Genomic DNA, 55,428 nt, shown 5'->3' with positions numbered 1-55,428 from the left:
ACGCGCCGGGCGATCCGGTGCCCGCCCGCTACCGCAGGGCCGGGCCGATCTGGGCGGACGAGCAGCTGCCCGACCTGGCGCGGGTGGTGCGCACCGGCGCGCTGCTGGCCGCCGTACGGGATGCCACCGCGGCGGGCCCGGACGCCGAGGCGGCGGCCGCGCCGTTCGCCGCCGACCGCTACCTCTTCAGTCACAACGGCGCGGTGACCGGCTGGCCGGACTCCCTCGCGCCGCTGGCCGCCGAGCTGCCGCCGCGGGAGCTGCTGCGGCTGGAGGCCCGCTGCGACGCGGCCTTCGTGTGGGCGCTGGTCCGGCACCGGCTGGCGCGCGGCGACGAGCTCGGTGAGGCGCTGGCCGACACCGTCACGGCCGTCGCCGCGGCCGCGCCCGGCTCCCGGCTCAATCTGCTGCTGACCGACGGCACCACCATCGCCGCCACCACCTGGGGCGACACGCTGTTCCACCAGGCCATTCCCGGCGGCGGCCGGGTCGTCGCCGCCGAACCGTACGACGATTCCCCCCACTGGACCGAGGTGGTGGACCGCACCCTGCTGCGCGCCACCCGCACCGAGGTCCAACTGACCCCGCTCAAGGAGTCCGCCACGTGAGCCCGCTCAGCATCACCCGCACCCTGCCCGCCGACGCCACCGCGGCCGCACTGCGCGCCGACGTCGCCGAGGGCCTGTCCCGTACCCCCAAGCAGCTGCCGCCCAAGTGGTTCTACGACGCGCGCGGCAGCGAGCTGTTCGAAGAGATCACCAGGCTGCCGGACTACTACCCGACCCGCGCCGAGCGGGAGATCCTGCTCACCCGCGGCGACCACATCGCCGCGGCCACCAACGCCCGCACCCTGATCGAGCTGGGTTCCGGCTCCTCCGACAAGACCCGCCATCTGATCGGGGCGCTGTCCGGGCTGCACACCTACCTCCCCATCGACGTCAGCGAGTCCGCGCTGGCCGCGGCGGGCGAGGCACTGCTGTCCGAGCACCCCGGCCTCACCGTGCACGCCCTGGTCGCCGACTTCCAGCAGGGCGTCGAGCTCCCCGCCACGCCCGCGCCGCGGCTGCTCGCCTTCCTCGGCGGCACCATCGGCAATCTGCTCCCCGAGGAGCGCGCCGCGTTCCTGCGCTCCGTCCACGCCATGCTCTCCCCGGGCGATGCCCTGCTGCTCGGTACGGACCTGGTCAAGGACGAGGCCACGCTGGTCGCCGCGTACGACGATCCGCAGGGCGTGACGGCCGCCTTCAACAAGAACGTCCTGCAGGTCATCAACCGCGAGCTGAACGGCGACTTCGACCCGGCGGACTTCGACCACGTCGCGCTGTGGAACGCCGAGCACGAGTGGATCGAGATGCGGCTGAGGGCCCGCGACGAGCTGACCGTCAAGATCCCCGGGGTGGATCTCGCGGTGCACTTCGCGGCGGGCGAGGAGGTCCGCACCGAGGTCTCGGCGAAGTTCCGCAAGGACCGCGTGCGCGCCGAACTCGCCGCCGCCGGAATGGAGTTGACCAACTGGTGGACGGACAGCGCGGACCGCTTCGCGCTGTCCCTGTCCTTCCGCGCCTGACCGCCCGCAGGTTCCCGGCCGGTGTGCCCCAGGGCACGCCGGCCGGGTGCCGTGTTCGCCGCCGGTGTGGTTCGATGCCCCGATCGCACGCGCGCACGGGGCGGGCGGGCGGCATGCGGAGTCGAGGGGCAGGGGACGCGGCATGGGACAGGGGCTGGATCGTCGGGGTTTCCTCAGGGGCGCGGCCGGACTGTCGGCCGCCGGGGTACTGGCCGGGGCGGGCAGCGGGCAGTTCACGGCCCGCGCGGCGGACCGCCGGCCCCCGGCGCCCGCCGCGCTCTCCGTACAGGACTGGATGTCGGCGCTCCCCGACGACACCCCCGTCGCCCGTCTGACCATCCCCGGCACCCATGACTCCGGTGCCCGGCTCGGCGGCCCCTGGGTCGCCTGCCAGAACACCTCCGTCGACGACCAGCTCAGCAGCGGCATCCGCTTCCTGGACGTCCGCTGCCGGGCCGTCGACGACGTCTTCGCCATCCATCACGGCGCCTTCTACCAGGAGCTGATGTTCGGCGATGTGCTCAACTCCTGCCGGGCGTTCCTTCAGGCGCACCCGTCCGAGACGGTGCTGATGCGGGTCAAGCAGGAGTACTCGGAGGTCAGCGCCGAGGAGTTCCGCCGGATCTTCGGCATCTACCTGGACGCCAAGGGCTACCGCTCGCTCTTCCGCCTGGACGGCGACCTGCCGACGCTGGGCCGGGCGCGCGGCAGGGTCGTCCTGCTGGCGGACTCCGAGGGCCTGGGCGGCATCCGCTACGCCGATCCCGTGCTGTTCGACATCCAGGACGACTACATGGCGGAGCCGTTCGTGAAGTACCCGAAGATCGAGGCGCAGTTCCGCAAGGCGCACGCCCAGCCCGGCAAGCTCTTCGTCAACTATGTGAGCACCGCGGCCCTGCTCCCGCCCCGGTCCAACGCTGACCGCCTCAACCCGCAGGTCAAGAGCCTTCTGGAGGGCACGGAGGGCAGTGCCTGGCGGGGCCTTGGCATCGTACCGATGGACTTCCCGAACGCATTCGGCCTGGCGGAGACGCTGATCCGGCACAACATGGCGGGGCGGCTCACCCGCATGGGCTAGCGGGCCGTGTCCGGGCGGTCCGGGGCGCTCTCCAGTGGTTCTCCCGCGCTGTGCGCAATGATCCGCCCGGGTGACCCAACCAAGACGGCCGCCGCTGCATCAGACTGAGGGAAATGTCTGGTTCCGGTTGGTGCCCACGCGTCCGAAACGGGGTGCCGCCGGCTGATGCGGCGAGGCGGCTGCTGGTGGAGACGAGCGAGCGCGGCACCGCGCCGGCGGACGGCGCGGCCGGGGCTGCCGGGGCGGCGAAGGCCCCGGGGACGGCGCCGTTCGACGGCTGCCCGGGCCCCGGCCGGCCGTCCTGTACGGGCCGCGGCCGGGCCGGCGTTCCCCTGCGGGCGACCGTGGCGCTCGGCGTGCTGACCATCGTGGTGGGCAGCACCGCGCTGGCGCTCGGCACACCCCCGCGCGATCCGTTCCTGGCCGCCGGGGACAGCACCACCGGCTCCTATCTCGCGACCCGCGCCGACGGCGACCAGGCCGCCGCCGCGGTGCTCGCCGGGCCGTACCGGGAGCGGCCGGGGCCGCCCGTGCCGGCCCGGCGCGGCGGCGGACCCGCGGCCCCGCTGCCGCCGTCCCGGCCGCTGGAGGCCGCCCCGGCGGCGCCCGCACCGGCGATCGGCGCGCTGTTCTCCCCCGGCAACGACGGTGACCCGACACACCACTGCACGGCGAGCGTGGTGCACGCCCCCGCGGGCGATCTGGTCGCCACCGCCGCGCACTGTGTGCACGACGGCGGCTTTCGCACCCGGCTCGTCTTCGCACCCGGCCTGCACGACGGGATCGCCCCGTACGGCCTGTGGGTGCCCACCCGGATCCATGTCGATCCGCGCTGGATCAGCGACCGGGACCCCGACCACGACGTGGCCTTCCTGCGGGTGCGCAGGGCCGGGCGGGCCGGCGGCCGGATAGAGGACCTGACCGGCGCCGAGCGGATCCGGTTCGACGCACCGGCCGGGCGCCCGGCGCTGCTGACCGGCTACCCCGCCGACCGGGAGGCCCCGGTCGGCTGCCGGCACACGGCGGACGCCCAGGGCCCGGCCCAACTGCGCTTCAGCTGCCCGGGGTTCCCGAACGGGACGAGCGGCGGGCCGATGCTCACCGACCTCGACCCGGCCACCGGCACCGGCTCGCTGATCGGGGTGGTCGGGGGCCTCGACGAGGGCGGCGACGACCTCACCTCGTACAGCAGCCGGCTCGGCGCGGACGCCGCCGCGCTCTACCGGCGCGCGATCGCGGAGCCCGCGCCGAGGCCGGGCGTCAGGCCCCGCGTGACACCACGGTCTTGAGGACGGACGGCAGTGGGTACCAGTCGGCGGTCGCGAAACTCGCGTGGGCGGCGGCCAGTTGACGCACCCGGGCCAGCGCCTGCGCCTCGGTCGGGCGGGTGCCGTCGATCGCCGGGGGGACGTTGTGCGCGTCGGTCATGATCAGGAGGTAGTGGCGCCGGTCGTACCAGGCGGTGTCGATGGAGCCGTTGAGGTAGGTCGCGGCGTCACCGTCGAAGACCACGAACCAGGGCCGCAGCGCCGCGTCCTGGTAGCGCTCCCGTGGATCTCCGGGCGCCGCCCCGTGCACCGCCGGGAAGGCCGTCGCCCGGGCCAGCTTGCCCTGTCCCGCGAGGTTCCTGAGGTGCCGGGCGTACTCGACGTCGGTCCACAGCTTGTCGAACGGGTTGCTCTCCTCGACGGTGCCGGGTATCAGCTCGAACAGGAACTTCCCGGCCAGGTCGGCGCGCGCGGGCCAGCCGCCGGCCCGCACCGCCTCGTCGGGGGTGGTGTGTCCGGCGGTCAGCTCGCCCGGCCCGTAGACCGCATCGCCCAGCTTCTCGCGTATCAGCGCGTCGAATTCGGCCGGCCCGCGCCCTCCCTTGGCGTTGAACCCGTCCTTCATCTCGACCTTGACCAGGATGGGGCGGTGGCCCGGGTTCGCGTCGTGCCAGGCCTTCATGTCGGCGAGGCAGCCGCCGAAGTCCTGGTTGGTGCGCTTGGTGCGCAGCTCCGAGGGGTGGGCGGCGCCCTCGCAGTTGTTGTTGTTCCCGAGCGGGTTGCCGTGCGAGACCCGCCAGGACCTGCCCAGTCCGTTGGACCAGAGGTCGAGTTCGAGCAGCGCCGCGCCGGAGTCCAGCGCGTCCGCGAAGTAGGGGTACTTCTCCTTGTCGTAGGCGTTGTGGACGCCCACGGACGTGCTGGTGTCGTACGTCATGGCGGCCGGCTCGGCGCCCGCAGGACCGCTCACCGCCATCATCGCCGCGGCCGCTGCGGCAACCGTCCCCACGCATCGCTTACCGTTCATGATCCCCGCTTTCCCCTGAGTCCCCGGCCGGTCGGTCGCCCGGCCGGTCGCGCGTCAGCGTACGGGAGTTGTCAACGATTTGGATCACGGGGTGGGCGGAAGCAATGCAGACTGCGCATGACACCGGCCAACATCAGGAGGGCATATGACCGGCTCGGACACCAACGCACCCACCGGCACGCACACCGCAGCCGACACCAGAAGGACCCCGCGCACCGGCCTGCCCCTTGCCGCGACCGTCTTCACCGGCACGGTCGCGCTCTACATAGCCCTGGTCGCCTTCGGCAACATCACCGACTTCGGCACCAACCAGCAGTACGTCCGCCATGTGCTGGCCATGGACACCACGTTCAAGGACCCCGACCTGATGTGGCGGGCCATCACCTCGCACGCCCTCCAGGACGCCGCGTACGTGGCGATCATCGTCTGGGAGACGCTCGCCGCGCTGGTGCTGATCGCCGCCACCGCCCTGTGGACCGCCGCTCTGCGACGCGGCGACGACCTCACCCGCGCCCGGCGGGCGAGCACCCTCGGTCTGCTGATGCTCGTGCTGCTCTTCGGCGCGGGCTTCCTGGCGGTCGGCGGCGAGTGGTTCGCCATGTGGCAGTCCGAGAACTGGAACGGCGTGGAGGCGGCGACCCGCAACGTCGTCATCGCCGGCCTCGCCCTGCTGGTCGTCCACCTTCCGGCCGCGGGCGGACGGCGCACGGGCGAGGAGTAACGGGCGGACGGCCGGGCGGAAACGGCGGACGGGCGAGGGCCGGTGGCCTCACCACTCGATCCGGTAGCCCGTCAGCCAGGTGTCGGCGCCCGCGCTGCCGCGCTCCGCGCCGTCCTGGCGGGACGGGCGGCCGGTCGTGCCCGATGCGGTGAGCTTGGCCATGCCCGCGCTGGCGGCGACGACCCGTTCCACCCGCTCCCGGCGCAGCTCCTCGTACGCGGCGAAGGCGGCCTGCGGATCGGGCCGGTCACGCAGGCACCTGGCCAGGACGACGCCGTCCTCGATGGCCATGGACGCGCCCTGGGCGGCGTTGGGCGCGGCGGCGTGTGCGGCGTCACCGAGGACGACCATGGTGTCGGTGTGCCACGTCGGGGTGGTGGCGATGTCGTAGGCGTTGGAGGCGATGAGACGGTCGCCGGTGGCACGGACGACGGCGGCGGCCGGGGTGTCGTCGTCGGAGAAGAGCCCGGCGACCCGGTCGCGCCAGGCGCCGGGCGAGGTGACGGGCGCCTGGGTGCGGTCCAGTTCGGGGCCGGGCACGTTGGCGAACCACCAGGCCTCGCCGTCGGGGGCGAGGGTGCAGCCGAAGAAGGCCCGCCGGCCGAAGATCATGGTGTAGGTGTCCGGTGAGAGCGGTACGTCGGCGCCGCGGGTGTAGCCGCAGACGGTGTTCTGGCCGGTGTAGCGGGGCCGCGGGGCGGCCGGGTCGATGAGGGTGCGGGTGACGGAGTGCAGTCCGTCCGCGCCGATCAGCAGGTCCCCCTCGGCACGGCTGCCGTCGGCGAACGACGCGACCACCCGCCGGCCGTGCGCCGTGTGCACGCTCTCGGCGCCTACCAGCCGCTTGCCGTGCCGTACGGCGATGCCGCGGCGCGCCGCCTCGGCGTGCAGCACCTGGTAGAGGGTGGCCCGCCGCAGGGTGCGCGGGCCGAGCCCGGCGCCCTCTTCGGTGCCGGCGATGGGACGCTCCCCCAGTCGCGCGCCGTCGTGGCCGAAGAACTCCACCCGCTGTGCGGGGAAGGATGCGGCCACGACCGGGCCGTGGGCGTCGATCACCCGCAGCGCTTCGAGGCCGTTGGCGAAGACGACGAGGAAGGCGCCGGCATCGTCCGCGCCGGCCGGGTAGGCCTCGAATATCTCCGCTTCGATGCCCGCCTTGTGCAGGGCCATCGCGGTCACCGCCCCCGCGATGCCGCCTCCGATGATCAGGGCTTTGGTCATGCCGGATTCCCCCCACTCGGCCGCCGGCCGGGTCATGGCCGGCGGGTGGTGCGGCCCCAGTGGCCGCACCACCCCACCTTGGCCCCGGCGGGCCGGAAGATCCAGCCCGTCTCAGCCCGCCGCGTACACGTCCTCGATGTAGCGGCCGGACGCGGTCAGTTCACGCAGCCACGCCTCGGACTCCTGCGGGGAGGCGCCGGTGTGCGCCCCGTGCAGTTCGCGGAAGGCGGCCCGTACGCCGGGCGCCATCCGGCTGCCGTCGCCGCAGACGTACACCCGTGCCCCGGCCTGCAGCAGCTCCCACACCTCGGCGCCCTCGGCGGCGATGCGGTGCTGGACGAAGCGGTGGCCGTGCTCCGGGCGGGCGCTGAAGACGGGCCGCATCGACAGCACGCCGGCGGCCTCGGCGGCGGCGAACTCCGCGGCGTGCAGGAAGTCCGCGGTGGGGTCGTCGCAGCCGAAGTAGAGCCGGGCGGGGGCCTGCTGGCCCGCGGCGACGCGGTCGGCGACGGCTCCGCGGAAGGGTGCCAGGCCGGTGCCGGCGGCGACGAGGATGACGGGGGTGTCATCGGCCGGATCGAGGCGGAAGGCCTCGCGGCAGGGCTGGACCCGGGCCAGGACGGTGTCGCCGGGCCGCAGCGTGTGCAGATGGGACGAGCCGGTGCCGCCGGGCAGCAGCGAGACCATCAGGTCGGCGTGCCGCGGGTCGGTGGCGGGCGAGGACGACACGGAGTAGTGCCGGGTGCGCAGCGGCGGCAGCAGCTCCAGGACCACCGGCCAGGGCAGTGCGCCGCGCAGCGCCGGGTGCGCCTCGATCAGCTCGATCAGGGTGCGCGGGTCGTCCTCGGCGAGGGCTTCGAGGGCGTGCCGCTCGGGCGGGCAGGGGTTGTGCGCGGCGAGCACCGCGGCCTGCTGCGGCGTCGGGCGCATCCCCAACTCCAGGTGGTGGGTGAGGAGTTGGCGTACGCTCAGGGGCCGGTCGACGGGCAGGGTGTTACGGCCGGGGCGGCGCGGGGCGTGCAGTGCGAGGACGGTGTCGAGGTCGGCGCCGAGGGCCCGGGCGGCCCGCTCGACCGCGGCCGGGGCGTTGGCCGGCAGCACTGCGAGGTGGTCGGCGGTGCGGTAGTCGACGCCGTCCGGCAGCGCGAGCCGCAGGAAGCGCTTGGGCCGCGGCCAGTCCGGTGCGGTCAGGTCGTGGGCCTCGGTGACGGTCATCGGGGTGAGGTCGTGCCGGGCGGCGAGCGCGTCCAGCGGGCCGCCGGTGATCTCGGTGACCGTGTAGCCGGTGTCCTCGGCGGCCTGGGCGCTCGCGCCGGCGCTGGCCGGGTCGCCGTACCGGGTCAGGAGCTCGGTCCGCAGCGCCGCGGTGAACTCCTGCACGGTGCCGTTCAGATCGCCGGAGGCGTCCGCCTCGGCGCGCGGCAGCAGCCGGTCGCCGCCGAGGGCGTCGAGGCGGTCGTCGATCAGGGTCGGTATGTGCTGGTAGGTGGCGGCCCAGTTGCGGTCGCCCACGCCGAGCACGGCGAACGGGACGCCGGCCGCGGCGCCGTCCGGTGCGGTGCGGAGCCAGCTGACGAAGGCGGCCGCGTCGTCGGTGGGCTGGCCGTTGTAGGAGGCGGCGACGATGACGACGGGCCGGTCGGCGGGGAGCGCGCCCGCATGGGCGTCCAGTGGCGCCACCTCGGCGGCGAAGCCCAGGCCGGTGGCCTCGTCGGCGAGCCGCTCGGCGAACTCGCGGCAGGTGCCGTAGTTGCTGCCGTGCAACAGCAGCAGTCCGGTGCCCTGCGGGACCCGGGTCGGCAGCCCGTCGTCGGTCGCCGCATCGCCCGCGGTACCGGCTGCGCCGCCGGTCAGGCCGGGGAGCCCGCCCAGCGCCGCGCGCAGCGTGGCCCGGTCGGCGGGCGTACGGGCGGCGAGGGTGAGGGTGAACCCCTCCGGCTTGAGGGTCAGCGTCTCCTTGACGCGCAGCCGGTAGTCGCGGTGGTCGATCAGCCGGTAGCGGTGCGCGAGCAGGGCGAGCAGCATGGTCGCCTCGTGCAGCGCGAACTGCCGCCCGATGCAGGCGCGTTCACCGGTCCCGAACGGCTTGTACGCGTGCGGCGAGCGGGCCGCCTCGGCCTGCGGGCTGAAGCGGGAGGGGTCGAACAGCTCGGGGTTGTCGCCCCAGGCCGGGTCGCGGTGCAGCATCGGGGTGAGCACGGTGACCTGGTCGCCGGCCTTGAGCGGGTAGCGCCCGCCGAGCACGGTGTCCTCGGCGGCCTGGCGGGTGAAGGCGGCGGCGGTCGGCCACAGCCGCAGCGCCTCGTTGAGGACCTGCCGGGTGAACGGCAGCCGGCCGATGTCCTCGAAGGAGGGATCGGGCTCGGCCTGGTCGCCCCACAGCTCGTCGGCCTCCCGCTGCACCATGCGCAGCGCGAACGGGTCCTTGAGCAGGTGGTAGAGGGCGAAGGAGAGGGCGCCCGAGGTGGTCTCGTGGCCGGCTATCAGGAAGGTGATGACCTGGTTGCGGATGTTGGCGAGGTCGAGGCGGGGGCCGCCCTGCTGCCCGCCGTCGCCCTGTTCGGGGGCACCCAGCATCAGCCCCAGCAGGTCGTCGTCGCCGCTTACGCCGCTCTCGGTACGGGCGGCGATGACCTCGTCGACGACGGTGGCGAGGTAGTCCGCGTCGGCCCGGAACGCCGCGTCCTCGGCCGAGTGGTCGGCCTCCGGGTCACGGGCGAACTTCTTCCCGCTCCACTCCAGGCAGCGCACCATCGCCTCGACGAACGGATGCGCGCCGTCGCCGCGGGAGAACGACTCGAAGTCGAAGCCGAAGCCGGCGAGGCCGATGGTGTCCAGCGTCATCCGGGTCATGTCCTCGGGGACCTCGACGGGCCCGCCGTCGGCCACCCGCCGGTCCCAGGCGGCCATGACCCGGCGGGCGACCTTGAGCATGGCCGGGTGGTACGTACGCATCGAGCCGAGCGCGAAGGCCGGCATCAGGACCTCGTGCGCCCTGGCCCAGTTCGGCTCGTCGTTGTAGGCGGTGAACAGACCGTCGCCGGCGAACTCTCTGACGTTCTCCAGTACGAGCGACACGCCCTTGGCGAAGCGGGTCTCGTCGGAGAGCTCGGTGACCAGGTCGAGCGAGGTCACAAAGAGCGTCTCGCGGTCGCCGTGCCTGCGCCGGAAGGCGGGGCCGTGGATCCGGGCGAGGTCCATGGCCTGCTGGATGGGCGTCTGGGTGATGCCCGTCGCCGTGAGGTCGGCCACCGGGATGCGGTCGTCGGCGGCGCGTTCGTCACTGTGGAGCACGATCGTGTCGGTCATGTCTCCAGCGTGAGGGCCCCGGCGTACTGCACGGGCTCCGGCAACTGCATGATTGTGCAGTGGATTTTCGCTGCTCGCTCTTGCGCGCGGACCATGGGATGGGGCAATGCACATCGGGACTGGCGACGGCTCGTCGGGGGCGGAGGCGGGCGGCCCCTGGCGCAACTACTTCCTGATCCTGCTGGACCGTATCCCCACCCCGATCGCGGTCTGCCGGAGCGACGGTGAGGTGCTGATCGCCAATCCGGCGATGGCCGGCCAGTGGGGAGTGACCCCCGGCCAGATGCGCGGCCGCAATCTGCTGGCGCTGTTCAAGCCCCGGGCGAAGGAGCAGCTGCTGCGGATCGAGGAGGCGGTGCGGCTGGGCACCCGGTCGCGCTACCCGGTCGAGGTGCACTGGCGGTCGGTTGCCGACGGCGCCGAGCGGGAGGGGGAGCTGACGGTGGATCCGGTCGGCGATCCGTCCGTACAGCCGCCCGTCCTGCTGGCGGTGCTGCGGCTCCGCGAAACGGCCCCGCCGCCGGCCCCGCGCGGCACGGCGAGCCCCGTAGAGGCCCGGATCCTGGCGCTGGCCGCCGGCGGCGCGACCACGGCGTCGATCGGCACGACGCTGGGACTGACGGTGGACGGGGTGAACTACCACCTCACCCGGCTGTCCCGCCGCTGGCGCGTACAGGGCCGTACCGCGCTGGTCGCCAGGGCGTATGTGCTGGGCGTGCTGTCGCCGGAGAGCTGGCCGCCGGCGCCCGCCTGACCCGCCCTTCGGGGCCGCGGCACGCGGCGGAGCGGCCCGGCGGCCGGCCGGCACACCTGTGCGGATAACCTCCCTGGTGTGGAGGAGAACGCAGCCGCGCAGTTCGAGCGCGGAACGGACGGCCCGAAGGTCATCGTCGTCGGCCTCGACGGTTCCGACTCGTCGTGGCGCGCCGCCGCGTACGCGGCCGGACTGGCCCGGCGCCAGGCCTCGAAGCTCGTCCTGGTCTACGTCCAGCCGGTGCTGCCGGCCGGGGCGGCCATGGGAGCGCCGGTGGTGGACACGACCAATGAGGTGGCCGAGGAGCTGATGGCGGAGATCCGCCGGGCGACCGAGCGGCTGGCGGGGACAGACCATGTGCGCTGGGAGTTCCACACCCTGCGCGGCGATCCGTACAACGGCATGGTGCAGATGGCCGACGAGCTCAAGGCCGACGCGGTGGTGGTCGGCGCCTCGGAGTCGGCCGGGCACCGCATCATGGGCTCGGTCGCGGTCCGGCTGGTCAAGGCCGGGCGCTGGCCGGTCACCGTCGTCCCGTAGGAGCCGGCGGGGTCCGCTCCGCTGGTGGGGCGGGCCGCCCTGAGGCACGGTGGGAGGTGGACGGGCGGAGCGCCGCCCCGGCCGAGGGAGACCACCGTGACCGACCGCACGTATCGCGTGACCGAGATCGTGGGGACGTCCCAGCAGAGCGTGGACGCCGCGATCAAGAATGGCATCAAGCGTGCCTCCGAGACCCTCCGCAACCTCGACTGGTTCGAGGTCACCCAGGTCCGCGGGCATCTCGTCGACGGCGAAGTCGACCACTACCAGGTCGGTCTGAAGGTCGGCTTCCGGCTGGAGGACGCGGACTGACCCTCCGATGGACGCCCCTTGCGGGTGCGTCTCCCGGCGAGTCCCCGGCCCTACTAGGGAGTCGCCTTCCGTAGGCGACCGCGAGGGTCCATGATGATCCGCCGTCGGACCACGACGGAGCGATCCTACGGAGGGTTGACGCATGGGGCTGCGCGCGGGACAGGGCGTATGGCGCCGCAAACCGATCGAACACATCGAAGAGGCGGAAGGACCCGCGAGCCAGCAGCTCACCCGGGCGCTCGGCCTGTGGCAGCTGACCGCCATCGGCGTCGGCGGCATCATCGGCGCGGGTATTTTCACGCTGGCCGGCACCGTCGCGAACGGAAAGGCCGGGCCCGCGGTCCTGATCTCCTTTCTCATCGCGGGTATCGCGAGCGCCGCGGCCGCCTTTTCCTACGCCGAATTCGCCGGGCTGATCCCGAAGGCGGGTTCGGCCTACACCTACGGCTATGCGGTCCTCGGGGAGCTGGCCGGCTGGTTCATCGGCTGGGACCTCCTGCTGGAGTACACCGCGATCGTCGCGGTGGTCGCCATCGGCATCTCCGGCTATTTCAGCTTTCTCCTCGGCGAGCTGGGTCTGGACCTGCCCGCCTGGATGCTGGGCGCGCCCGGCACCGGGCCGGGACACCGCGTGGACCTCTTCGCCGCGGTGCTCTGCCTGCTGATCGCCTATCTGCTGACACTGGGCATCAAGAACGCCGCGCGCTTCGAGACGATCGTGGTGGGCCTGAAGGTCCTGGTGGTCGTGGTGGTCATCGCCGTCGGCTTCTTCCACATCAACACCGCGAATTACGAGCCGTTCTTCCCGTTCGGGGTGAGCGGCGCATTCACCGGAGCGGCCACCGTCTTCTTCGCGGTGTTCGGCTATGACGCGATGAGCACCGCGGCCGAGGAATCCAAGGACGCCCAGCGCCATATGCCGAAGGCCATCATGTATTCGCTGGCGATCTCGATGGTGCTGTACGTACTGGCCTGCCTGGTGCTGACGGGTATGCAGGACTACAAGTCCATCGACCCGGAGAGCGGCTTCTCGTCGGCGTTCAAAGCGGTGGGCCTGACCGGCCTCGCGGACGTCATCGCGGTCGGCGCGATCATCGGCATCCTGACCGTCATGTTCACCTTCATGCTCGGGGTGACCCGGGTCTGGTTCTCGATGAGCCGTGACGGCCTGCTGCCGAAGTGGTTCGCCAAGACCAGCCCCAAGCACCATGTGCCGACCAGGGTGACCTGGATCGTCGGCTTCGCCTCCGCCCTCATCGCGGGCTTCCTGCCGATCGGCGAGGCAGCCGAGCTGACGAACATCGGCATCCTGCTGGCGTTCGTGGTGGTCTGCATCGCGGTCATCGTGCTCCGCTACAAGCGTCCCGACCTGCCGCGTACCTTCCGTACGCCGGGCATGCCGGTGGTGCCCGCGATCGGCGTGTGCTTCTCGATCTGGCTGATCACCTTCCTGGCGTGGCAGACCTGGGTGCGCTTCCTGGTCTGGCTCGTGATCGGTCTCATCATCTACTTCGCCTACTCCTACCGGCGCTCGAACCTGGCCCGGCAGAACGGCGAGAACTCCGACGCCGCGGGCGAGGGACCGGCCTGAGCCGGACGCGACACCGGTGACCGGGACCGGGCCAACCGGGGGCCGGCGGGGCGACGCGCCCCGCCGGCCCTTTGCCGTCGGACTGTCCAGCCATCAGGCCTGCCGGCCTGCCGCCTCAGAAGACAAACGGGCCCGGAGACTGCGCCGATGTGGCGTTGCAGGTGGCGGTGATCCCCAGCACCACGACCTTGAGGGACTTGCCCTCCAGGCTGTCGCCCGCGGCGACCGTGCCGCTGAGCGGTCCGGTGGAGACCTCACTGCCCGCAGGAATCGCCGGGTTGGCGCTGCCGCTGAACTCCGTCGTCCCCGAGCCGTTCTTGGTGAGCGTCAGTGTGGACTTGACCGAGTTCGCCCCGATGTCTATCGGCGAGGTGATCGCCGAAGTGGACACGCTGATGGTGGCGGCCGTGCCGTCCTGAGTGGCGGTCAGGGTCGCCGTACCGGAGCCGTACGAGCCGCAGTCGAACGAGAGGGTGGCGGTGCCGGGCGTCACCGCGGTCGCGGCCGGTGCCATCGCGAGCGTGCCCGCGGCGGCGAAGGCGACGCCGAGCGCCGTACCGATGCCGAGCTTGCCTGGTCTGACATGCCTCATGGGGTACCGCCTTCGTGAGGGGGGTGGCAGGTTCCGTGACGCCGGCAGTCGAGGGGTGCGTGCGGGAATGACGGGCAGTCACGCGGGGCCCGGGTGGGGACCGTGCCGACCGACCACTCCAGGTCCGAGGGGGACAGATCTGATGGGGGGTCAGCGAACCTGAATCGCTGACCATTGAGGCACGCCCCCCTGAAGAGAGCAAGACAGACACCTCATGATTTTTGACGTGTCAACGCCAAAAGAGTGGACCCGCACAACGCGACACGGCGGCACCACACGAACCTGCGACACGGCGGCACCACACGAAAGGCGCCTCCTGTTTTTTCCCCGCCGCCCACCCCCCTTCGGGGGGTGGGCGGGTGTAGTGAGCAGGATCGCAGCTCGCTCGCTTCGGACCTCAGACGCCTTCCGTCAACGTCTCCTTCAGGCACTCCCTCGCGGCGTTCACGAAACCCTCCCGGGCCTTCTTGAACGACACCCAATCCTGATCATCCGCACCGGCCCTGCCGAGCAGACGGATCTGCTCGACGACCGCCTGCGCCTCTTTGTGCGGCCCGGTCGGCTCGACCAGCATGCGGTTGTACGCGTCACGGGTGACCGCATACGCCGCGTCTTGCGCCGCGCGAGCCGCATCGTCCGACGAGTACTGCCCATCGGCCTTGCGCCAGCACACGGACGACTCGGAGTCTGCAGCGCTCAGGAACCGGGCATACGTGTCCTGCCGCGCGAGGTAGAGAGCAGAAACGGTCGCGCTCATCGCCTTCTCCGATGTGCGGGAACAACGAGCGCTCACGCTACTCCGCTCGCACCTTCAACCTCACCGGGTCGACCCGAGGTTCCCCTGTCCGTGCTGGCGATCAGCAATCCGTCCCGACGATCCTCAGATTGCTGTACCGAACGGTCCGGTGCGGCGACATGATCGGCTCACGCAGGTTGCCATCACCCTGTGCCGGATTGCACTCCGCGGTCGGGGGCGCATGCGAGCTGCGGACTGCACGTCTCGAACCCCGGGTTGCAGCCGGGCAGGCAGCTGGGATCCCCGCCGGCCCGCGCACACCGCCGCGCAGGACATCGGCACGGTCGAGGCGACCACCGCGATCAGCTATGTCGACGCGGCGGGCGCGGCCCGCAATCTGTGTGCCGAGGGCGGACGCTCTTCGCCCGCACGAAGGCCGCGGCCGACGCCGCCTGGGAGCTGGGTCTGGGCCTGGTCAGGACACGGGGCGGGGACCCGGCGCAGCGCACGCCGCGCCGCCGCCGGTGGGCGCCACCACCGGGGCCGGCAGGCTGCGGCGGTCGGCGGCCGGCCCGCGTGCGTCCGCGGGCCGGTGGTGCCATGGGCGGCCGGCCCGCGGACGGACGGGCGGCGAAGGGGTTGGGAGAGCCGCGGGCGGGCGTCAGCCCTGCAGGGCCTGCCAGAACTCCTCGAAGGACAGCTTGCCGTCGTGGTCGATGTCCTTGGCCTTGATGACCGCCTCGGCGACCGGACCGGTGACGTACGGGTCGCCCATCTCGGCCATCGCGCGCTTGAACTCGTCCGGCGTGACCTGTCCGTCGTGGTCCGCGTCGAACCGGTCGAACGCCGCCCTGGCCTGCTCGACATCTGCCATGAGAAGTGCCCCCTTCGTGGTGCTGCGCAGTGCTGCGCGGTGGTGTTGCCTGGTGATCTGACCTGCGTACATTAGCGGACCGTCAACAGGCGGCCGGTCGCGCCCTCCGACGGGCCAGGTAGCGGGCGGTACGGCTGCCCAGAGCCGCCGCGACCTCGGCGGGCGTGCCGGCGGCCACGATCCGGCCGCCGTCCGCGCCGCCGCCGGGGCCCAGGTCGATGACGTGGTCGGCGCCGGCGACCACTCCCATGTCGTGCTCGACGACCACGACGGTGTGTCCGGCGTCGACCAGGCCGTGCAGCTGGCGCAGCAGCACCTCGGTGTCGGCGGGGTGCAGCCCGGTGGTGGGCTCGTCGAGGAGGTAGAGGGTCCGGGTCGTGGGGGTCGCGCCAGGGGTAGGCCGCGTCCTTCCAGTGATCCACGTACTGGCCAAGAGCCTGGTTGAGGTGATGCCGGACCGCCCGCTCCCACGCGGCCTCCTTGGCCTTGTTGGGGTTGCTCACCGGCGGCCCCGGAAACTGACTGGCCTCGACCTCGTCGCGATGCTCGCGGCCACGGTGTGCACGATGACTTCACTGCCCCACTCCGACACCGCGAGGCGCTCGGTGGACAGGTCGTCGGCCTTGAGAATCTGGTCCTTGCTCAGCAGTGCCATTGCGGGTCGTCTCTCGGTTGAATCTGTACGGGGCATCGCGAGTTGGTCATGTGATCAGGAGCCTTGCGGGTCGCGGCTTGGATCGGGCTCAGGACAAACTCCTGGCGGCGCACGGCCGTCGGCGGAGGGGTCGGCGCGCCGGACGAGGTGACCTGACAGGCGCGGAAGCGTCCGACTGCATGAAAAGCAGATAGCCGTAACCTGCATTCGGGTCGGCTGGTTAGTCAGCTCATGATGCGAAAGATGACCAGGATGCTGACCACCACCCTGTTGACAGCGGCAACTCTTTCGGTGACCGCCGGAACGGCCGCAGCTGACAGCGTGGGCACCATCGGAGGCGTGTACATCGGCGCCGGATATTGCAGCATGAAGCAGTGCAGCAACTGGGGCAGTGCTCAAGGTGGCGGCAGCGCCCCAATCCGCATCCAGGCCAACCCCAAGTTCGAGGCGCTGTTCGCGAACCTCACTCCGGAGGAGCGGAAGGCGAAGCTCCTAGGCATGATCAAGGGCATGTCATTCGGATTTCACCCCTAGCCCCCAACCGACAGCGCCAAAGGCGGTGGGGAGGACCCGCACGCACTCCCCACCGTCGGCTCATGGGCGACCGCCTGCGTCGGCGATTGAGCGGGCCCGACGAGCAGCCCGCGTGCCCAGAAGGCCCACCGTCACTCCCAGGAGGAACCAGAGGGTGCGGCCCAGGATGCACAGGCCCAGGGCGATGGCCACCAGGGCCAGGATCACGTCAGACACCGGCCGGAACCTCCACCGGGATCGTCACGGCGACGTGTTCGGCCGCCACGGTCTCCACACGGAACGTGGAGCGCTTGACGAACCCGGATTCGTTGCCGGTGGGCTTCACCTTCAGCGTGGGGATCGTGCGCCCCTTGTACTGCTCGGTGTACGTGCGCTGGACGGTGGCCTCCACCATCCGCACACCGTAGCCCCGGCGGGCCGCATAGACCAGGGTGTCCCCCTCGCGGATCTCTTGGCCCGTGAAATCGTGAATGTGGCCACGCTTCGCCACGTGTTTCTCCTCCTGCCTTGGGATATGCAGAGTCGTGCCCCTGTTGGATGCTGTCGGTCAGTCCGCGCCTGCTGCCACGAAGCGGCCCAGGAGATTCGAACTCAGGGCTCGAACTACCGCTCACGAACAGGGTATTTGAAGTATTGGTATGAAGAGCGCGGGTACGGATGCCAGCGACCGTCGTCACCCAGAAGGGACATGAATGCGCTATCGCGTCCTCGCCACCGCTGCACTTGCCGCCATCACCGTCATTGCCGCGCCAGGAATCGCCGCGGCCGACACCGCCGACCAAAGCCCGCAGCATTCACTGATCGAGGGCAGTCTGAACAAGCCCTGCGTCGCCATCCCCATCAAGGCCAACATCCAGCAACTCATCGGCCTGGTGAACATCGCCTCCCTCCAGGACATCCCCATCCTGTCTGCGCCGCAGAACCAGCAGTGCACCGAAAACTCAGCGCAGGCCAATGGTGACGAGCCGCTGTCCCATATCCTCGACCAGATCCCGGTGTTGAGTAGCAACGGCGTCAACAATGGGTGAGCAGCCTCGATAGTTCGGCTAACACTCACCGCCCCGCCGTGCGATGTGCGACAGCGCCCCGCCGGCGAGCAACCGGCGGGGTTCCCGAGCGCCTCAAGTGATCAGAACGGAACGGGGTCGGCGGCCTTGCACAGGGAGGGGAGCACCGCGTCCACGTCGGCTGGGACACGGCCGTGGACCTTCAGGACAGGCTTTCGGTAGCTGACGTCCCACCGGCCTTGGTGGTGAACTCGAAAATGGTGTTGAGGGCTGCCACGATCTCTCCGCCTTATCACCGGCCCGCCAAGGGACCGCAGTCAGTTGCTTGCGGCGAAATCCACTGGGGCCCGTGACTGCCGGCCAGAGCAGGAAGACTCCCCCTGGGTTCCTTCTCTCATCAGGGGTACCCCTACACGATCGAGCGCCATGCAGGTTGCCCAGCACGACTTGTGGCCGCTCGCCTGCAGAGCGCAGTGCTTTAAGTCCCAACCTTCCGGGCTCCTTTGAGGTCAGCTAGCTGTGAACTGCACAAGATGCGCCCAGTCGACCAAGGCCTCAAACTGAGTATCGCGAGTAGTTTTCTCAAGGTGACAACAGGTGATGAGATGGGTGAGCAGCCGTTTTCACTTGAGCACGTCAGACATCCGTATGAGGGGTCCAGGCGAAAGCTGGCGACACTGACCACCGTGGTCACCTACCTCATAGGTTTGGCCATCTTGATAGGAGCCCCGCTCTCCGGACTCATTCTGATCGTTTTGGTAATTTCTATATGGTTTGCAATTACTCTATGGCGAGCTCGCCTACTCGGTGGAGCCGTTAAGGTCACCGAAGAGTCGTTTCCGGAGATTAACGCCAACCTCAACGCCTTGCGGCACCGTCTGGACTATCGGAAGAGCATCGATATTTATGTCTCCGATGAAGTCGACGGCAAGGCACAGTTGATCAGCCTGCTAGGGCATCGCGTGCTCATTATCGACGGAGGGTTCGCGAACGAGCTCAAGGAAGAGGAATACGCGCGTTTGAGATTCATGATGGGAAGCTTCGTCGGCGCACTCAAGGCTCGACATCTACGATTCACACTAATCGCCGTCCTACTTGATCAGCTGAACAAGTTGAAATTTGCTTCCCCTCTACTAAATCCGTACATTCGTGCCACCATATACACAGGCGACCAGATAGGCTATCTATGTTCTGGTAGCTTGGAATCCTCCCTGGCCGTTCTGACCAGGTACATGGTCGGCAAGGATATGGCCCCTCAAGTCTCTGCCTCCGGGATTCTGAAGCAAGCAGATCTCGTTCAAAAGGAGTCCCTACCGCGGTACTCCCAATTGCTTCAGAGCAGACCACATCTCGTGAATCGCTACGTCAATGTGATCGCATTTGCTGCGCGCGTTCACCCGGCGGATTACAGAACCTTCGAAAGCGGTCTACAGTCAGAATCCCGGCAGATACTTCATACGCTGCTGAGTAGCTCACCCCAAGGGAGAGCAGCGGCGGCATGGCATACATAGTGGTTTCGGAAACGTTTGTAACAGCAGAGGATCGACTGCTAGGCCAAGAAAGCCGGAAAGCTGCGCGATGGGCTCTAGTAGCGGTGTCGTTCGTGAGGCATCGATGCGCTGGCGTCGAAGCCACTTACCAGCTCAGCTACTTCGTAGGCCACACCACATACCGTGGGCGAAGCGGGCCGATTGGGCACGACCCGGCGGAGATGCAGCGGGACGCTCGCCTTCCGAAAAATACTGGAGGGCTGGACGGACATCTTAGCCTTCTGGGCCTTGGCCTTCATCGTCGGTCAATGCCGTCGCCCACCGACTCCTCCGGCAGCGTCGCAGGGTTGCACTTGGCCGCCACCTTCCGGGAAGCACCCTCACCCGGGAAAAGGATCACCAGGAAGGTGATCGCGTCCATGGCCTGGTCATTGACGGCCACGTCCGCCACGGCGGGGAAGTAGTGGCCCACCAGGACCAACAGCGCGCCCAGGGCCGTGCGGACCCGGACGGGGTTGTCCCGGATGACCTGGCGGATCAGGTCGACCATGCATCTCCCAACTTGTCGAACAATGCGCGGACGCTGTCGCGGAGTTCGGACAGCGTCCCGGTGTTGCGGAGCACGTGGTCCGGCGTGACGCCGTCCAGCTCCGTTTCCAAGTCGTGCTTGCCAGCGTCGCCGTCGAGACCGGCATCCGGTCGCTCCACACACACGACCAGCGCGTCCTCCGCGCGGACCCACCGCGGATTGCGGACTGGCCTTGATCACCAGGCGGTCCCGGTAGTCCTCCGACCACGAATCCACGTAGCTCTCCCAGAGCGCTACGTCCGCGTGAACGCCTGCACGTCGTACCGCTCCATGGCGTTGCGGACCGCGCCGTCCACGGCCTGGCGGTCTACCGCCCAGCCGTCCCCGGCCGGGCCGTCGGGTCGCCCCCACAAGCCCACTGGGACGATCAGGCGATCCCGCACGCGCATGGCTACCAGGGCCGTGGCGTCGTCGGTTCGCCCCCCATCGAACCCCAAAGTGATGGCGTCGCCATCCTCCAGGCGGTCATCCGTCGCGCACTCGTCCCAGTCCTCCGGACTGATCAACTGGTCCTCTGCGGTCGCCAGTTGGTTCAGGAACATGCGCTGGGACCGGCTCCGCGGCATGTGGCCGGAGTAGATCGTGGAGACGATCCACTCCACATCCAGCCAGTCCGCGTCGCCACGCGCCGAGGATGCCGGCCCGGAGCTGGTCCGGGTCCGCCAGGTCCACGGGCGGAGACTCCACAGAGTCGTAGTACATGCCAGAATCCCGGCTCTTGCCCTCCGCGAACTTCGACCAGGCGTGCCAGGTCTGCTCCGCCACGGAGTCCTCACCCGACCAGGGGGCGTTGGTGATCTCCATGGTTCGGGCACCGCCGCCCCTGCTCTTGCCGACGTTGCCCGCGATGGTCATCGCCATTTCGTGGCCACCGTTGGACGAGATCCAGTGATGGGTCTCGTTCATCACCACGAAGGTGGAGCAGTAATCGGCCACCCTCCAGCGCGCGGGGCGAGCTGGTGACGGCCTCAATCACCCCGCCCCCGCGCGAGTAGATGATCCCCTTGCCCAGGTCGATGCCGTATTCCGCGATGCACTCCGGGGAGAACATGCCGGGGAACAGGCGCATCGTGTTGCGGGTCTGGTCTTTGCTGACCGCGCAGACCTGGACCCACGGAGCCGGGTGCGGAATCGCTATTGGCGTCCCGTCTTCCCGCCATCCGCCGGAACGGCACGGGCCGACGAACTCCGCGGCGCATAGGGCCGCCAGGAACGGGGCCTTCCCCCAGCCCTTCAAGCGCCGGATGGTGCCCTGTCGACGGGTCAACTCTCCGGCGTTGTTGATCTCGAACCAGCGGAGCACGATCCGGACCTTTTCCGGGGTGAACCGCCAGGCCTGGCCCACGTCGGGGCCGTCGGGCTGGAGGAGGTAGCGGGAAGTCCACAGGAGCACGTCCCAGCCCAGGGTCCGTGTCGGGGTCGGCACGGTGTCCGGCCACGTACGGACCGGTTCAAGCGTCTGGACTGGCAAGGCGTCGCCTCCCCCTCGAATTCAGGGAGTGACGCCACTCCAACTACTTCTGTGCTGCGGCCTTCCGGTACGTCTCCATGAGCGTCACCCGCGCCGCCTCCGCCGGGTCCTCCCCGCCGGCCTCCCGCTCCAGCTCCACCCGGGCCCGCCGTCGGGCGCCCTCCGTGGTCAGAAGGTCCGTCATCGCGGACATGACGCTCTGGAAGAGCTGGGCGGAGAACTTGGACTGGCCCAGATTCCGGCTCATGGCCTCCGCCACGTACACCGCCGTGAGCCAATCCGACTGTTCGTAGAACACGGCCTGGCCGGAGTCCTTCAGGCTCTGGAACCAGCGCTTCGCGATCGGGTGCCAGTCACTGGACGCCCGGGGAATGGTCGGGGCCCTACCGGCCTCCGCCTTCACCAAGGCCCGGCCACCCGGCTCGTTGCGCCTCCGACGCTGATCGCTTCGCTTCGGGATAGGGCCCGGCACGGTGATACCTCGCTCGGGGGTTCGGGGGTTCCGGTGGCTCCGCCGTTCGTTTGACCTGTATCGGCCATCCTGTAAACAGCCAAGGGCTACAGCGACCAGCTCACTAGGGCGTGGGCACACGGTGAAGGCCCTGACAATCGCCGCCGCAAGAGGGCAAGAGCAGCCATCCTTACAGCCCACGGAGGGAACGCACCGTAGACGACAGGTACTTGGCCAGCGGGACTATGAACTCTGCATGCGGCCAACACGAGGCAGGCCGTGGAGAGGAGATCAAAGACGATGTCAGAAAACGGGATCGACAAAATCGTGGGCGGCGTCACCGGAGCGGCAAAGGGAGGAGTTGCCGGACTCTCAGGCGATGATGTCGTACTTCACTCAAAGCTGAAGGCTGCGCACGACCACGCGGAAGCAAAGAAGAAGGAGATCTGGGCGAGGCACCCGGACGGTATCCCGGTTGAGTCAAGGGACAACGTCTATGTATTCGCATACGAGGCCATCGCAGACGTACTGAGCAAGGCACTCTAGACCTCTGGCGAGTCACTCGCCTGGCTCCTTGCCACACTGCTTCCGCACCCGTACGGGCCTGGTCAGGTCTCGCACGGGTGCGGATGCGTGTCCCTGACGACCTTCAAACCCGTACAGACTTCGAGCCGCTATCACGCTTCGGTCTTCCGGCCAAACCGGAGGGGGTCGGCCCCAGGCCGAACCGGAGACAAGGGACGGCGTAGACACTTGCCCTGTCGTCACGCTGTGTACTTCACGACCGCTTAGCTCTTCACACAGTCCACGCCGGCTCAGCCACTCGATTGGACCAATCCGGACGCCGTCCGGCATGGCGCACGATCAGCGCGGCACATGATGAAGACAGAACAGCCAAACCCCAGAGCAGGAGTTAACCGTGGGCATCAAGGACCAGTTCCTGGACAAGGCCAACGAACTCAAGGAGCAGGCGCAGAAGGCCATGGGCGGAACGAAGGAAAAGGCGTCAGAGCGCGCTCAGCAGGGTAAGGAGCGTGGCCAAGATCAGGGGCAGGAGCAGGCTCAGGACGCCGCCGACGACGCACAGGACCGCTTCCAGAACTAAGGGAACAAGAAGCCTCTACAGCTCACCAAGGTGCGGGCCTTCCCCTCTCAGCCGTGACGGCCGACGGGCTCCCCGCGCCCTGGCCACCGCGCCCTCCGCGCTCGACTTCCGCGCGTGATGCCACCGGCACAGGGCCTGAAGATTCGCCGGGTCGTGATCGTCCCCAGGGACGATGTGGTGGTCCACGTCGGTGGCCGGTGCCGTGCATCGCGCCCCCGTGTCCCGCAGGATGGCCACGCACTGGAAGCCGTCGCGCTTCAAGACGGACAGGCGCCGGACCGACCAGTTGCTGGGGAGCCTGGTCCGCCGGTCACTGCTCATCCACGACAAGGAGACTCCCCTCCGTACTGTTCGGCCTCGCGGCGGTGAGCCTCGCAGCGCCCCCATGGTCAGCTCGGGGCACCCGGGGACAGAGCAAGGGGGCGGGGCTTACCGGGTACGGGAGATCATTTCCCGAGGGGTGGGGATCGTTTCCTCCACCACGTATGGGTGACGGAGGGCACGGACGATCGTCGGATGGGGTAGTTCTGAGGCAGAGCAGCGCGGATCAACGCCCAACTGCCTTGAATTGACAGCGAGTTCGCATGCGTCGTATCGCTGTTGTCGCCCTCGGAACCGTGGCTCTCTTCGGAGTCCTAGCTGTTCCATCCCATGCCCAAGGTGTAGATGGAATTGACAGTAGCCAAGTCGGTGACTCGCTTAACGGGGTGCTCAACACCTCGAACAACTCCCTCATTGGCCAACTAGCGTTTAACGCGCCCTCGACGAATTTCCAACTCCAAGCCCTAGCCGACAGGACGGCACCGCTGGGCAATGTTTTGGGGCGACCTGAATAGCAAGGCGGGCGGACTCGAAGCGCCACTACCCCCGTGTTCGGCGCTGGCGAGGAACACGGGGTGCTCGGGGAAGGACGCACGCCGACACTGCGCCCTTCCGCACCTGCAAGCGGTCCCGGCCGGAATCGAACCGGCTCCCATCCGATCGACAATCGGGCGCTCTACCACTGAGCTACGGGGCCACGGCTCAACTCCCGCGCGTCATCCCGGAGGAGAGAACGGGGCGCGCGGGAGGAGCCAGCGGCAGGGGACCGCAATCGCCTCCACGTCAAACGCTGGAGAGTGGAGTCGTGCCCGCCTTCATATCCATTAACTGGAGGCCGTGACAGGACGCTAAGAGGGCTCGGCCCGCGCCCTCCACGTGGGGCGGAAAAACGGCCCTCCGTCCCTTCTTTCTTATGCGCGGGCATAAGAAAGAAGGACTCCAGGACAGTTTTTCCGCCCAAAGCCCTTCGCTTAGTCACTCTCCGCTCAGCCGGCGCTAGCTCAACGTGAGAGGGAGCCGAACCCTTGGCGGGGCCGACTCCCTCAACGTGCCTTGCATCACATCAGACTGTGTCGTCGGCCAGGGACTCAAGTCCGGACGGGCCGAACGGCACTCGACGCCGATGCAGCTACGGCGTTCACCATGCTGCTTAGCGCGGGCAGCAGTTCCGTCGTTGTTGCTTGCTCCGAGTTGCGCTCAGGTCCATGCATCCGACCCGGGTACCAACGCACGGGCGAACTGTCGGGCCAGACGCTGATCACGACGCCGAACCCCGCCAGGATCTCGCGCCGTCCTGCGTGGTCCGCTGCCTCGTGCCACGCGTCCTCGATGGTCTTCCCAGTCGGTCGTCTGACCATTCCGCCCGCAGTTTCTGGCTGCTGCCGCAACTCCTCCAGCTCTCGCCCCAGCGACGCATAGCGGGATCGGAACCACTCCTGGTCATCCGCCGAGTCGTACAACCCGGCTTCGCGGTCGCTGCGCAGACGCGACCGCGAAGCCTCAACTTCCTCTATAAGATCAGCGACACCATTTCCCGGCACGTAGACGGTCTCCGTGATCATTCCACTACCGAACTCTTCCAGGAACCACCCCTCCACCAGAGCATCTATCTCTTCCACGCGGATGTTCGGGGCGGGTGCACAGTCCGTCAGGCCCTTGAACTTGGAGCGGCAAGTCCATGCATTTTTGTTACGCCCTCTGGCGACGTACATGCGGTAGTGGCAATTGCCGCAGACGATCCGCTTGGTGAGGAGGTAGGCGTTGTTGGCGCTACGTATTCTCCGCTTGCCCTTCGGTGTCAGCTTCTTTACCAGTGCGCGGTGCGTCGCGTAATTCCACAGTTCAGGACCGATTCGGATGGGCTCTTGCCGGTTGCCTCGTCCAGCACCGGCTCGTCCTTGTGCATCAGGTAGCCGAGTGCGGATTTCGACATGAGGATTCGGGCCAGCGAAGCGCCTTGCCAGGGCGAGTACTGGGGCTTTCGCCCGTATAGCACTCGCTTCCGGTCTTCCGGCGACAGCCAGCCCTTGCGTGTCAGGCGGGCTGCCTCCGTGTTCTCCGTGATCTCCCCTGTCTGGTCCACGAGGATGCGACGGGCCACGTTGCGGATGATCTCGGCAGCGTCTTCTTCGTTCCACGGCGCGGGCAGCGTGGCGCCGTCATCGAGAACGGCGCGGCTTACGGGGCCCGTTGGGAGATCCCGCTCGTATCGGTAGCCGTATGAAGGCTTGTTCTTGATCTTGCCGTCTCGGCGTGCCTTCACCGCCGATTCTCGGTTCCGGCGCTGGACGGATCGCAGCTCCATCTGCGCGCCCCACGCTTCCATGGTGAAGCGGTTTTCGTCGTGAGGGTCGTCCAGGTCCCATGGTCCGTCATGGCCGTACGTGAGCAGCGTGAGCCCCTGGTCGCGCATCGCGTAACCGGTGTTGAGGCAATCCACGACGTTGCGGCCGAGGCGGTCCACAGAAGCGCCGGCGATGCCGTTGTACGGCCCTCGTTCCCCTCGGAGCCATGGGCCCAGGCGGGGGCGCGTCTTGGGGTCTGTGGCGCCCGACACTTCCCAGTCGTCCGCCCAGGCGATCACATGGCCGCCGTATTCCCGCACTACCTGTAGCACCTGGTCCCGCTGCTTGGCCGGGCTGGATGACGCGTCGGAGGAGCGGGAGAGTCGGCGCAGCCCTAAGGCACTTTCCGCAACCGTCGTAGGGCCGCTCTATGTCTGCTGTGGTGCGCGCCCATGATCCTTCAGGGCATCTATGGGGCGTGTGCCCGATTATGTCACTGCATATAGCTGATTCTCCCGAAGGCGAGCGAGGACTTGCCCGAGCCGGACACCCCGGTGAACGCGACCAGCGCGTCCCTCGGGATGTCCACGTCGATGCTGCGGAGGTTGTGCTCGCGGGCGCCGCGCACCCGGACGTACGAGTCGGTCATCCCCCCATGATCGGTCAGCCGAGCGCGGCGAGCAGGCGCGGCCTGGCCTCCTCCCAGGGCAGCGGCGTGGCGACCAGCGCGCGCAGGGCCCGGACCTGGCGGGGCGGCAGACCGGCGGCCAGGACGCCGACGGCGTTGCCGTCCCGGCCGTAGAGGGCGACGGTACGGCGCTCCGCCCGGTCCAGCACCGTGGTCTCGACGCGGTCGGCGCCCGCGGTCAGCCCGTACGCCTGGATCTTGACGGCGTACTGGTCGGACCAGAAGTACGGCACGGGGGCGAAGGGCCGGCGCTCCTGGGCCGGCACGCCCTCGGGCGCCAGCTCGGCGAGGAGGTTGCGGGCGGCGGCCATCCCCTGCTCGGTGGCGTTCATCCGGTGCTCGAAGCGCAGCGGCCGGCCGTGCAGCGGATGGTCCCAGCGGGCCACGTCGCCCGCGGCGTAGATGCCGGGGGCGGCGGCGCAGTACGCGTCGCAGCGCAGCCCGTCGGTGGTGTCCAGCGCGGGGTCGCCGAGCCATCCGACGGCGGGCGTGGAGCCGATCGCGAGCAGCACGGTGTCGGCGGGCAGCCGGGTGCCTCCCCCGGCGGCCGCGCCCCCATCGCCGGGGGTGCCCCCATGGGCCAGCCGTACGGCCGTGACCGAGTCCGCGGCGGACTCGAAGCCGTCCACCGCCCCCGTGAGCAGCCGTACGCCGCGGGCCCGGTGCTCCTCGGCGAGCAGCTCGCCGACCTCGGTGCCGACGGCGGCGGCCATCGGTATCGGCCGGGCGCCGACGAGGGTGACGTCATGCCCCAGCTCCCGGGCCACCGCGGCCGCTTCGCAGCCCAGGACGCCGTTGCCGACGACCACCAGGCGGCGGGCACCGCCGGTCAGCCGGTCCCGCAGCGCCAGCGCGTCGTCGAGGGTGCGCAGGGTGTGGACCCCGGCGGTGCGGTCGGCGCCGGGCAGCGTACGGGCCGCGACGCCGGTCGCGATGATCACTCCGGCGCAACCCAGCTCCTCCCGCCCGTCGAGGGTGAGGGTGCGCCCGGCCACGTCGAGGCCGGTGGCGCGGGTGCCGAGCCGCAGATCGAGGTCGAGCGGGGCGAGTTGCTCCGCGGTGCGCAGCAGCAGCTTCTCCGCCTCCCAGGCGCCGTGCAGCAGCTGTTTGGACAACGGCGGCCGGTCGTACGGCAGATGGGGCTCGTCGCCGATGAGGGTGAGCGGGCCGCGCCAGCCGAGGCGGCGCAGCGCTTCGGCCGCGGCGAGGCCGGCCGCCGAGGCGCCGACGACGGCGATCGGCCGGGCGGTCATGCCTGCACCTCGATCACGGCGGCCGGGCAGATGGCGGCCGCTTCGCGGACCGCTTCGTGCTGCCCGGCGGGCGGTTCGGCGTCGAGCAGCACCACCACGCCGTCCTCATCGCGCTGGTCGAAGACCTCGGGGGCGATCAGTACGCACTGGCCGGCGGCGCAGCACTTGTCGGCGTCAAGCATGGCAGAAGGCTCCGTGGGGGTCGGTGTGGGCGTGCGAAGGGGGCGGTGTGGTGGCCGGTCACCAGGTGACGGGCAGGGCGTGACAACCGTAGATCGCCATATCGGCGCGGAACGGGATCTCCTCGATCGGCACCGCGGGCCGCATCGTGGGGAAGCGGCGCAGCAACGTGCCGATGACGACCTGGAGTTCGACGCGGGCCAGCGCCTGGCCGAGGCACTGGTGGATGCCGTAGCCGAAGGCGACATGGTGCTGGGCGTTGGGGCGGACGGGACAGCCACCACGACGCCCTCGCCGGCCCGGTGGGGGGCCAGTCCTGCCTGCCGCGGCGGTAGGGGTGGGGCCCGAAACCGGGGGCGAAGCCCCGGGCACCGACCGACGACCAGTCGAGGACCACCAAGGCACACCCCCACCGGCCCCTCCCTCCCCCACCCACGGGAGGGGGCGGGCCGGAGGGGTAGGGGTGTGGGACGTAAAGCGAAGCAGTCCCACACCCCTACCCCGGAGGACCGCCACCGCACCCCGAAAACGCCCCGCGCAGCGGCACGCAACGCCCGCCGCAGGCGAACCCAGCCCAACCCCCACGGCGGGCCAGCCGAAACGTCGAAGCCAGCCAAGCGCAGCGGTTAGGCCACCTCGATCCCATACTCCCGCACCAACGCCTCCAGCCCGCCGGGGTAGCCCTTGCCGCCGATGACGAAGTCCCAGTCGCCGCCGGAGCGTTGCCGGAACGAGCCGAGTACCAGCGCGGTCTCGCCGCGCCGGCCGTCCGAGACCTCCAGCTGCCCGAGCTCCTGCCCCGTGGCGTCCAGCAGGCGGATCCGGGCGTCGGTGAAGCCGGAGAGGTCGGCGTCGGGGTCGGCCTGGGGGTCGATGGCCGCGACCAGGACCAGCCGGTCGGCGTCCGGCGGCAGTGCCTCGAAGTGCACCTGCATCGCGGCGCGGTCGGGCGCGAAGCCGGGCAGCATCCGCACCGATCCGTCCGGGGTGCGGGGGTTGTTGTAGAAGACGAAGTGGTCCTCGCTGAGCACCGTGGTGCCCTTGCACACCAGGGCGCAGACATCGAGGCCGACCTGGCCGGACCAGTTCATGCCGAGGATGTTGTGGTCCCCGGGCTCGTCGGTGGCGTGGGCACCGCCGGGCCGGTCGGCGGTGCCCAGGCGGCCGCGCAGCCCGTACCGGCCCAGCAGGTCGACGAGTTCCGGGCCGGCGATCAGGCTGAGCGGCTTGCCGTTGGCGAAGGTGTGTGCGCCGGGGCCGAAGCGTGAGGTGGTCACCAGCACGCCCTTGTTGGCGCCTTCGGACTGCACCGTGCCGTACAGGTCGCGCACGGCGGTCGGCGGGACGGTGTTGCGGTAGCGCTTGACCTGCACGACGATCTTGCCGCCGCGGATCGGGTCCGGGTCGAGGGCGTCCACGTCGACGCCGCCGTCGCCGGAGCGCTGGGTCGTCACGGCCTGCATGCCCATGGCGCGGAACAGCTCGGCGATCAGGTTCTCGAAGGCGATCGGATCCATCTCGTACAGATCCGGCTCGCTGTCGGTGCCGTGCGAGACGACCGTGGCGCCGCCGCCGACGTCGCCCGGCAACCGTCCGGGGCGTACCGCGGTCCGCTGGTCGGGGCGCGCGGCGAGCTGTCCGCGGAGCCCGTCGGTCAGACACTCCACGGCGCTGACCTGCTCCAGATGCAGGGAGTCGAAGGCGCGGCGGGGTGTCATGACGGTCGCGAGGTACACCTGGGCGGGGCGGCCGGTGGCCGGGTCCACATCGTCGACGAAGCCGTTGAGCGCCACTGATTCCAGCGCGCCGTGGGTGTCGGCGGCGAAGAGGTCGCGCAGTACCAGCAGCATGCTCTGGGCCAGTACGTCGCGGTAGAGCGCCCGGCGCTGCGCGGCCGGCCGGGCGGTCTCCTTCTCCTGGTCGGCGGTGGGCATGTACCGGACCGACTTGGCCGCCGGAACGACGTCGTAGCCGGGCAGCTCCCAGTCCAGTACGAGCTGACGGGCCGTCGGGTCGTAGGCGGCGGCGACCTGCCGGGGGAAGCCCTCCGGCCAGGCGGTGGAGGCGTACAGCGCGGCGGAGAAGTACTCGACGGCGGCCTCCGCGTCACCGGCGCGCAGACCGGCGAGCAGCTCCTCGATACCGGCGTTGTGCTGCCGGATCGCGTCCAGCGCGCCGGCGGCCCACTGGTCGTACTGCTGCCGGTAGGCGGCGAGCTGGGCCTGGCGCCGGCTCTCGGCGGCCTGTGCGGCGTACCAGTCCTGCTCGTAGCGGGCGCGGGCCTCCTGCTGGGCGCGGTCGCGGCGGCCGGCTCCGGCGTACCAGCCGCCCGTCGGGGCCTGGTAGCGGGCCGGGTCGGGCATCGGCACCGCAGTGGCCAGGGCGCCGGGTGCGAACTCCTCGATGCGCTCGGGCCGCAGCAGCGCGGCGGCGGTGAAGGCGGGCGCGCGGCACCCCTCGGCGAGCAGGCCGGTCAGCGCGGCGACCCGGGCGTCCAGTTCCCCGGTCCGGCGGCGGGCGTCGGCCTCGCGCTGCTGACGGTAGGCGGCCTGGCGCTCCCGGTGCATCCGCGCCATGGCGCGCTCGGCGTCGCGGGCCTGCCGTTCCTGGTCGCGGCGCTGCTGTGCGTACGCACGGCGCTGGGCTTCCTCCCGGCGCTGCTGCTGGCGCTGCGCCTCGGCCCAGACGGCCATTAATCCATGGGAACGGCGGCTCATGTCGACCTGTGTCCTCCCCCCGGGGCGGCTGCCCCCGGAACCCTGTGGAAGCGGCTTCACCTGCGCTGTTTCCACGACTTTAGCGGGGATGGCAGGCCGGTCCGGTGGGAGGACGGGAAGTTCCGGCCGGAGCCCGGGCGGCTCGTCGGGCGGGTTCAGCAACCGGCCAGCGCCGCCAGTTCGGTACCGGCGAGAAGAAAGGCGCCGACGCCGAAGTCGGCGGTGGAGTCATGGGTGACCGGCTGGCCGGACTCCGGCCGGTCGCCGACGTTCTGGACGTAGCCCAGGAAGCCGTCGGGGCGTACGGCCGTGCCGGCCATCGTGTTCCAGGCGCGGGCCCATCGCGTTCCAGGCAGGGGCGGCGACCGCCCGTTCGCCGAGACTCGGCGCCTCTGTCATCTGACGGTCCATCTGACGGTTGCTCAGCTCAGGCCGTCGTGCCCTGCCCAGTACGGGTCCCGCAGCTCCCGCTTGAAGAGCTTTCCCGACTCGTCGCGCGGCAGCCGCTCCTCGAAGACCACGGCCCGCGGGACCTTGTACCCGGCGAGCCGGCCGGCGACATGGGCGCGTACCGCGTCGGCGCTGAGCAGCACGCCGCGTTCGGTCTCCACGTGCGCGGCGAGGACCTCGCCGAACTCCTCGTCGGGGATGCCGAAGACGGCCACGTCGCGCACTCCGTCGAGGGTGAGCAGAGCGCCCTCGATCTCCGCGGGGTAGATGTTCACGCCGCCGGAGATGACCATGTCGTTGCGGCGGTCGCTCAGGTAGAGGTAGCCGTCCGCGTCGAGGTGGCCGATGTCGCCGATGGTGACGTACCCGGGCAGGCCCGGCGCTTCCATGGCGGCGCGCTTGGCCGGGTCGCCGAGGTAGGTGAACTGCGGCCAGCTGTCGGCGGGTTTGAGGTAGATGTCACCGGTGGCACCGGCCGGCAGCGGCCGCCCGTCGGGGCCGACGACCGCGACCCCGCCGGTCTCCCGGACCCGTCCGACGGTGCCGGGGTGGGCCAGCCACTCGGCGCTGTCGCACCATGTCACCGCGCCGGTCTCGCTGCCGCCGTAGTACTCGCGCAGTACCGGTCCCAGCCAGTCGATCATGGCGTGTTTGATGTGCGGCGGGCAGGGCGCCGCGGCGTGCACGACGGAGGTGAGCGACGACAGGTCGTAGCGCTCCCGTACGTCCTTGGGCAGCCGCAGCAGCCGTACGAACATCGTGGGCACGACCTGGACCTGCTCGATGCGATGCCGCTCGATGAGCCGCAGGAACTCCTCGGCGTCGAAGCGCGGCATCAGCGTGATGTCCAGGCCGGCGGCGAGCGCGAGCACGGCGTGCTGGCTGGGGGACGCGTGGTAGAGCGGTGCGGGGATGAGCGTACGGCCGCCGGGGGCGACGGCGAAGTACTCCAGGAACAGCCGCACCGCCTCCTCCAGCCGCTCCGGTGCCACGGGCTCGCGCAGAACTCCCTTGGGGCGCCCGGTGGTTCCGGAGCTGTAGATGACGGTGGGCGGGTGCTCGTCGGCGGCCCGCTCCAGGGGGGCGTGGCCGGCCAGCCAGTCGTCGAGCAGCGGGTGCGCCCCGGTCGGCGCTGGTGCGGCGATACCGCAGGCGGCCGCGACGCCGGCGGGAACGGCCGCCTCGATGATCCGTACGTCCTCGGGGAGCACCGCGCTCACCCCGTCCAGCAGGTCGGTGTGGGCGAAGACCAGCTTGCTCCCGCTGTCGGTGAGCACATGCCGTAGCTCGTCGTGCTGGAAGTGCCAGTTGACCGGGACGGCCGAGGCGCCGAGCAGGGCGGCCCCGGCGGTGATCTCCAGATGGGCGGGCTCGTTGCGCAGGACGACGGCGATCCGGTCGCCCGGCTCGACTCCCGCCGCACGCAGGCCGGTTGCGATGCGTGCCGCTCGTTCGAGGAAGGCCGGGTAGCCGCGTTCGTGACCCGCGCAGCGGATGGCCGGGGCGCCGGCGGCGGGTGGGGCGACGGCTTCCATGGTGCCTCCCATGAGCTCGGCCGGGGCCGCTCATTGAACAGGCAAACGCGGGCCGTCGCCAGGGCGCGTGAGGGCGCCGGGCACGCCCCGCACATCCGTCGCGCACATTCGGCCACCGCTCCGGACGAACGCCGGAGATCCGAGGTATCCATGAGCTGCACACGGGGCGTACGCGCATCTGTCCCGCCAACTCCCCTGATTCCCCTCGTGCTTGAGCTGGGTGCTCCGATGCTTATCGCGATGCCTATCGCATCCAGGGTCTTCCGGTCCGGGTGTGCGGGCCTGCACCATGCCGAGGGCCGGGCTCCGTCCAGCCGCGCTTCGACGGGACCTACACCTTCACGACCGTCTCCGACGACACCGTGCGGCTGTGGATCGACGGCAGGCCGGTGATCGACAGCGCGGCCCCGCACGGACCGCGGACCGACAAGGGGACCGTCACCCTCAAGGCCGGGCACCGGCACACCCTCCGGATCGACTACACGGAGCGGACCGGTGAGGCGCATAGGAAGCCGCTATGGACCAGCCCCGGCCAGGAGCAGCAGATCGTGCCGCGGAGCCAGCTCTACCCGGACTGACCGCGGCCGCGCGGACGGTAGCGGCCGGCGGGCGGCAGCGGGCGGGAGAGCCGGGAAATCCCTCGCCCCGGCTGGGCCGTTCGGGTCGGCGCGGGGGCGGTTGTCAGTGCCCGCTCCTATCCTCGGGGAGCATGAGCATCGACGAGATCCTGCGGACCCATGGCGAGGCCATCGCGCTCTTCGGAAGCCGGGTGCACGCCGTCCGCGACGACCAGTGGGACGGCCCGACGCCGTGCTCGCAGTGGTCGGTGCGCGATCTGGTGAACCACCTCACCGCCGAGCAGCTGTGGGTGCCCCGCCTGGTGCGGGACGGCGCCACGATCGCGGAGGTGGGCTCGGACTTCGACGGGGATGTGCTCGGCGAGGATCCGGCCGCGGCGTGGGACCGTGCGGCGGTGGCGGCCGTGGCGGCGTTCTCGGAACGCGACGCGCTGAGCCGTACGGTCCAGCTGTCGTACGGCTCCAGTCCGGCCGACGCGTACTGCACGCAGATGATGGCCGATGCGGTGGTGCACGCCTGGGACCTGTCCCGTGCGATCGGCGCCGACGAGCGGCTGCCCGGCCCTCTGGCGACGGCGGCGCTGCGCGAGGTGGAGCCGTATGCCGCGGGGCTCGATGCGTCCGGGCTGTTCGCTCCCGCGGTGGATCCCCCGGCCGATGCCGACGATCTCACCCGGCTGCTGTGCCTGCTCGGGCGACGGCCCTGACCCTGCGGGGCAGCGCCCCGGAGGCCGGGGCCGTCGCCCGGGCGTTCAGTCGATGCCGCGGATGATGTACGGCTCGGCGGGGTCGTCGTCGCAGCCGGCGAGGCGCACCGGCGCGCAGCGGTCCCAGACTTCGAGGTTGCGGACTTCCTTGATACGGCCTGGCCGCTCGCCGCGCTTCAAGCGGGGCTGCTTGTGTTGAGCCTTGTGCATAGCCACCACGCACTCCTTCTTCGAGGTATCGGTCCGACGCGGTGGCGCCTTGTTCACAAACCGGGAGGTCGGCCAATGGTTTGTGGCGTTCCCGCGACGGGCCAATGGTGTTGGCGTCTCCCAGAAAGGTCGTCCGTCGTCCCTCAGAGTAACGACGCCGCACTCCGCGCGCTCGGCGTTTTCCGGCGAGATGGTCATGTCGTGGGAAGGCGGGAATTCCACCCCCGGAAATGACGGGGAATTCCCGCGGGAATGTGAGGTACATCACTCACCCGAATGGCTCTGCGGTTGCTGCATTTGCCCCGATCCGTACGCTGGAGGGTGACCGCGCGGAGGGAGTGTTCCCGCCCGCGCGGCCTCGGTGCTACCCATGGGCGCGTGGCATGGTTCTCGGATTCCGGTTACTGGCTCGGGCGGCTCGTATTCCAGCGGACGCTGGCCGTTCTCTATCTGGTCGCGTTCCTCGCGGCGGTGCGGCAGTTCCGGGCGCTCATCGGGGCGCGCGGCATGCTGCCGGTGCCCGCGTACGTGGCGCGGGTGCCGTTCGGCGCGGCCCCCTCGGTCTTCCACTGGCACTACTCGGACCGCTTCTTCGCGCTGTGGTCGTGGTCCGGTGCGCTGCTGGCGGCGGCCGTGGCGGCGGGGGCCGCGGATGCCGTGCCGCTGTGGGCGTCGATGGTGCTGTGGGCCGTCCTGTGGGCGATGTATCTGTCGATCGTGAACGTCGGACAGACCTGGTACAGCTTCGGCTGGGAGTCGCTGCTGCTGGAGGCCGGCTCGCTCGCGGTGTTCCTCGGCAACGACGAGACCGCTCCCCCGGTGCTGGTCATGTGGCTGCTGCGCTGGGTGCTGTTCCGGGTCGAGTTCGGGGCCGGGCTGATCAAGATGCGCGGCGACCGCTGCTGGCGGGATCTGACCTGCCTCTACTACCACCATGAGACCCAGCCGATGCCGGGGCCGCTGAGCTGGTTCTTCCACCATCTGCCCAAGCCGCTGCACCGGGTCGAGGTGGCCGCCAACCATGTGGCCCAACTCGTCCTTCCCGTCCTGCTGTTCACCCCGCAGCCGATCGCCGGCTGGGCCGCGGCCGCGATGGTCGTCACCCAGCTGTGGCTGGTGATCTCCGGCAATTTCGCCTGGCTGAACTGGGTGACCATCGCCCTGGCCATGTCGGCCGCCGCCCCGCTGTGGGGGCAGCCGTCCGCCGCGCTCCCCGCGCCTTCGGTGTGGTTCGAGGTGCTGGTCCTCCTGGCCACCGCCGGCGTCCTGTGGCTGAGTTACCGGCCGGCGCGCAATCTGCTGTCCCGGCAGCAGATGATGAACACGTCCTACGAGTCGCTGCATCTGGTCAATTCGTACGGCGCCTTCGGCACGATCACCCGGGTGCGCCGGGAGATCGTGGTGGAGGGGACGGCGGATGCCGTGACCGGGCCCGGCACGACCTGGGTCGCGTACGAGTTCCACGGCAAGCCGGGCGATGTCGGGCGGCTGCCGCGGCAGTTTGCGCCATACCATCTGCGGCTGGACTGGCTGATGTGGTTCGCGGCGCTGTCGCCGGCCTATGCGCGGGCGTGGTTCGTACCGCTCGTGGCGCGGCTGCTGGAGAACGACCGGGACACGCTGCGGCTGCTGCGCACCAATCCGTTCCCCGATCTGCCGCCGGCCCGGATCCGGGCCCGGGTCTTCCGCTACCGCTTCACGACCTGGCGGGAACTGCGGGAGACCGGGGCGTGGTGGCATCGCACCGAGGAGCGGGAGTTTCTGCCGCCGGTAGCGCGGTCAGCTCTGCACGGAATGCGATGACCATGTCGCGGGCGTGCCGCAGTCCGATGCGCACGAAGTCCCTTTCCAGGTCCTCCAGTTCGGCCAAGGCCTCCTCGCGGGCGAGGCGGGCACGGGACTTGGCCAGTCCGAGCCGGGAGAGCGCCACGCCCCGGGGCTCCTGCATGTCGCTGAATTCCCGGAGCGCGAGGGTGTAGGTGTCGCGCGCGGCCTCGTAACGTCCGGCCCGGTAGAGGACGTTGGCGCGCATCTTGTGGTTGTAGGCGAGCGCCGACGCCAGGTCCATCGTGCGGCAGATGGCCTCCGCCTCGGACAGCAGCTCCAGCGCGCGGTCCGTCTCGCCCTGCACGGACAGCACATCGGCTATCCCCCGCAGCGACCAGGCGCGGCCGCGGGCGTCCTCGCCCGCCTCGGCGATCCGGGCGGACTCCTCGAACAGCTCCAGGGCCTTGTCGTAGTCGCCGGTGTTGCGGTGCATCTGGGCTATGCCGGACATCGCCCAGACCATGTGCCGGGCCTCGCCGTGCGCCCGGCCCTGTTCGAGCAGCTGCTCGTGGAGCTCGGCGACCGCGGCGTAGTCGCCCTGGATGCGGCCGGTCTCCGCAAGGCCGGCGAGCGAGTAGCCGTGGGCGAGGCGGTCGCCGCTGCCGTCGGCCAGGGTGACGGCGTGGGTGAGCAGCCGGCGGGCGAGCGGCAGGGTGCCGCACTGGCGGGCCAGGGTGCCGCCGCTCCACAGCGCCCAGGCCATGGCGCCGGCGTCACCGGCGGTGCGGGCGCTGCGGTAGCTCTCGCGCCAGGCGGCGCCGGCTTCGGCCACCCGGCCGAGGCGCCGGTTGGCCTCGGCGACCGCGAGGGCGGCCCGCGCCCGCTCCAGCGCGGTGCCCGCCCGGTCGTGCGCACGGCTCGCCGTCGCCAGTACCTCCTCGTACGAGGAGTTCACGCCCAGCGCCGAGCCCAACTCGCCCTGGTACTCCGGGGCGAATGCCTTGCCGTACATCGATCCGTGGCCTCTCCGTCATCTCCGTGCCTTGATCAGAAACTACGTGCGGCCAGGGCGCGGCGAATCAGCCCGCGTATGTGTTCTGCCGTACGACTCGAGTGCTACGAGTGGGGGTCATGGTCATCATGAGGATGTACGGGTCCGTCAGGGTCGCGCGGCCCTGAGCTGCCCCGGAATGCCGCCGCGGAGGCTCTGTAGAGCCGCGGGGAGGCCCCGGGAGGCCGTAGGGGACGGCCCCTCGGGGCGCACGGCCATCGCGTTGCACATACCGCAATTTGCGTTGTGGCGCTTGCCCGGGCCGGGCGCGGCAGGCCACCCTGCTGGCATGACAGCAGCGCGCACCGGAACGCGGTCCGGGATCGGGTTCGACCGCCGGCGCTTTCTGCGGACCGTCGCTGCGGGCCTGACCACCACGGCCGGGGCGGGGCTGCTGACGGCGGCGGACGACGCTCCCGGGCAGACCCGTCACCGCGTGGGCCCGCGCCGGAGCCCGGCCTCGGGCCCGCGCCGCTCCCGTCCGCTCTACCTGGGCACCTACACCTCGAAGGAGGGCGGCGGGACCGGCATCGGGCTCGCGTCGTACGACACCATGACCGGGCGGATCACCACCGCCGGTGTCGTGGCCGGGGTCGCCGACCCCTCCTACCTCGCGCTCGCGCCGGGCGGCCGCGCCCTCTACGCCGTCGACGAGCAGGAGCGGGGCGAGGTGACCGCCCTCGCGCTGACGCCCGGCGGCCCGCCCAGAGTGCTGGGCACCCGGTCCACGGGCGGCGCCGGTCCCTGCCATCTGTCCGTGCACCCCGGCGGACGCTGGCTGTTCAGCGCCAACTACCTCTCCGGCAGCGTGGCCGTCCACCCCGTCGACCGGGCGACCGGCACCCTGGGGGAACGCACCGACCTGGTCACCCACTCCAGCCCGCCGCCCGGCCCCGGCCAGGACGGTCCGCATGCCCACCAGATCCTCACCGCTCCGGACGGCCGCCATGTGCTGGCCGTCGACCTCGGCAACGACACCGTCTACACCTACCGGCTGGACGGCTCCGCCGGGACCCTCGCCCAGGTGTCGTACGCCGCGCTACGGCCCGGCGCCGGCCCCCGCCAGCTGACCTTCCACCCCTCCGGTGACTTCGCGTATCTGGCGAACGAGGTCGACAACACGGTCGTGGTCTGCGGCTACGACCGCCGCACGGGACGGCTGACGCCCGGGTCGCCGCAGTCCACCGGCACCGGCCCGGGGACCAGCTATCCGGCGCAGATCCTCGTCACCCGCAACGGCCGTTTCGCGTATCTCGCCAATCGCGGTCACAACAGCCTCACCCGCTACGCCGTGGAGGCCCGCGGGGCGCGGCTGCGGCTGCTGGACACCGTGCCGGTGGGCGGCGACTTCCCCCGGCAGATCGCACTCTCGCCGGATGAGCGCTGGCTGTTCGCGGCGAACCAGAAGTCCGGATCGGTGACGGTGTTCTCGGTGGACGTACGGACCGGGGCGCTCAAGAGCGCGGGCGAGCCGTTCGCGACGCCGATGCCGGTGTGCGTGCTGCCGCGGTGAGCGGCGGGGGTCAGGGCCGGACGGGCTTGCCGCGGTGAGCGGCGGGGGTCAGAGCCGGACGGGCTCTAGGCCAGATACGTCCGCAGCAGCCGGCTCAGCTCGCTCTCGAACCCGTCGTAGCGGGCGCGGAGCCGGCTGCCCGGCCAGTGCGGGGGCAGCAGTGCGTCCGGCAGCAGCGGGTCGGACAGGAGGTGGCGCAGGGCGGCCGCGGCGACCGTGAAGCGGTCGGCGGGGGAACCGGCGCGGTCCAGGGCGGACATCAGGGCGTCGGCCCGTGCCGCCCAGCCGTCCAGGTCCCACAGGCGGGCCGCGAGGGCGGCCGGGTCCTCGTCCGGGGTGCCGCTGAGCCAGGTGCACTGCTCGGTGGCGACGGGCGGGCGGGGCCGTTCGAGGTTGGCGGGGCGCAGCCAGCTGCCCTCGCGGAGTTCGGCCAGCCGCAGCGCCGCCATGGCCTGGCGCAGCGCGGTGCGCTCGGCGGCCGGACGGCCTTCCGGGGTGGTGACGACCGCGATCTCCCAGTCTCCGTGCCAGGGCCGGGTCCGCGGTGAGCGGCTCTCGTCCTGACGGGTCTGGCGCGCCAGCAGGCGGGCGGTCAGCGCGTACGAGCCGTCGGCCTGCCGCAGATCGCCGGCGGCCACCATGCGCGAGAGCGCGACCCGGACGGTGCCCTCGGCAATGCCGAAGAGTTCACCGACCCGTACCAGGGCGCGGGCGGGCAGCTTCGGCGGGTGGTGGCCGAGGAGGGTGCTCAGCACGATGGAGCGCGCGGTGAGGGGCCGCAGCGCGAGGGCTGCGGGGCGGCCGGGGTCGTCGTGGATGCCGGGGTCGTTCATATGTGCAGGAAATTCTAGCGGCGCCGCCCTTGCACGGCATTACAGTCTTCCCACGGCTGTTCCGTTTCTGTAACGTCGAGGTATGACCGTCACTCATGAAGTCGTGAATCAGGCCCCGCCGCTGACCGGGTTCAGCACGGCGGACGAGCCGGCTCTGCTGGAGGCGCTGCGCCGCGACGGCGCCGAGTGGGGCGTGCGGGAGGTGGCCGAACTCGGCGCGCTGGCCGGTTCGGCGGCGGTGCAGGACCAGGCCCGCTGGGCGGAGCAGCAGCAGCCCCGGCTGCACACCCACGACCGGTTCGGGCACCGCGTCGACGAGGTGGAGTTCCATCCGGCCTGGCACCAGCTGATGACCGTCGCGGTGCAGCACGGTCTGCACGGGGCGCCGTGGGCCGACGACCGCCCCGGGGCCCATCTGGTGCGCGCCGCGAAGTTCTACGTCTGGTCGCAGGCCGAGCCCGGCCACGGCTGCCCCGTCTCGATGACGTACGCCGCCGTCCCCGCGCTGCGCGCCGCACCGGACCTCGCCGCGCAGTACGAGCCGCTGCTGGCGTCCCGCTCGTACGACTTCGGGCTGCGGCCGCCGCTGACGAAGTCCGGCCTGATCGCGGGCATGTCGATGACGGAGAAGCAGGGCGGCTCCGACGTACGGGCCAACACCTCGCGGGCGGTGCCGGCCGGCGACGGCACCTTCCGCATCACCGGCCACAAGTGGTTCACCTCCGCCCCGATGAGCGATGTGTTCCTGGCGCTGGCGCAGACCGCGGAGGGGCTCGGCTGCTTCCTGGTGCCGCGGGTGCTGCCCGACGGCACGCTCAACGGGATGCGGCTGGTGCGGCTCAAGGACAAGCTGGGCAACCGCTCCAACGCGTCCTCCGAGATCGAGTACGACGAGGCGGTGGCCTGGCCGGTCGGCGAGCCGGGGCGCGGGGTACGCACCATCGTCGAGATGGTGAACATGACCCGGCTGGACTGTGTGCTGGGGTCGGCGGCCGGCATGCGGGCGGGACTGCGGCAGGCGCTGCACCACACGGCCCACCGGCGGGCGTTCGGGCGGGAGTTGGACCGGCAGCCGCTGATGCGCTCGGTGCTCGCGGATCTGGCGGTCGAGTCGGAGGCGGCGACGCTGCTGGGCATGCGGCTGGCCGCGGCGGTCGGCCGGTCGCAGGCCGGGGACGCGCAGGAGGCGGCGCTGCGCCGGCTGGCGCTGGCGGCCGGCAAGTACTGGGTGTGCAAGCGGGGCAGCAGCCATGCCGCGGAGGCGCTGGAGTGCCTGGGCGGCAACGGCTATGTCGAGGACTCCGGCATGCCGCGGCTGTACCGGGAGGCGCCCCTGCTGTCCATCTGGGAGGGCTCGGGCAATGTCGCCGCGCTCGATGTGCTGCGGGCGCTGGGCAAGGAGCCGGCCGCGCTGGACGCGTTCTTCGCCGAGGTGGAGACGGCGGCGGGCGCCGACCGGCGGCTGGACGCGGCGGTGGCCGGGGTCCGCAAGATGCTCGGCGCCCTGACCAATCCCGAGCGGGCGCAGCTGACGGCGCGGTCGCTGGCGGAGCGGATGGCGCTGGTCCTGCAGGGTTCGCTGCTGGTGCGGCACAGCGACCCGGCGCTCGCCGACGCGTTCTGCGCCTCGCGGCTCGACGGGGAGTGGGGCCATGCGTTCGGCACCCTGCCGGCCGGTGCCGATCTGACGGCGGTCCTGGAGCGCGTCCGGCCCCGGACGCCGGATGCCGCCGGGGGCGCGGCCTGATGGCCGTATGGGTCGAGCGCGCCGGGCCGGTGACGACGGTGGTGCTGTCCCGGCCCGCGTCCCGCAATGCCGTGGACGGGGCGACCGCGCGCCAACTGGCCGACGCCTTCCGCGAGTTCGACGCGGATGACACGGCGCGCGTCGCCGTGCTGTGGGGTGCGGGCGGCACGTTCTGCTCCGGCGCCGATCTCAAGGCGGTGGGCACCGCGCGCGGCAATCGCGTCGCGCCGGACGGCGACGGGCCGATGGGGCCGACCCGGATGCGGCTGAGCAAGCCGGTGATCGCGGCGGTGGCCGGTCATGCGGTGGCCGGCGGGCTGGAGCTGGCGCTGTGGTGCGATCTGCGGGTGGCGGAGGAGGACGCGGTCTTCGGGGTGTTCTGCCGGCGGTGGGGGGTGCCGCTGATCGACGGCGGTACGGTGCGGCTGCCGCGGCTGATCGGCGCGAGCCGGGCGATGGACCTGGTCCTGACCGGGCGCCCGGTGCCGGCGGCGGAGGCGCTGGACATCGGGCTGGTCCACCGCGTGGTGCCGGCCGGGACGGCGCGCGCGGAGGCGGAGCTGCTGGCGGCGGAGATCGCCCGCTTTCCGCAGGCGTGTCTGCGCAGCGACCGGGCCTCCCTGCTGGACCAGGAGGGCAGGGACGAGACGGCCGCGATGGCCGAGGAACTCCGCTACGGCCAGTCGGTACTGGCCGAGGCGATGACGGGCGCGGCACGGTTCGCCGCGGGGGCGGGGCGGCACGGGGAGGCGGACCGCACGTAGGCGCCCACGGGTCCGTTCGCCCGAGGTGACACCATTCGCCCCATGAGCGATGTGAACTACCCCGAGGTGGGCGGCACCCGGCGCACCCCGCTGCCGTCCGGCTACCACCACCTCCGCGAGGAGCTGCCGATCGGCCGCGGCCGCGAGGTGCTGGCCGCGGCGGGCGAGGCGATCACCACCTTCCGGCTGCACCGGGCGGCGGGCACCGGCATCCGGGCCGACGCGGAGCGGGCCGCACCGGGCGTCGCCGTCGAGGTCTCGCTGGGCATCGGCCCGCTGCGGCTGCGGGCGCCGTGCCGGGTGGTGTGGACGGTGGCCGACGAGGACCGCGTCGGCTTCGCGTACGGGTCGTGCGAGGGGCACCCCGAGTGCGGTGAGGAGGCGTTCGTGGCCGAGCTGCGCGCCGACGGTTCGGTGTGGTTCACCGTGACCGCCTTCAGCCGCCCGGCCCGCGCCTTCACCCGTCTCGCCGGCCCCCTGGTCCCGGTCTTCCAGCGGCAGTACGTACGCCACCTCGGCCGCACGCTGCGCCGCCTGGCGAACCGCTGACAGCCGTCCCGGGAAGTGGCCGGAACACCCATTATCCGTCCGCTTTTCTCACGCCCTGATGCCGCCCGGAGACGCGTAGTTACCGACGCGTAGCCCCGACACCGCTGATCGCCATACGTCCACCTGCGCTTCATCTTTTCGCCACCATCGCCCCCGGCGGCCGTGAGAGAAACCAGCCATGTGTGATGACGAACTGATCCCGCCGCAGGCGGACATGACCGAGCGGGAGTGGCTGCGGGCCGGCTCGGAGCCGGCGGCCGGGGCACCGTCGGTGCCCACGACGGGGCGCGTTCCGCAGTGGGTGAACCGGCGGACGCTGCTGGGCGGCGCGATGGCCGGTGCGGCGCTGGCGGTGCTGCCCTCCCAGGCGCAGTCGCCCGCGTCGGCCGCGCCCCGCCCGGGCGCCCCGGGGGCCTTTCCGTTCCCCGAACACCCCAACGGCAGGGGCGAGTTCAGCGTGCTGATCACCGGTGACGCGGGGACCGGCGACGAGGCGCAGTACGCAGTGGCGGCCGCCGCCCGGGATGTCTGCCGGGCCGAGGGCGTCGGCCTCGCAGTCGGCCTCGGCGACAACATCTACGAGAACGGCCCGGAGTCCGACGACGACTCGGAGTTCCAGGACAAGTTCGAGAAGCCGAACAACGGCATCGACGTCCCGTGGCTGATGGTGCTGGGCAACCACGACTGCTCGGGGCTGATACCGGGCAGCGGCGGCGACCCCTCGCGCGGTGACCGCGAGGTCGCCTACGCCAGGACCTCCCGCCGCTGGTACATGCCGAGCCGCTACTACAGCGTGCCGCTGCCCGCCGCCGACCCGCTGGTGGAGTTCTTCGCCATCGACACGATCCCGTGGTCCTCGTACGTCGCGCAGCTCGACCCGTACTACCGCTGGGACGGGCCGTACATGCGCGAGCAGCGAAACTGGCTGGACCGTGCGCTGAAGGCGTCGCGGGCCCGCTGGAAAGTCGTCATCGGCCACCACCCCTATCTCAACAACGGCAAGCACGGCAGCGCCGGTTCCTACGACGGCTTCGAGATCGGGAACTACACCAGCGGCATCCACCTCAAGGAGATGTACGAGCAGGTGGTGTGCGGGCGGGCCGACCTGATCCTGTCCGGCCACGACCACACGCTGCAGGTCCTGGAGCCGACGGCACGTACCGGCGGCACCCGGCAGGTGGTGTGCGGGGCTTCCGCCAAGACGGAGGACGGCAAGGCCCACTTCGGGCACCCGGCGGCCTGGCAGAACTTCTCCGACAACGGGTTCATGGTGCTGAAGGTGTCCGGTGCCCGGCTGACCATCGACGCGTACACGGTCGATGTCGCCACGCGCAAGGCGACGCTGCGGCACCGGACGCGGCAGACCACGCCGGTCGCCGCAGCACGGGCACACGCCTGACGGTGCGGGGCGTCCCGGGAGGGAGCCCACCGGGGACGGCCCGCCGCGCCCTGCTGCTGCTCGCCGACGCCGCACCCCTGTCGACAGGGGTGCGGCGCGAGACCTTTCACACCGTCCACGAGTCGGCCGGGTCGTCCAGCCAGGCCCGTTGGCCATCGGGAGTCACGGTCAGACCGAACCGGGTGTGGTCCGGTCGCCCTTGGTCGACCCACCACTGGAAAGCGTCCTCCACGGTGTCCCAGAGCAGGCGGGGACCTGACTGCCAGACACGGGCCGTGTCCCCGTCCCGGAACTGCACGCACGCCCACGAGCGATCACTCAGGCTGTAGAACCACGCTGCCCGCGCGCCGTCGCGCCTTTCCGCAATGACGTGCCAGCACTCGGGGACGCGGAGCCCCAGGGCGAACCGCTCGGGGCCGAACTGCTCCCCGATGAACTCCGCTTCGGTGAGCGATGTGGATGACTCCTCGCCCTCCGCCACGCTCCCCGTGACGTACTCGGAGTGGACCACGGGTGCCAGGCGCTGTGAGCGGAGCTTCATGAACTCCACGGGCCCGGTGAACTTGCCGGACGCGCTCTTGCCGTCCGGCGCAACCCTCAGACGGACCACCGCATCACCGTGGCTGTAGTACGTCCCCCACGGGGCCACGATGATGCCACCGGGCCGGCACTGCTCTGCCCACGTGAACGGGATGGACCGGAGACCGCACGTCGCAATGATCCGGTCGTACGGCGCACCCTCCGGGTGGCCGTGGAAACCATCGCCGTGGACGACCCGCACCGTGCTGCCGAACCGTTCCGCGGTCGCGCTGGCCGTTGCTGCCAGAGCCTCGTCCACCTCCATGGTGATGACGTTCCCCGGGCCGGCACGGTGAGCCATGAGCAGGGAACTCCAGAGGGTGGCACTGCCGATCTCCAGTGCTTTGTGCCCCCGGTGCAGGTCCAGATCCTGCAGCATGCGGAACACTACGCTCGGCATGGATGCGGAGCTGGTCGGAACCTCGCCCGGTTCCCGGCCGGGGTTCGTACCGTCGTCCCATTGCGTGACGATCGGCACGTCAGCATCGGCGAACTCCTGCCACCTGTCGGGCTCTTCCGTCCTGGATACGGCAACGCTCCGCCCGGCCTTCATGTCGAACGGCCACATCAGGTCCGGCAAAACGGCGGATCGGGGTACGGACGCATAGGCGGAGACCCAGTCCGAAGAGAGGGCACCCGCAGACATGAGGACACGCCCCAGCGCATTCAGGCCGGGGCGCTCCTTGCTCGCATCAGTGGTCACTATCAGGCGGCCTTCGGCGGGTTGGGAACACCGGGGCCGCCATCGGGAGTCGGCGCCGGGTGCGGGCCCGGGTAAGGCTCCCCTGGGAGCTTGTCACCGCCGTCGTTCTGCAAAGCCGTGATCACTTTTACCTCCTGGTATCTCGATGCTGCCCTGAGTGGCTGACCTTTACCTGCGGCCGACTGGGGCCTGTGCGCCGGCCGCCGTCGTCGAGGAGTCGCACCCAGCCAGGACCCACCCCATGCGGTCCGCGTAGTCGTGGCAGCCCTGCAGGCGCATGTCCAAGTGGCGGTGGTTGCGGGTGGCGCACCGGTCGTAGATGAACACGAGCGGGGCCGGCGCACTCACAGCCACGCCTCAGCGGTGAGCATGGCCAAGAGGTACTGGCAGTCACGAGCCATCCGGTGAACCTGGACGTGCGCCGACAGGACGCCGTGGCCGAGTCCCCGGTTCATCTGACCGACGATGCCATTGAGCCGCGTGACCAGTTGATGGTCGGTAGGCCAGCGTCGACGGACTGTTTTGCGCGCGTCAGGGAGCAGTAGTGCGATATGCCCTCGCAGCAGTTCGTCGAGCTCGGCCATGGTGTCCATGTCCAGCCGACTGCTACCGAGACTCAGCGCTCGTCGGATCGTCTCGCCGATCGTGTCCACGTCGATCGGGTATTCGCCGCTGTGCGCAGCGTCCTGCGGTGGGAGATGGGCAGTTGTCAGCGCTCGCCCGTATCATCCGCATCACGTCGGCACGGCCGTCTGCTCGCCCTGTGCTTCGGGGCTTGAACATCCCACGTCAAGAGGCGTGCAGACATGGGCAGTCATGGGCAGTCACGGGCAGTTGGCGGGGCCGCGCCCCGCCGTTCGCGTTCGCTGCCTGAACGCGAGCGGCGAACGATGCCTCACTCCTCCGGCCCGTACCACAGCGTGGTCATATTGCAGAACTCGCGGATGCCGTGGCCGGAGAGCTCCCTGCCGTAGCCGGAGCGCTTGGCGCCGCCGAAGGGGAGGCCCGGGTGGGAGGCGGTCATGCCGTTGAAGAAGACTCCGCCGGACGTCAAGTCGCTTGCCAGCCGGGCCTGTTCGTCGGCGTCACGGGTCCATGCGTTGGAACTCAGGCCGAACGGCGTGTCGTTGGCGACCTGCACCGCCTCGTCCAGGTCGGCGACGCGGTAGAGCGTGGCGACCGGGCCGAACGCCTCCTCGTGGTGGATGCGCATGGTGGGGGTGATCCCGGAGAGCACGGTCGGCTCGTAGAACCAGCCGGCGCGGTGCTCGGGCGGCCGGCGTCCGCCGCACAGTGCACTCGCGCCCTGGTGGACCGCGTCGTCGACGAGTTCCTCCAGGTCGGAGCGCCCCTGCTCGCTGGAGAGCGGCCCGATGTCGGTGTTCTCGTCCATCGGGTCACCGACGGTCAGCGCGGCCATGCGCTCGGTGAACCGCTCGGCGAAGGCGTCGTAGACGTCGTTGTGCACGATGAACCGCTTGGCGGCGATGCACGACTGCCCGTTGTTCTGGACCCGCGCGGTGACCCCGACGCGGGCCGCCTTGTCGAGGTCGGCGGAGGGCATGACGACGAACGGGTCACTGCCGCCGAGTTCGAGAACGGTCTTCTTGACCTCGTCACCCGCGATCGAGGCGACCGAGCGGCCGGCGGGCTCGCTGCCGGTCAGCGTCGCCGCCGCGACCCGCGGGTCGCGCAGGATGTCCTCAACGGCTCCGGATCCGATCAGCAGGGTCTGGAAGCAGCCGTCCGGGTAGCCGGCGCGGCGGAAGAGCTCCTCGATGTAGAGCGCGGTCTGCGGGACGTTCGAGGCGTGCTTGAGCAGCCCGGTGTTTCCGGCCATCAGCGCCGGCGCGGCGAACCGTACGACCTGCCAGAGCGGGAAGTTCCAGGGCATCACCGCGAGGACGGTGCCGAGGGGGCGGTAGCGGACCACGGCGCGCACCGCGCCGGAGTCGCTGACGTCGTCCGGGTCGGGGTGCTCGTCGGCCAGCAGCCGCTCGGCGTGGCGGGCGTACCACCGCATGGTCTTGGCGCACTTCGCGGCCTCCGCACGGGCCTGGGCCAGCGGTTTGCCCATCTCGGTGGTCATGGTGCGGGCGATGCCGTCCTGGTCGGCGTCGAGCAGCTCGGCGGCCTTGAGCAGCAGCTCGGTGCGCCGGGCGAAGGTCGTGGTGCGATGCTGCTGGAAGGCCTGTTCCGCCCTGACCAGGTGGTCTTCGATCTCGCCCGCGTTGAGCGCGTCAAAGGTCTTCAGGGTCTCGCCGGTGGCCGGGTTGACCGTGGCGATGGCCATGATCAGCACCTCCTAGGAGAGCGGTGAGGGGGCCGGGGACGGATCCGGGACGGGGTCCGGTCCGGGCGGACGGGGGATCGGCTCCGGCTCCGGCGGGATCGGCTCCGGCGGCGGTGGCGGCACGGGCGGTCCCGGAAGGGGTTCCGGGACCGGGCTCGGCGATGGCCCTCCCGGGTCCGGGGGCGGCTGAGGTTCACGGTTGCGTAGCACTTGTTTGCGTAGCACTTGTCTGGCCTCCTTCCCACGTTTTCGGCTTTCCCGCCGTGGTGGTTTCACACCGTTGTGCCTGCTGCGGGCCGCTCCGCTGCGCTTGGCGGGCTACCCGCGTCGTCGGCCTTCCCACCGTGGCGCCTGCGGCGGGCTGGTGCCGCTGCGCGGGGCTGTTCGGGTGCGGGACCGGCCCTGGTAAATCCGTATGCGCGCGCAGTGGACGAGCCACGCCCGCCCCCACCCTCATCCTCCCACCCACCCACGGGAGGGGCCGCTCCGCACGGCGGAGCCCGGAGGAGCGGCCCCGCAGCCGAACAGCCCCGCGCAGCGGCAACCAGCTCGCCGCAGGCGCTACGGCGGGGAAGCCGAAAACGTGCGAGGAACTACGGATGAGGAACTACGGATAGTGACAGGCCACCCGGTGCCCGGGCGTCTCCGGTTCCGCCGGGGGCGGCTCTGTCGTTGCGCACAGCGCCGTGGCGAGCGGGCAGCGCGTACGGAAGCGGCAGCCGGAGGGCGGCGCCGCAGCCGAGGGGGTCTCGCCGGTCAGCGGGCTTTCGCCGGCGAGCAGCAGGCCACGGGTGTACGGGTGCAGCGGACGGGTGAAGACCCGTTCCGCGGGGCCGGTCTCGACCAGCTTGCCGAGGTACATCACGCCCACCGTGTCCGCGAGGTGCCGCACCACCGCCAGGTCGTGCGAGATGAAGAGGTAGCTCAGCCCCTTCTCGCGCTGCAGCTCGCGCATGAGGTTGAGGATCTGCGCCTGGACGGAGACGTCGAGCGCGGAGACCGGCTCGTCGGCGACCACCAGCGAGGGGGCCAGGGCGAGGGCTCGGGCCAGGCCGAGGCGCTGGCGCTGGCCGCCGGAGAACTCGTGCGGATAGCGGTCCACCACGCTGCTCGGCAGCCCGACGTCGTCCAGCAGCCCGGCGATCCGCCGCCGCTGTTCGGCCCGGTCGCCGATGCCCTGGATGACCAACGGTTCGCGCAGTACGGCGCCCACCCGCATCCGCGGGTCCATGGCCGCGGAGGAGTCCTGGAACATCAGCTGGACGTGGCGCCGGTGGGCGCGCAGCTCCCTCTTGGTGAGCCGGGAGATATCGCGGCCGGCGAAGTGGACGGCGCCGCCGCTGGGCGCCTCCAGGCCGACGGCCATCCGGCCGAGGGTGGACTTTCCGCAGCCGGACTCCCCCACGATGCCGAAGGTCTCGCCGCGCCGGACGGTGAGCGAGACCCCGGCCACCGCGCTGACCTCGCTCGTCCTGCGGCGGGCGAACGGGCCGCCGTGCAGCGGGTAGCTCTTGGAGACGTCGGTCAGCCGCAGCAGCGGTTCCTCCGCAGGCACGGCGCGCGACGGCGGGAGGGGACCGGCGGGCGGCTCGGCGACGGGGGCCGGTCCGGCGGGGGCCGGTCCGGCGGGGTGGAAGCAGGCGAAGGCGTGGGCGGTGGCGGCCGGTGTGGTGTGCGGCAGGCCGTCGGTGAGCTCCGGCTCGGTGTCGTGGCAGCGGTCGGTGGCGAAGCCGCAGCGCGGGGCGAAGCGACAGCCGGTGGGGCGGGTGGCGAGGGACGGCGGCAGGCCGGGGAGGGTGGCGAGCGTACCGGCGCCCTGCGGGGCCTTGGTGGCGCGCTCGGGGAGTGCGGCGAGGAGGGCGTGGGTGTAGCGGTGCCGCGGGGTGGCGAACAGCGACCGTGCGGGGGCGCGTTCGGCGATCCGGCCGCCGTACATCACCGCGACCCGGTCGACCCGGCGGGCGACGACCCCCAGGTCGTGGGTGACCAGGATCATCGCCATGCCGAGGCGGGCGCGCAGCCCGTCGATGAGTTCGAGGATCTGGTGCTGGGTGGTGACGTCGAGGGCGGTGGTCGGCTCGTCGGCGATCAGCAGCCGGGGTTCGCAGACCAGCGCCATGGCGATCGCGACGCGCTGCCGCATCCCGCCGCTGAGCTGGTGGGGATAGCTTCTGAGCCGCTCGGCGGGGCGCGGCAGGCCGACCAGGCGCAGGGTCTCCTCGGCCTTCGCCCATGCCTTAGCCCTGCTCGTCTCGCGGTGCAGGAGCAGGGGTTCGGCGACCTGGGCGCCGATGGTGAGGGTGGGGTTGAGGGAGGTCAGCGGGTCCTGGAAGACCATGCCGACGGTGTTGCCGCGGACACCGCGCAGGACGCGTTCGGGGGCGGCGGCCAGGTCCGTGCCGTCGAAGCGGATCCGGCCGCCGGTCACCCTGCCGCCGGGCGGCAGCAGGCCGAGGACGGACAGCGCGGTCATGGTCTTGCCGCAGCCCGATTCGCCGACGATGCCGAGCGATTCGCCGGGCGCGAGGTCGAGGTCGATGCCGTCGAGGGCGTGCACGGTACGGCCGCGGCCGGTGATCTCGACCCGCAGGTCCTCGATCCGCAGGAGCGGTTCGGTCATGGCGTGGTCCTCGCTTCAGGTCTTCCGGCAGTGCGTCAGGTCTTCCGACGGTGCGTCAGTTCTTTTGCAGACGTACGTCGAAGGCATCCCGCAGGCCGTCCCCGATGCAGTGGAAGGCGGCCACGACCAGCACGATCGCGATGCCCGGCGGGAAGATCAGCCACCAGTGGCCGACCTGGGTGTAGGTGATGCCGGCGGAGAGCAGGGAGCCCCAGTCGGCGGCGGGCGGCGGGAGGGACAGGCCGAGGAAGGAGAGGTAGGCGACGTAGAGGATGGCGTCGGCCACCTGGAAGGTGGCGTTGACGACGACGGTGCCGACGGCGTTGGGCAGGATGTGCCGGAAGACGGCCCGGCCTCCGCCGCCGCCCATCAGCCGCATGGCGTGGAGGTAGTCCCGGCCGCGCAGCGCCAGCGCCTCGCCGCGGACGAGGCGGGCCGGGGAGAGCCAGGCGACGGAGGCGATGATCAGGATGAGGAGCGGCTTGCCGGGAGTGGTGATCGCCGCGGCCACGACGAGCAGGAAGAGCGCCGGGACGGCGAGCGCGGCGTCGGTGATCCGCATCATCACGGCGTCCGCCCAGCCGCCGAAGTAGCCCGCGACCGCGCCGTAGACCGTGCCGAAGAGGGTCGCCAGCAGCCCCGCCGCCAGGCCGACCTCAAGAGAGGTGCGGCCGCCGTACATCAGCCGGCCGAGCAGGTCGTAGCCCAGGTCGGTGGTGCCCAGCGGGTGCCCGGGGCCGGGGGCGCGGCCGGCCTGGGAGAGGTCGGTGTGGATCTGGTCGGTGGGGTGGACCAGCGGCCCGAGGAAGCAGAAGGCGAGCAGGGCGAGCAGGATCAGGGCGCCGGTGAGGGCGAGCTTGTTGCGGGCGAAGACGGTGAGCGTGCGGCGCGCCGGGCCGGGGGCGGCCGCGGGGCGGGTGGCGTCGGGGGCGGTGGTCGTCACGGCACGCTCCTGATGCGCGGGTCGAGGACGGCGTAGGCGATGTCGGCGAGCAGCGAGCCGAGGACGGTGGCGACGCCCACGACGAGGGTGACGCCCAGCAGCACGGGGAAGTCCGAGCTCTGGGCCGCGTTCCAGAACAGCAGCCCCATGCCCGGGTAGTTGAACATCGACTCGACGACGAGGGTGCCGCTGAAGAGGGTGGGGAGGTAGAGGCCGAGGAGGGTGGCCAGCGGGATGAGCGCGTTGCGCAGGACGTGCCGGACCATGATGCGGGCGCCGGACTGGCCCTTGGCGCGCGCCGTGCGCACATAGTCCTCGGCCAGGTTGTCCAGGACGGCGGAGCGCAGATAGCGGCTGAAGGCGGCGACGATGCCCAGCGCGCCGGTGACGACGGGGAGCACCAGGGCCGGCGCCTCGGCGAGGATGCCGCCGACGGTGTCGGCCTGCGGTGCCTCGGCGGGCAGCAGTTGCAGCTGCTGGCTGAAGACGAGGATGAGGACCAGGCCGAGGAAGAACACCGGGGTGGCGTAGGCGAGGAAGGCGGCACCGGTCAGGACGTGGTCGGCGGCCTTGCCGCGGCGTACGGCCTGCAGGATGCCGAGCGGAACGGCGAGCACCGCGGCCAGCGTGAGGGAGAGCCCCGCCAGCAGGGCGGTCTTGGGCAGACGCTCACCCAGCAGCGAGGCGACGCTCTGGTTGAGCCGGTATGACTCGCCGAGGTCGCCGCCGAGCAGCCGGCCGAGGTACCGCACGTACTGCTCGGGCAGCGAACGGTCGAACCCCTGCTGGTGGTTGAAGTGCGCGATCGCTTCGGGGGTGGCCTGCACGCCGAGGATGGCGCGGGCCGGGCCGCCGGGCAGCAGATGCAGCAGGACGAAGATGATGACGGAGACCAGCAGCAGGACGACGAGGGCCTGCGCGGTGCGCCGGACCAGGAAGCCGGTCATCCGGCGGCACCGGCCTTCTTCACGAAGTACCAGTACTGCGGCGCGAGGGAGAGGGTCGGGTTCTGGTCGACCCCGCGCAGGTCGTTGCGGATGGCGGAGACCTGGTAGGCGGGGTTGGGGGTCCACAGGACCGGGAGCTTGCGGGCCACCGTGCGGCCGTAGTCGCGCAGCGCGAGCGAAGCGAGGTGGGGGTCCCCCCGGCCGGAGGCTGGGGGACGGTCGGCGGAGTACTCGGTGGCCCGGATCAGCCGGTCGGTCTCGGCGTCGGACCAACTGCCCATGTTCGAGGGCCCGTTGCTGGCGAAGATCTTCTCTCCGCTGGGGTCGGGCGGGAAGTACCAGCTGCCCTGGGTGCCGAAGAAGCCGAGCTGCCACTGGGCGCAGCGCGGCTCGGCCGGCTTGCAGGGGACGGTGGTGCCCAGGACGGTGTTCAGCGGCTGCTGCCGGATGTCGAGGGCGATGCCCGCCTTGCCGAACTCGGACTTGACGGCCTGCATGGTGTTGGACGTCTCGGTCGAGCCGGACTGGGACAGCAGCGAGAGCCGTAGCTCCTGGCCGTCCCTGACGCCCGCGCCGCAGGCCTGCGCACCCCGTCCCGGCCGTACGCAGCGCAGCGTGCCGTCCCGCTCGGCCCAGCCGTGCCCGGCCAGCAGCCGCTTCGCCCGCTGGGGGTCGTAGGGATAGGGCTCGCCGTCCAGGAGGCCGGCGGGGACCGGGCCGAGGGTGGGTGCGGCGCTGCCGTGCCAGATCACCCGGGAGATCGCCTTCTGGTCGATGAGGTGCTGGAGGGCCCGGCGCAGATAGTCCTGGCGCAGCAGCGGCCCGGCCGTGGGGTGGTGGTAGTTGAGGACGATATAGGTGATCGCCCAGCCCTCCCACGGGTCGATGCGATAGCCCATCTCCTTGAACCTGGCCGACTGCGCCATGACGGACGGCGGAATGTAGCCGTAGTCGACGCCGCCGGCGCGCAGCACGTTGAACTCGGAGTCCGCGGTGGTGAAGGGCTTGAGGATCACCCGGTCGAGATGGGGCCGGTCCGGCCCCCGGTATGCCGTGTTGGGGACCAGCGAGACCTGCCCCGACGTAGTCCAACTCGCCACCCGCCAGGGCCCGTTGACCGTCTTCCACAGCGGATCGGTGGCGAACCGGGAGAACTGCCGGGCGTGCCGCATCAGCCGGGCGAAGGCCCGCCCGGGGTCCTCGTTGCGGGGGTTCCAGGCGTGTAAGGGAAGGGCGACGAAGTCCTGGAGTTCGTTGGCGGTGAACCACGCCGGGTTGTAGGCGCGATCCAGCCGCAGCCGGAACGTGCGGTCGTCGACCAGCTCGAACTCCTTGACGTCGTCCGGCATCAGCCGGGGCGAATATCCGGCCCAGTCCTGCTTGTTGTGCTTGATCAGGTCGAACCAGAACTTCACGTCACGGGTGGTGACGGGGACTCCGTCGGACCATCGGTAGCCCTTCTTCAGCGTGATGCTGACGGTGGTATTGCCGTCGCTGTAGCGGGGCAGGTGCGCGAGGCCGCGCGGCGAATCGAGGGTCAGCGCACCGCCCTTCGGCTCCGGCATGAACAGCCGCAGGAAGAGCAGGTCCTGAATGCTGCTGTTGTAGGAGGCCAGATAGCCCGGGGCGCCGATGGGGAAGATCCAGTTGGGCGTGGAGGCGGGCGGCAGGGCCATCGTGACGGTGCCGCCCTCGACGGGTGTGCCACCCGTCGGGGAGATGTCGCTGACAACGTTGTCGGTCGGCCCGCAGCCGAGCAGCGCGAAGACGCCGAGCAGTACGGCGGCCGCAACGCGCCCCAGGGTCCCGCGAATTCGGGTACTGCGCAGGCTCATGCCGCCTCCGGGGGTCCGACGGGTGGAGAGTGCGAGCAAGGTATCGGGGTCGGGGCGCTTTGTCTGCCGGTCCGCTGCGCTTGGCCGGCTTCCCACGTTGTCGGCTGGCCCGTCGTGGTGGTTTCTCGCCTCTCCGCTGCGCTTGGCTGGCCCGTCCGCTGCGCTTGGCTGGCTTCCCACGTGTTCGGCTGGCCCGCCGTGGTGGTTTCTCGTCGTTGCGCCTGCGGCGGGCTGGTTGCCGCTGCGCGGGGCTGTCAGGGTGCGGTGACGGGCCTCCGCGGGTGGGGTGCCGGACTGCTTCGCTTTACGTCCGGCACCCCACCCGCTCCGACCCGTCCCCTCCTGTGAGTGGGTGGGAAGAGACCCGTGGGGGTGCCCGTAAGTGGTCATGCGCTGGACCGCTCAGGGGCACCCGACAACGTGGAAGGCGACACAGCGTATGCGCATCGGTATCGGCGGAATGGCCATCGAATCCAGCCAGTTCTGCCCGCATCGCTCGGCGTACGACGACTTCCGGGTGACCCGGGAGGGCGCGCTGCTGGACCGCTACACCTGGACCCGGCCGGACGACGCGCTGGCCGGGCTGGTCGAGTGGGTGCCGCTGGTGCACGCTGTCGCGGTGCCCGGCGGCCCGGTGGAGCGCGCCACGTACGACCGCATCAAGGGCGAACTGACCGACCGGATCAGGGCGTCGGGACCGCTGGACGGCCTGGTCTTCGACATCCACGGCGCGATGAGCGTGGTCGGACTCGACGACGCGGAGGCCGACCTCACCGAGGCGGTACGTGACGCCACCGGCCCCGGCACGCTCATCTCGGCCGCCATGGATCTGCACGGCAACGTCTCACGCCGCTTCGCCGAGCGCCTCGACCTGCTCACCGCGCACCGTATGGCGCCGCACGAGGACGCCTGGGACACCCGCGAGCGGGCCGCCCGCAAGCTCGTCGGACGGCTGGTCTCGGGGAAGGGGCGCCCGCACCGCGCCTGGGTGCAGATCCCCGTCCTGCTCCCCGGTGAGAAGACCAGCACCCGTCTGGAACCGGCAAAGTCGCTCTACGGACGGCTGGCCTCGGTCGAGGCGCTCGACGGGGTCGTCGACGCGGCGATCTGGGTGGGGTACGCCTGGGCCGACGAGGAGCGCTGCCGGGCCGCGGTGGTGGTCACCGCGGACGATCCCCGGCTCGCCGTTGCCCAGGCCGAGTCACTGGCCCGTGAATACTGGTCCGTGCGCCGCGACTTCACCTTCGTCGGGCCGACCGGCGACGCCGACGGGTGCATCGCCCGTGCCGTCGCCTCACCCGCCCGCCCCTTCGTGATCAGCGACTCCGGCGACAACCCGACCGCGGGCGGCGCGGGCGACCTCGCCTATATGCTCGGCCGGCTCCTGGCACACGAGGAACTGGCGAGCGGCCGGGTCACCGCCCTCCACCCGGGCATCACCGATCCGGCGGCCGTCGCCGTCTGCTTCGACGCCGGGGTGGGCGCGCAGGTCACGGTCCGGGTGGGCGGCCGGTTCAGCGCGGGCACCGGTCCGCATGCCGAGCCGTACGAGCTGACCGGCACGGTCACCTCCCTCGACGGCCCGCCCGGCCCCGGCTCCGGCACGCCGCGCGGCAATCCGGCGTACGACGGCGGCGGCCGGACCGCGGCCGTCACCCGCGGCGGGGTGACGGTGGTCCTGACCGAGCGCCGCAAGCCGTTCCACACCCGCGCCGACTTCGGTCCGCTGGACCCGCTCGACTACGACCTGCTGGTCGTCAAGATCGGCTACCTGGAACCCGAACTGCACGCCCTGGCCGCCGACTGGCTGCTCGCCCTGACCCCTGGCGGGGTGGACCAGGACCTGCTCCGCCTCGGCCACCACAAGGTGCTGCGGCCGCTCTACCCCTTCGACGACGCGGGCTTCGAGGAGGCGGACTTGGGGGCGGTGTTGCTGTAACTGTGCCTTGGCTTGGGCGGACGTTGTTGGCTTTCTCGCCGTTGCGCCTGCGGCGGGCGGTGCCGCTGCGCGGGGCTGTTCGGCTGCCGGTGACGGTCCTCCGGGGCCTGGTGTGTGGACTGCTTCGCTT

The 55,428-nt window shown here is 71.0% G+C and carries 54 protein-coding genes, 1 tRNA gene and 2 pseudogenes (1 of these 57 only partly in view); 23 read left to right on the top strand and 34 right to left on the bottom strand.

Going from position 1 to position 55,428, the window contains the following annotated elements:
- The 4 genes from egtC to ACWD6P_RS19710 all read left to right on the top strand — a co-directional run.
- Positions 1-608 carry the 3' portion of an ergothioneine biosynthesis protein EgtC gene (gene egtC / locus ACWD6P_RS19725; RefSeq protein ID WP_451445399.1) on the top strand. Its footprint begins 148 nt before the window's first position, so the window shows 608 of its 756 coding nt (coding positions 149-756); its start codon lies off the left edge, out of view; its stop codon occupies positions 606-608.
- A complete protein-coding gene (egtD, locus tag ACWD6P_RS19720) occupies positions 605-1,567 on the top strand; it encodes an L-histidine N(alpha)-methyltransferase (protein ID WP_451445398.1) in 963 nt (320 codons plus the stop codon). The genes egtC and egtD overlap by 4 nt, the downstream gene beginning before the upstream one ends.
- Before the next feature lie 142 nt (positions 1,568-1,709).
- Complete coding sequence (locus ACWD6P_RS19715) at positions 1,710-2,645, top strand: phosphatidylinositol-specific phospholipase C domain-containing protein (RefSeq protein WP_451445397.1); 936 nt, start codon at positions 1,710-1,712, stop codon at positions 2,643-2,645.
- Between the two features lie 185 nt (positions 2,646-2,830).
- Complete coding sequence (locus tag ACWD6P_RS19710) at positions 2,831-3,934, top strand: trypsin-like serine peptidase (protein WP_451445396.1); 1,104 nt, start codon at positions 2,831-2,833, stop codon at positions 3,932-3,934.
- Here the strand turns inward: ACWD6P_RS19710 and ACWD6P_RS19705 are convergent.
- Positions 3,906-4,940: a phosphatidylinositol-specific phospholipase C domain-containing protein gene (locus tag ACWD6P_RS19705; RefSeq protein ID WP_451445395.1), complete on the bottom strand. Its 1,035-nt coding sequence runs from the start codon at positions 4,938-4,940 to the stop codon at positions 3,906-3,908. The genes ACWD6P_RS19710 and ACWD6P_RS19705 overlap by 29 nt on opposite strands.
- 145 nt (positions 4,941-5,085) lie before the next feature.
- Here ACWD6P_RS19705 and ACWD6P_RS19700 point away from each other — a divergent pair, with 145 nt between their 5' ends.
- Positions 5,086-5,661 (top strand): DUF2165 domain-containing protein, encoded by a 576-nt coding sequence (locus tag ACWD6P_RS19700; RefSeq protein WP_451445394.1) that lies wholly within the window; start codon positions 5,086-5,088, stop codon positions 5,659-5,661.
- Between the two features lie 48 nt (positions 5,662-5,709).
- On the opposite strand, the gene ACWD6P_RS19695 is transcribed toward ACWD6P_RS19700, so the two are convergent.
- Together ACWD6P_RS19695 and ACWD6P_RS19690 are read right to left on the bottom strand one after the other, a co-directional pair.
- Complete coding sequence (locus ACWD6P_RS19695) at positions 5,710-6,882, bottom strand: FAD-dependent monooxygenase (protein ID WP_451445393.1); 1,173 nt, start codon at positions 6,880-6,882, stop codon at positions 5,710-5,712.
- A 111-nt stretch (positions 6,883-6,993) separates the two neighbouring features.
- Positions 6,994-10,191: a bifunctional cytochrome P450/NADPH--P450 reductase gene (locus ACWD6P_RS19690; RefSeq protein WP_451445392.1), complete on the bottom strand. Its 3,198-nt coding sequence runs from the start codon at positions 10,189-10,191 to the stop codon at positions 6,994-6,996.
- A gap of 106 nt (positions 10,192-10,297) precedes the next feature.
- On the opposite strand from ACWD6P_RS19690, the gene ACWD6P_RS19685 reads away from it, so the two are divergent.
- The 4 genes from ACWD6P_RS19685 to ACWD6P_RS19670 all read left to right on the top strand — a co-directional run bounded on the left by ACWD6P_RS19685 (position 10,298) and on the right by ACWD6P_RS19670 (position 13,388).
- The gene (locus ACWD6P_RS19685) at positions 10,298-10,945 is read left to right on the top strand and encodes a PAS domain-containing protein (RefSeq protein ID WP_451445391.1); all 648 of its coding nucleotides are present in this window, start codon (positions 10,298-10,300) and stop codon (positions 10,943-10,945) included.
- A gap of 78 nt (positions 10,946-11,023) precedes the next feature.
- Positions 11,024-11,485 carry a universal stress protein gene (locus tag ACWD6P_RS19680; RefSeq protein WP_451445390.1) on the top strand — a complete coding sequence of 154 codons (462 nt, stop codon included), beginning with the start codon at positions 11,024-11,026 and terminating at the stop codon, positions 11,483-11,485.
- Between the two features lie 96 nt (positions 11,486-11,581).
- Positions 11,582-11,797, top strand: coding sequence for a dodecin (locus tag ACWD6P_RS19675; RefSeq protein WP_451445389.1), 216 nt, complete (start codon positions 11,582-11,584; stop codon positions 11,795-11,797).
- A gap of 142 nt (positions 11,798-11,939) precedes the next feature.
- Complete coding sequence (locus ACWD6P_RS19670; protein ID WP_451445388.1) at positions 11,940-13,388, top strand: amino acid permease; 1,449 nt, start codon at positions 11,940-11,942, stop codon at positions 13,386-13,388.
- A 115-nt stretch (positions 13,389-13,503) separates the two neighbouring features.
- On the opposite strand, the gene ACWD6P_RS19665 is transcribed toward ACWD6P_RS19670, so the two are convergent.
- From ACWD6P_RS19665 to ACWD6P_RS19645, 5 genes and pseudogenes are all read right to left on the bottom strand, one after another.
- Positions 13,504-13,980 carry a hypothetical protein gene (locus tag ACWD6P_RS19665; protein ID WP_451445387.1) on the bottom strand — a complete coding sequence of 159 codons (477 nt, stop codon included), beginning with the start codon at positions 13,978-13,980 and terminating at the stop codon, positions 13,504-13,506.
- 397 nt (positions 13,981-14,377) lie between these two features.
- Positions 14,378-14,737, bottom strand: coding sequence for a hypothetical protein (locus tag ACWD6P_RS19660; RefSeq protein ID WP_451445386.1), 360 nt, complete (start codon positions 14,735-14,737; stop codon positions 14,378-14,380).
- A 640-nt stretch (positions 14,738-15,377) separates the two neighbouring features.
- Positions 15,378-15,590 (bottom strand): EF-hand domain-containing protein, encoded by a 213-nt coding sequence (locus ACWD6P_RS19655; protein WP_451445385.1) that lies wholly within the window; start codon positions 15,588-15,590, stop codon positions 15,378-15,380.
- A gap of 82 nt (positions 15,591-15,672) precedes the next feature.
- Positions 15,673-15,960, bottom strand: a pseudogene (locus ACWD6P_RS19650) (ABC transporter); the annotation flags it as partial.
- Positions 15,961-16,089: 129 nt separating this feature from the next.
- Positions 16,090-16,245 (bottom strand): hypothetical protein, encoded by a 156-nt coding sequence (locus ACWD6P_RS19645; RefSeq protein ID WP_451445384.1) that lies wholly within the window; start codon positions 16,243-16,245, stop codon positions 16,090-16,092.
- Positions 16,246-16,488: 243 nt separating this feature from the next.
- On the opposite strand from ACWD6P_RS19645, the gene ACWD6P_RS19640 reads away from it, so the two are divergent.
- On the top strand, positions 16,489-16,779 hold the full coding sequence (locus ACWD6P_RS19640) for a hypothetical protein (RefSeq protein WP_451445383.1): 291 nt from the start codon (positions 16,489-16,491) through the stop codon (positions 16,777-16,779).
- A gap of 208 nt (positions 16,780-16,987) precedes the next feature.
- On the opposite strand, the gene ACWD6P_RS19635 is transcribed toward ACWD6P_RS19640, so the two are convergent.
- Positions 16,988-17,269 (bottom strand): hypothetical protein, encoded by a 282-nt coding sequence (locus ACWD6P_RS19635; protein ID WP_451445382.1) that lies wholly within the window; start codon positions 17,267-17,269, stop codon positions 16,988-16,990.
- A gap of 202 nt (positions 17,270-17,471) precedes the next feature.
- On the opposite strand from ACWD6P_RS19635, the gene ACWD6P_RS19630 reads away from it, so the two are divergent.
- Both ACWD6P_RS19630 and ACWD6P_RS19625 read left to right on the top strand, forming a co-directional pair.
- Complete coding sequence (locus ACWD6P_RS19630; protein WP_451445381.1) at positions 17,472-17,807, top strand: rodlin; 336 nt, start codon at positions 17,472-17,474, stop codon at positions 17,805-17,807.
- Positions 17,808-18,472: 665 nt separating this feature from the next.
- Entirely contained in the window at positions 18,473-19,297 is an 825-nt protein-coding gene (locus ACWD6P_RS19625) for a hypothetical protein (protein ID WP_451445380.1), read from the top strand.
- A gap of 274 nt (positions 19,298-19,571) precedes the next feature.
- Here the strand turns inward: ACWD6P_RS19625 and ACWD6P_RS19620 are convergent, their stop codons facing one another.
- The 5 genes from ACWD6P_RS19620 to ACWD6P_RS19600 form a co-directional block, all read right to left on the bottom strand.
- Positions 19,572-19,826, bottom strand: coding sequence for a hypothetical protein (locus ACWD6P_RS19620; RefSeq protein WP_451445379.1), 255 nt, complete (start codon positions 19,824-19,826; stop codon positions 19,572-19,574).
- Positions 19,814-19,984, bottom strand: coding sequence for a hypothetical protein (locus tag ACWD6P_RS19615; RefSeq protein ID WP_451445378.1), 171 nt, complete (start codon positions 19,982-19,984; stop codon positions 19,814-19,816). The genes ACWD6P_RS19620 and ACWD6P_RS19615 overlap by 13 nt, the downstream gene beginning before the upstream one ends.
- A gap of 114 nt (positions 19,985-20,098) precedes the next feature.
- Positions 20,099-20,467 (bottom strand): hypothetical protein, encoded by a 369-nt coding sequence (locus ACWD6P_RS19610; RefSeq protein ID WP_451445377.1) that lies wholly within the window; start codon positions 20,465-20,467, stop codon positions 20,099-20,101.
- Positions 20,468-20,637: 170 nt separating this feature from the next.
- Positions 20,638-21,336: a hypothetical protein gene (locus ACWD6P_RS19605; RefSeq protein ID WP_451445376.1), complete on the bottom strand. Its 699-nt coding sequence runs from the start codon at positions 21,334-21,336 to the stop codon at positions 20,638-20,640.
- Between the two features lie 43 nt (positions 21,337-21,379).
- Entirely contained in the window at positions 21,380-21,808 is a 429-nt protein-coding gene (locus ACWD6P_RS19600) for a phage terminase small subunit (protein WP_451445375.1), read from the bottom strand.
- A gap of 279 nt (positions 21,809-22,087) precedes the next feature.
- Here ACWD6P_RS19600 and ACWD6P_RS19595 point away from each other — a divergent pair, with 279 nt between their 5' ends.
- On the top strand, positions 22,088-22,333 hold the full coding sequence (locus ACWD6P_RS19595; protein WP_451445374.1) for a hypothetical protein: 246 nt from the start codon (positions 22,088-22,090) through the stop codon (positions 22,331-22,333).
- Positions 22,334-22,706: 373 nt separating this feature from the next.
- On the top strand, positions 22,707-22,892 hold the full coding sequence (locus ACWD6P_RS19590) for a hypothetical protein (RefSeq protein ID WP_451445373.1): 186 nt from the start codon (positions 22,707-22,709) through the stop codon (positions 22,890-22,892).
- A 946-nt stretch (positions 22,893-23,838) separates the two neighbouring features.
- Here ACWD6P_RS19590 and ACWD6P_RS19585 read toward each other — a convergent pair.
- From ACWD6P_RS19585 to ACWD6P_RS19540, 10 genes and pseudogenes are all read right to left on the bottom strand, one after another.
- Positions 23,839-23,910 (bottom strand) — tRNA-Asp (locus tag ACWD6P_RS19585).
- 391 nt (positions 23,911-24,301) lie between these two features.
- Complete coding sequence (locus tag ACWD6P_RS19580; RefSeq protein ID WP_451445428.1) at positions 24,302-24,991, bottom strand: zinc ribbon domain-containing protein; 690 nt, start codon at positions 24,989-24,991, stop codon at positions 24,302-24,304.
- 29 nt (positions 24,992-25,020) lie between these two features.
- Positions 25,021-25,830 (bottom strand): recombinase family protein, encoded by an 810-nt coding sequence (locus ACWD6P_RS19575; RefSeq protein ID WP_451445372.1) that lies wholly within the window; start codon positions 25,828-25,830, stop codon positions 25,021-25,023.
- Positions 25,831-25,991: 161 nt separating this feature from the next.
- A complete protein-coding gene (locus ACWD6P_RS19570; RefSeq protein WP_451445433.1) occupies positions 25,992-26,147 on the bottom strand; it encodes a hypothetical protein in 156 nt (51 codons plus the stop codon).
- Between the two features lie 14 nt (positions 26,148-26,161).
- On the bottom strand, positions 26,162-27,439 hold the full coding sequence (locus ACWD6P_RS19565; protein WP_451445371.1) for an NAD(P)/FAD-dependent oxidoreductase: 1,278 nt from the start codon (positions 27,437-27,439) through the stop codon (positions 26,162-26,164).
- Positions 27,436-27,621 carry a ferredoxin gene (locus ACWD6P_RS19560; RefSeq protein ID WP_451445370.1) on the bottom strand — a complete coding sequence of 62 codons (186 nt, stop codon included), beginning with the start codon at positions 27,619-27,621 and terminating at the stop codon, positions 27,436-27,438. Before ACWD6P_RS19560 ends, ACWD6P_RS19565 begins: the two co-directional genes overlap by 4 nt.
- Positions 27,622-27,679: 58 nt before the next feature.
- Positions 27,680-27,880: pseudogene (locus tag ACWD6P_RS19555) on the bottom strand (cytochrome P450); the annotation flags it as partial.
- A 365-nt stretch (positions 27,881-28,245) separates the two neighbouring features.
- Positions 28,246-30,336, bottom strand: coding sequence for a restriction endonuclease (locus tag ACWD6P_RS19550; RefSeq protein ID WP_451445369.1), 2,091 nt, complete (start codon positions 30,334-30,336; stop codon positions 28,246-28,248).
- 155 nt (positions 30,337-30,491) lie between these two features.
- Positions 30,492-30,692, bottom strand: coding sequence for a glycoside hydrolase family 88 protein (locus tag ACWD6P_RS19545; protein ID WP_451445427.1), 201 nt, complete (start codon positions 30,690-30,692; stop codon positions 30,492-30,494).
- A gap of 66 nt (positions 30,693-30,758) precedes the next feature.
- On the bottom strand, positions 30,759-32,321 hold the full coding sequence (locus tag ACWD6P_RS19540; RefSeq protein WP_451445368.1) for an AMP-binding protein: 1,563 nt from the start codon (positions 32,319-32,321) through the stop codon (positions 30,759-30,761).
- A 272-nt stretch (positions 32,322-32,593) separates the two neighbouring features.
- On the opposite strand from ACWD6P_RS19540, the gene ACWD6P_RS19535 reads away from it, so the two are divergent.
- Positions 32,594-32,899, top strand: coding sequence for a PA14 domain-containing protein (locus tag ACWD6P_RS19535; protein ID WP_451445367.1), 306 nt, complete (start codon positions 32,594-32,596; stop codon positions 32,897-32,899).
- A gap of 131 nt (positions 32,900-33,030) precedes the next feature.
- Positions 33,031-33,606, top strand: coding sequence for a TIGR03086 family metal-binding protein (locus ACWD6P_RS19530; RefSeq protein WP_451445366.1), 576 nt, complete (start codon positions 33,031-33,033; stop codon positions 33,604-33,606).
- A gap of 45 nt (positions 33,607-33,651) precedes the next feature.
- Here the strand turns inward: ACWD6P_RS19530 and ACWD6P_RS19525 are convergent, their stop codons facing one another.
- Positions 33,652-33,816 (bottom strand): hypothetical protein, encoded by a 165-nt coding sequence (locus ACWD6P_RS19525; protein WP_451445365.1) that lies wholly within the window; start codon positions 33,814-33,816, stop codon positions 33,652-33,654.
- A 378-nt stretch (positions 33,817-34,194) separates the two neighbouring features.
- Between ACWD6P_RS19525 and ACWD6P_RS19520 the strand changes: the two genes are divergently transcribed.
- The gene (locus ACWD6P_RS19520; RefSeq protein WP_451445364.1) at positions 34,195-35,619 is read left to right on the top strand and encodes a lipase maturation factor family protein; all 1,425 of its coding nucleotides are present in this window, start codon (positions 34,195-34,197) and stop codon (positions 35,617-35,619) included.
- Here ACWD6P_RS19520 and ACWD6P_RS19515 read toward each other — a convergent pair.
- Complete coding sequence (locus ACWD6P_RS19515; RefSeq protein ID WP_451445363.1) at positions 35,513-36,595, bottom strand: tetratricopeptide repeat protein; 1,083 nt, start codon at positions 36,593-36,595, stop codon at positions 35,513-35,515. The genes ACWD6P_RS19520 and ACWD6P_RS19515 overlap by 107 nt on opposite strands.
- A 328-nt stretch (positions 36,596-36,923) precedes the next feature.
- Here ACWD6P_RS19515 and ACWD6P_RS19510 point away from each other — a divergent pair, with 328 nt between their 5' ends.
- Positions 36,924-38,147 carry a lactonase family protein gene (locus ACWD6P_RS19510; RefSeq protein ID WP_451445362.1) on the top strand — a complete coding sequence of 408 codons (1,224 nt, stop codon included), beginning with the start codon at positions 36,924-36,926 and terminating at the stop codon, positions 38,145-38,147.
- A gap of 65 nt (positions 38,148-38,212) precedes the next feature.
- Here ACWD6P_RS19510 and ACWD6P_RS19505 read toward each other — a convergent pair whose 3' ends face one another.
- Entirely contained in the window at positions 38,213-38,980 is a 768-nt protein-coding gene (locus ACWD6P_RS19505) for a PaaX family transcriptional regulator C-terminal domain-containing protein (protein ID WP_451445361.1), read from the bottom strand.
- A gap of 82 nt (positions 38,981-39,062) precedes the next feature.
- On the opposite strand from ACWD6P_RS19505, the gene ACWD6P_RS19500 reads away from it, so the two are divergent.
- The 4 genes from ACWD6P_RS19500 to ACWD6P_RS19485 all read left to right on the top strand — a co-directional run bounded on the left by ACWD6P_RS19500 (position 39,063) and on the right by ACWD6P_RS19485 (position 43,439).
- Positions 39,063-40,727 (top strand): acyl-CoA dehydrogenase family protein, encoded by a 1,665-nt coding sequence (locus tag ACWD6P_RS19500; protein WP_451445360.1) that lies wholly within the window; start codon positions 39,063-39,065, stop codon positions 40,725-40,727.
- Positions 40,727-41,491, top strand: coding sequence for a crotonase/enoyl-CoA hydratase family protein (locus ACWD6P_RS19495; protein WP_451445359.1), 765 nt, complete (start codon positions 40,727-40,729; stop codon positions 41,489-41,491). Before ACWD6P_RS19500 ends, ACWD6P_RS19495 begins: the two co-directional genes overlap by 1 nt.
- Before the next feature lie 42 nt (positions 41,492-41,533).
- A complete protein-coding gene (locus ACWD6P_RS19490) occupies positions 41,534-42,040 on the top strand; it encodes a DUF1990 family protein (RefSeq protein ID WP_451445358.1) in 507 nt (168 codons plus the stop codon).
- Positions 42,041-42,218: 178 nt separating this feature from the next.
- Positions 42,219-43,439, top strand: a complete 1,221-nt coding sequence (locus ACWD6P_RS19485) for a metallophosphoesterase (protein WP_451445357.1) — start codon at positions 42,219-42,221, stop codon at positions 43,437-43,439.
- Between the two features lie 106 nt (positions 43,440-43,545).
- Here the strand turns inward: ACWD6P_RS19485 and ACWD6P_RS19480 are convergent, their stop codons facing one another.
- From ACWD6P_RS19480 to ACWD6P_RS19450, 7 genes are all read right to left on the bottom strand, one after another.
- The gene (locus ACWD6P_RS19480; protein ID WP_451445356.1) at positions 43,546-44,721 is read right to left on the bottom strand and encodes a protein-L-isoaspartate(D-aspartate) O-methyltransferase; all 1,176 of its coding nucleotides are present in this window, start codon (positions 44,719-44,721) and stop codon (positions 43,546-43,548) included.
- A 344-nt stretch (positions 44,722-45,065) separates the two neighbouring features.
- Positions 45,066-45,374 carry a DUF6415 family natural product biosynthesis protein gene (locus ACWD6P_RS19475; protein WP_451445355.1) on the bottom strand — a complete coding sequence of 103 codons (309 nt, stop codon included), beginning with the start codon at positions 45,372-45,374 and terminating at the stop codon, positions 45,066-45,068.
- 242 nt (positions 45,375-45,616) lie between these two features.
- Positions 45,617-47,014: an NADP-dependent succinic semialdehyde dehydrogenase gene (locus ACWD6P_RS19470; RefSeq protein WP_451445354.1), complete on the bottom strand. Its 1,398-nt coding sequence runs from the start codon at positions 47,012-47,014 to the stop codon at positions 45,617-45,619.
- Between the two features lie 607 nt (positions 47,015-47,621).
- Entirely contained in the window at positions 47,622-49,634 is a 2,013-nt protein-coding gene (locus ACWD6P_RS19465; protein WP_451445353.1) for an ABC transporter ATP-binding protein, read from the bottom strand.
- A gap of 55 nt (positions 49,635-49,689) precedes the next feature.
- Complete coding sequence (locus ACWD6P_RS19460) at positions 49,690-50,577, bottom strand: ABC transporter permease (RefSeq protein WP_451445352.1); 888 nt, start codon at positions 50,575-50,577, stop codon at positions 49,690-49,692.
- Positions 50,574-51,524, bottom strand: a complete 951-nt coding sequence (locus tag ACWD6P_RS19455) for an ABC transporter permease (protein WP_451445351.1) — start codon at positions 51,522-51,524, stop codon at positions 50,574-50,576. Before ACWD6P_RS19455 ends, ACWD6P_RS19460 begins: the two co-directional genes overlap by 4 nt.
- The gene (locus ACWD6P_RS19450) at positions 51,521-53,359 is read right to left on the bottom strand and encodes a peptide ABC transporter substrate-binding protein (RefSeq protein ID WP_451445350.1); all 1,839 of its coding nucleotides are present in this window, start codon (positions 53,357-53,359) and stop codon (positions 51,521-51,523) included. The genes ACWD6P_RS19455 and ACWD6P_RS19450 overlap by 4 nt, the downstream gene beginning before the upstream one ends.
- A 439-nt stretch (positions 53,360-53,798) precedes the next feature.
- Here ACWD6P_RS19450 and ACWD6P_RS19445 point away from each other — a divergent pair, with 439 nt between their 5' ends.
- Positions 53,799-55,298, top strand: a complete 1,500-nt coding sequence (locus ACWD6P_RS19445; protein WP_451445349.1) for a M81 family metallopeptidase — start codon at positions 53,799-53,801, stop codon at positions 55,296-55,298.
- Positions 55,299-55,428: the final 130 nt, after the last annotated feature.

Source organism: Streptomyces sp. NPDC002446 (assembly GCF_053595675.1).
The sequence above is the reverse complement of the archived record's forward strand: the minus strand, read 5'-3'. Positions and strand labels throughout refer to the sequence as shown.

What these genes read in the sequence shown, in the direction of transcription:
- ACWD6P_RS19490 (WP_451445358.1), top strand. Translation starts at nt 41,534, where the DNA reads ATGAGCGATGTGAACTACCCCGAGGTGGGCGGCACCCGGCGCACCCCG.
- ACWD6P_RS19550 (WP_451445369.1), bottom strand. Translation starts at nt 30,336, where the DNA reads ATGAGCCGCCGTTCCCATGGATTAATGGCCGTCTGGGCCGAGGCGCAG.
- ACWD6P_RS19470 (WP_451445354.1), bottom strand. Translation starts at nt 47,014, where the DNA reads ATGGCCATCGCCACGGTCAACCCGGCCACCGGCGAGACCCTGAAGACC.
- ACWD6P_RS19515 (WP_451445363.1), bottom strand. Translation starts at nt 36,595, where the DNA reads ATGTACGGCAAGGCATTCGCCCCGGAGTACCAGGGCGAGTTGGGCTCG.
- ACWD6P_RS19560 (WP_451445370.1), bottom strand. Translation starts at nt 27,621, where the DNA reads ATGCTTGACGCCGACAAGTGCTGCGCCGCCGGCCAGTGCGTACTGATC.
- ACWD6P_RS19495 (WP_451445359.1), top strand. Translation starts at nt 40,727, where the DNA reads ATGGCCGTATGGGTCGAGCGCGCCGGGCCGGTGACGACGGTGGTGCTG.
- ACWD6P_RS19570 (WP_451445433.1), bottom strand. Translation starts at nt 26,147, where the DNA reads ATGACCGACTCGTACGTCCGGGTGCGCGGCGCCCGCGAGCACAACCTC.
- ACWD6P_RS19660 (WP_451445386.1), bottom strand. Translation starts at nt 14,737, where the DNA reads ATGAGCGCGACCGTTTCTGCTCTCTACCTCGCGCGGCAGGACACGTAT.
- ACWD6P_RS19705 (WP_451445395.1), bottom strand. Translation starts at nt 4,940, where the DNA reads ATGAACGGTAAGCGATGCGTGGGGACGGTTGCCGCAGCGGCCGCGGCG.
- ACWD6P_RS19530 (WP_451445366.1), top strand. Translation starts at nt 33,031, where the DNA reads ATGAGCATCGACGAGATCCTGCGGACCCATGGCGAGGCCATCGCGCTC.
- ACWD6P_RS19665 (WP_451445387.1), bottom strand. Translation starts at nt 13,980, where the DNA reads ATGAGGCATGTCAGACCAGGCAAGCTCGGCATCGGTACGGCGCTCGGC.
- ACWD6P_RS19505 (WP_451445361.1), bottom strand. Translation starts at nt 38,980, where the DNA reads ATGAACGACCCCGGCATCCACGACGACCCCGGCCGCCCCGCAGCCCTC.
- ACWD6P_RS19540 (WP_451445368.1), bottom strand. Translation starts at nt 32,321, where the DNA reads ATGGAAGCCGTCGCCCCACCCGCCGCCGGCGCCCCGGCCATCCGCTGC.
- ACWD6P_RS19630 (WP_451445381.1), top strand. Translation starts at nt 17,472, where the DNA reads ATGCGCTATCGCGTCCTCGCCACCGCTGCACTTGCCGCCATCACCGTC.
- ACWD6P_RS19595 (WP_451445374.1), top strand. Translation starts at nt 22,088, where the DNA reads ATGTCAGAAAACGGGATCGACAAAATCGTGGGCGGCGTCACCGGAGCG.
- ACWD6P_RS19655 (WP_451445385.1), bottom strand. Translation starts at nt 15,590, where the DNA reads ATGGCAGATGTCGAGCAGGCCAGGGCGGCGTTCGACCGGTTCGACGCG.
- ACWD6P_RS19685 (WP_451445391.1), top strand. Translation starts at nt 10,298, where the DNA reads ATGCACATCGGGACTGGCGACGGCTCGTCGGGGGCGGAGGCGGGCGGC.
- ACWD6P_RS19645 (WP_451445384.1), bottom strand. Translation starts at nt 16,245, where the DNA reads ATGGCACTGCTGAGCAAGGACCAGATTCTCAAGGCCGACGACCTGTCC.
- ACWD6P_RS19670 (WP_451445388.1), top strand. Translation starts at nt 11,940, where the DNA reads ATGGGGCTGCGCGCGGGACAGGGCGTATGGCGCCGCAAACCGATCGAA.
- ACWD6P_RS19620 (WP_451445379.1), bottom strand. Translation starts at nt 19,826, where the DNA reads ATGGTCGACCTGATCCGCCAGGTCATCCGGGACAACCCCGTCCGGGTC.
- ACWD6P_RS19455 (WP_451445351.1), bottom strand. Translation starts at nt 51,524, where the DNA reads ATGACCGGCTTCCTGGTCCGGCGCACCGCGCAGGCCCTCGTCGTCCTG.
- ACWD6P_RS19565 (WP_451445371.1), bottom strand. Translation starts at nt 27,439, where the DNA reads ATGACCGCCCGGCCGATCGCCGTCGTCGGCGCCTCGGCGGCCGGCCTC.
- ACWD6P_RS19445 (WP_451445349.1), top strand. Translation starts at nt 53,799, where the DNA reads ATGCGCATCGGTATCGGCGGAATGGCCATCGAATCCAGCCAGTTCTGC.
- ACWD6P_RS19695 (WP_451445393.1), bottom strand. Translation starts at nt 6,882, where the DNA reads ATGACCAAAGCCCTGATCATCGGAGGCGGCATCGCGGGGGCGGTGACC.
- ACWD6P_RS19640 (WP_451445383.1), top strand. Translation starts at nt 16,489, where the DNA reads ATGACCAGGATGCTGACCACCACCCTGTTGACAGCGGCAACTCTTTCG.
- ACWD6P_RS19485 (WP_451445357.1), top strand. Translation starts at nt 42,219, where the DNA reads ATGTGTGATGACGAACTGATCCCGCCGCAGGCGGACATGACCGAGCGG.
- ACWD6P_RS19450 (WP_451445350.1), bottom strand. Translation starts at nt 53,359, where the DNA reads ATGAGCCTGCGCAGTACCCGAATTCGCGGGACCCTGGGGCGCGTTGCG.
- ACWD6P_RS19690 (WP_451445392.1), bottom strand. Translation starts at nt 10,191, where the DNA reads ATGACCGACACGATCGTGCTCCACAGTGACGAACGCGCCGCCGACGAC.
- ACWD6P_RS19700 (WP_451445394.1), top strand. Translation starts at nt 5,086, where the DNA reads ATGACCGGCTCGGACACCAACGCACCCACCGGCACGCACACCGCAGCC.
- ACWD6P_RS19465 (WP_451445353.1), bottom strand. Translation starts at nt 49,634, where the DNA reads ATGACCGAACCGCTCCTGCGGATCGAGGACCTGCGGGTCGAGATCACC.
- ACWD6P_RS19715 (WP_451445397.1), top strand. Translation starts at nt 1,710, where the DNA reads ATGGGACAGGGGCTGGATCGTCGGGGTTTCCTCAGGGGCGCGGCCGGA.
- ACWD6P_RS19500 (WP_451445360.1), top strand. Translation starts at nt 39,063, where the DNA reads ATGACCGTCACTCATGAAGTCGTGAATCAGGCCCCGCCGCTGACCGGG.
- ACWD6P_RS19510 (WP_451445362.1), top strand. Translation starts at nt 36,924, where the DNA reads ATGACAGCAGCGCGCACCGGAACGCGGTCCGGGATCGGGTTCGACCGC.
- ACWD6P_RS19525 (WP_451445365.1), bottom strand. Translation starts at nt 33,816, where the DNA reads ATGCACAAGGCTCAACACAAGCAGCCCCGCTTGAAGCGCGGCGAGCGG.